44 protein-coding genes are annotated in these 41,612 nt (G+C 74.8%); 13 read left to right on the top strand and 31 right to left on the bottom strand.

Annotated features, from left to right (window positions below; translation table 11 throughout):
• Positions 1-93: 93 nt before the first annotated feature.
• From ACIGG8_RS37845 to ACIGG8_RS37815, 7 genes are all read right to left on the bottom strand, one after another.
• Complete coding sequence (locus ACIGG8_RS37845) at positions 94-1,053, bottom strand: phosphatidylinositol-specific phospholipase C (RefSeq protein WP_396553143.1); 960 nt, start codon at positions 1,051-1,053, stop codon at positions 94-96.
• 234 nt (positions 1,054-1,287) lie between these two features.
• Complete coding sequence (locus tag ACIGG8_RS37840) at positions 1,288-2,163, bottom strand: ABC transporter permease (protein WP_396553142.1); 876 nt, start codon at positions 2,161-2,163, stop codon at positions 1,288-1,290.
• The gene (locus ACIGG8_RS37835) at positions 2,123-3,007 is read right to left on the bottom strand and encodes an ATP-binding cassette domain-containing protein (RefSeq protein ID WP_396553141.1); all 885 of its coding nucleotides are present in this window, start codon (positions 3,005-3,007) and stop codon (positions 2,123-2,125) included. The genes ACIGG8_RS37840 and ACIGG8_RS37835 overlap by 41 nt, the downstream gene beginning before the upstream one ends.
• The gene (locus ACIGG8_RS37830) at positions 3,007-3,483 is read right to left on the bottom strand and encodes a MarR family winged helix-turn-helix transcriptional regulator (protein ID WP_396553140.1); all 477 of its coding nucleotides are present in this window, start codon (positions 3,481-3,483) and stop codon (positions 3,007-3,009) included. Before ACIGG8_RS37830 ends, ACIGG8_RS37835 begins: the two co-directional genes overlap by 1 nt.
• Before the next feature lie 41 nt (positions 3,484-3,524).
• Positions 3,525-3,992: an NUDIX domain-containing protein gene (locus tag ACIGG8_RS37825; protein WP_396553139.1), complete on the bottom strand. Its 468-nt coding sequence runs from the start codon at positions 3,990-3,992 to the stop codon at positions 3,525-3,527.
• 75 nt (positions 3,993-4,067) lie between these two features.
• On the bottom strand, positions 4,068-4,316 hold the full coding sequence (locus ACIGG8_RS37820) for a hypothetical protein (RefSeq protein ID WP_396553138.1): 249 nt from the start codon (positions 4,314-4,316) through the stop codon (positions 4,068-4,070).
• Positions 4,316-4,519 carry a hypothetical protein gene (locus ACIGG8_RS37815; protein WP_396553137.1) on the bottom strand — a complete coding sequence of 68 codons (204 nt, stop codon included), beginning with the start codon at positions 4,517-4,519 and terminating at the stop codon, positions 4,316-4,318. Before ACIGG8_RS37815 ends, ACIGG8_RS37820 begins: the two co-directional genes overlap by 1 nt.
• Positions 4,520-4,634: 115 nt before the next feature.
• Between ACIGG8_RS37815 and ACIGG8_RS37810 the strand changes: the two genes are divergently transcribed.
• From ACIGG8_RS37810 to ACIGG8_RS37800, 3 genes are all read left to right on the top strand, one after another.
• On the top strand, positions 4,635-5,474 hold the full coding sequence (locus ACIGG8_RS37810) for a helix-turn-helix transcriptional regulator (protein ID WP_396553136.1): 840 nt from the start codon (positions 4,635-4,637) through the stop codon (positions 5,472-5,474).
• A complete protein-coding gene (locus tag ACIGG8_RS37805; RefSeq protein WP_396553135.1) occupies positions 5,471-5,680 on the top strand; it encodes a DUF397 domain-containing protein in 210 nt (69 codons plus the stop codon). Before ACIGG8_RS37810 ends, ACIGG8_RS37805 begins: the two co-directional genes overlap by 4 nt.
• 83 nt (positions 5,681-5,763) lie before the next feature.
• The gene (locus ACIGG8_RS37800) at positions 5,764-5,967 is read left to right on the top strand and encodes a DUF397 domain-containing protein (protein WP_396553134.1); all 204 of its coding nucleotides are present in this window, start codon (positions 5,764-5,766) and stop codon (positions 5,965-5,967) included.
• Between the two features lie 74 nt (positions 5,968-6,041).
• Here ACIGG8_RS37800 and ACIGG8_RS37795 read toward each other — a convergent pair whose 3' ends face one another.
• From ACIGG8_RS37795 to ACIGG8_RS37780, 4 genes are read right to left on the bottom strand one after another with little or no spacing between them, the layout of a single operon-like run.
• Positions 6,042-6,977 (bottom strand): hypothetical protein, encoded by a 936-nt coding sequence (locus ACIGG8_RS37795; protein ID WP_396553133.1) that lies wholly within the window; start codon positions 6,975-6,977, stop codon positions 6,042-6,044.
• Entirely contained in the window at positions 6,974-7,645 is a 672-nt protein-coding gene (locus ACIGG8_RS37790) for a hypothetical protein (protein ID WP_396553132.1), read from the bottom strand. The genes ACIGG8_RS37795 and ACIGG8_RS37790 overlap by 4 nt, the downstream gene beginning before the upstream one ends.
• Positions 7,635-8,963: a WXG100 family type VII secretion target gene (locus ACIGG8_RS37785; protein ID WP_396553131.1), complete on the bottom strand. Its 1,329-nt coding sequence runs from the start codon at positions 8,961-8,963 to the stop codon at positions 7,635-7,637. Before ACIGG8_RS37785 ends, ACIGG8_RS37790 begins: the two co-directional genes overlap by 11 nt.
• Positions 8,963-9,091 carry a hypothetical protein gene (locus tag ACIGG8_RS37780; RefSeq protein WP_396553130.1) on the bottom strand — a complete coding sequence of 43 codons (129 nt, stop codon included), beginning with the start codon at positions 9,089-9,091 and terminating at the stop codon, positions 8,963-8,965. Before ACIGG8_RS37780 ends, ACIGG8_RS37785 begins: the two co-directional genes overlap by 1 nt.
• A gap of 472 nt (positions 9,092-9,563) precedes the next feature.
• Between ACIGG8_RS37780 and ACIGG8_RS37775 the strand changes: the two genes are divergently transcribed.
• The gene (locus tag ACIGG8_RS37775; RefSeq protein WP_396553129.1) at positions 9,564-10,283 is read left to right on the top strand and encodes a hypothetical protein; all 720 of its coding nucleotides are present in this window, start codon (positions 9,564-9,566) and stop codon (positions 10,281-10,283) included.
• A 422-nt stretch (positions 10,284-10,705) separates the two neighbouring features.
• Positions 10,706-12,331: an alpha/beta fold hydrolase gene (locus ACIGG8_RS37770; protein WP_396553128.1), complete on the top strand. Its 1,626-nt coding sequence runs from the start codon at positions 10,706-10,708 to the stop codon at positions 12,329-12,331.
• A gap of 281 nt (positions 12,332-12,612) precedes the next feature.
• Here ACIGG8_RS37770 and ACIGG8_RS37765 read toward each other — a convergent pair whose 3' ends face one another.
• From ACIGG8_RS37765 to ACIGG8_RS37710, 12 genes are all read right to left on the bottom strand, one after another.
• Entirely contained in the window at positions 12,613-13,551 is a 939-nt protein-coding gene (locus ACIGG8_RS37765) for an alpha/beta hydrolase (RefSeq protein ID WP_396553127.1), read from the bottom strand.
• Entirely contained in the window at positions 13,548-14,243 is a 696-nt protein-coding gene (locus ACIGG8_RS37760; RefSeq protein ID WP_396553126.1) for an indole-3-glycerol-phosphate synthase, read from the bottom strand. The genes ACIGG8_RS37765 and ACIGG8_RS37760 overlap by 4 nt, the downstream gene beginning before the upstream one ends.
• Complete coding sequence (locus ACIGG8_RS37755) at positions 14,240-14,962, bottom strand: N-(5'-phosphoribosyl)anthranilate isomerase (protein WP_396553125.1); 723 nt, start codon at positions 14,960-14,962, stop codon at positions 14,240-14,242. The genes ACIGG8_RS37760 and ACIGG8_RS37755 overlap by 4 nt, the downstream gene beginning before the upstream one ends.
• Positions 14,959-16,104 (bottom strand): acyl-CoA dehydrogenase family protein, encoded by a 1,146-nt coding sequence (locus ACIGG8_RS37750; RefSeq protein ID WP_396553124.1) that lies wholly within the window; start codon positions 16,102-16,104, stop codon positions 14,959-14,961. The genes ACIGG8_RS37755 and ACIGG8_RS37750 overlap by 4 nt, the downstream gene beginning before the upstream one ends.
• 192 nt (positions 16,105-16,296) lie before the next feature.
• Entirely contained in the window at positions 16,297-16,671 is a 375-nt protein-coding gene (locus tag ACIGG8_RS37745) for an ectoine synthase (protein ID WP_350519317.1), read from the bottom strand.
• Positions 16,665-17,585 carry a tryptophan synthase subunit alpha gene (gene trpA, locus ACIGG8_RS37740; RefSeq protein ID WP_396553123.1) on the bottom strand — a complete coding sequence of 307 codons (921 nt, stop codon included), beginning with the start codon at positions 17,583-17,585 and terminating at the stop codon, positions 16,665-16,667. Before trpA ends, ACIGG8_RS37745 begins: the two co-directional genes overlap by 7 nt.
• Entirely contained in the window at positions 17,578-18,609 is a 1,032-nt protein-coding gene (locus ACIGG8_RS37735) for a hypothetical protein (protein ID WP_350519315.1), read from the bottom strand. The genes trpA and ACIGG8_RS37735 overlap by 8 nt, the downstream gene beginning before the upstream one ends.
• A gap of 4 nt (positions 18,610-18,613) precedes the next feature.
• A complete protein-coding gene (locus ACIGG8_RS37730) occupies positions 18,614-18,883 on the bottom strand; it encodes an acyl carrier protein (protein ID WP_350519314.1) in 270 nt (89 codons plus the stop codon).
• 49 nt (positions 18,884-18,932) lie between these two features.
• Positions 18,933-20,525: an AMP-binding protein gene (locus ACIGG8_RS37725; RefSeq protein ID WP_396553122.1), complete on the bottom strand. Its 1,593-nt coding sequence runs from the start codon at positions 20,523-20,525 to the stop codon at positions 18,933-18,935.
• A 5-nt stretch (positions 20,526-20,530) separates the two neighbouring features.
• Positions 20,531-21,397: a MaoC/PaaZ C-terminal domain-containing protein gene (locus tag ACIGG8_RS37720; RefSeq protein ID WP_396553121.1), complete on the bottom strand. Its 867-nt coding sequence runs from the start codon at positions 21,395-21,397 to the stop codon at positions 20,531-20,533.
• Complete coding sequence (locus ACIGG8_RS37715; RefSeq protein ID WP_396553120.1) at positions 21,394-22,629, bottom strand: beta-ketoacyl-[acyl-carrier-protein] synthase family protein; 1,236 nt, start codon at positions 22,627-22,629, stop codon at positions 21,394-21,396. Before ACIGG8_RS37715 ends, ACIGG8_RS37720 begins: the two co-directional genes overlap by 4 nt.
• Positions 22,630-22,667: 38 nt before the next feature.
• Entirely contained in the window at positions 22,668-23,879 is a 1,212-nt protein-coding gene (locus tag ACIGG8_RS37710; RefSeq protein ID WP_396553119.1) for an aminotransferase class I/II-fold pyridoxal phosphate-dependent enzyme, read from the bottom strand.
• A gap of 633 nt (positions 23,880-24,512) precedes the next feature.
• Between ACIGG8_RS37710 and ACIGG8_RS37705 the strand changes: the two genes are divergently transcribed.
• On the top strand, positions 24,513-25,385 hold the full coding sequence (locus ACIGG8_RS37705; protein WP_396553118.1) for a BTAD domain-containing putative transcriptional regulator: 873 nt from the start codon (positions 24,513-24,515) through the stop codon (positions 25,383-25,385).
• Between the two features lie 679 nt (positions 25,386-26,064).
• Positions 26,065-26,418: an ArsR family transcriptional regulator gene (locus tag ACIGG8_RS37700; RefSeq protein ID WP_350519308.1), complete on the top strand. Its 354-nt coding sequence runs from the start codon at positions 26,065-26,067 to the stop codon at positions 26,416-26,418.
• A gap of 125 nt (positions 26,419-26,543) precedes the next feature.
• Here the strand turns inward: ACIGG8_RS37700 and ACIGG8_RS37695 are convergent, their stop codons facing one another.
• The gene (locus tag ACIGG8_RS37695; protein ID WP_396553117.1) at positions 26,544-27,617 is read right to left on the bottom strand and encodes a zinc-dependent alcohol dehydrogenase family protein; all 1,074 of its coding nucleotides are present in this window, start codon (positions 27,615-27,617) and stop codon (positions 26,544-26,546) included.
• 227 nt (positions 27,618-27,844) lie between these two features.
• Here ACIGG8_RS37695 and ACIGG8_RS37690 point away from each other — a divergent pair, with 227 nt between their 5' ends.
• Positions 27,845-28,822 carry a phosphotransferase family protein gene (locus ACIGG8_RS37690; RefSeq protein ID WP_396553116.1) on the top strand — a complete coding sequence of 326 codons (978 nt, stop codon included), beginning with the start codon at positions 27,845-27,847 and terminating at the stop codon, positions 28,820-28,822.
• Between the two features lie 1,156 nt (positions 28,823-29,978).
• Entirely contained in the window at positions 29,979-30,416 is a 438-nt protein-coding gene (locus ACIGG8_RS37685) for a hypothetical protein (protein WP_396553115.1), read from the top strand.
• 435 nt (positions 30,417-30,851) lie between these two features.
• On the opposite strand, the gene ACIGG8_RS37680 is transcribed toward ACIGG8_RS37685, so the two are convergent.
• Complete coding sequence (locus ACIGG8_RS37680) at positions 30,852-31,595, bottom strand: MBL fold metallo-hydrolase (RefSeq protein WP_396553114.1); 744 nt, start codon at positions 31,593-31,595, stop codon at positions 30,852-30,854.
• A gap of 337 nt (positions 31,596-31,932) precedes the next feature.
• Here ACIGG8_RS37680 and ACIGG8_RS37675 point away from each other — a divergent pair, with 337 nt between their 5' ends.
• Together ACIGG8_RS37675 and ACIGG8_RS37670 are read left to right on the top strand one after the other, a co-directional pair.
• Entirely contained in the window at positions 31,933-32,610 is a 678-nt protein-coding gene (locus ACIGG8_RS37675) for an RNA polymerase sigma factor (RefSeq protein ID WP_396553144.1), read from the top strand.
• Positions 32,607-32,933, top strand: coding sequence for a hypothetical protein (locus ACIGG8_RS37670; RefSeq protein ID WP_396553113.1), 327 nt, complete (start codon positions 32,607-32,609; stop codon positions 32,931-32,933). The genes ACIGG8_RS37675 and ACIGG8_RS37670 overlap by 4 nt, the downstream gene beginning before the upstream one ends.
• Positions 32,934-32,998: 65 nt before the next feature.
• Here ACIGG8_RS37670 and ACIGG8_RS37665 read toward each other — a convergent pair whose 3' ends face one another.
• Both ACIGG8_RS37665 and ACIGG8_RS37660 read right to left on the bottom strand, forming a co-directional pair.
• Complete coding sequence (locus ACIGG8_RS37665) at positions 32,999-33,385, bottom strand: VOC family protein (RefSeq protein WP_350519302.1); 387 nt, start codon at positions 33,383-33,385, stop codon at positions 32,999-33,001.
• Positions 33,382-33,681: an ArsR/SmtB family transcription factor gene (locus ACIGG8_RS37660; protein ID WP_396553112.1), complete on the bottom strand. Its 300-nt coding sequence runs from the start codon at positions 33,679-33,681 to the stop codon at positions 33,382-33,384. Before ACIGG8_RS37660 ends, ACIGG8_RS37665 begins: the two co-directional genes overlap by 4 nt.
• A gap of 396 nt (positions 33,682-34,077) precedes the next feature.
• Here ACIGG8_RS37660 and tpx point away from each other — a divergent pair, with 396 nt between their 5' ends.
• Positions 34,078-34,578 (top strand): thiol peroxidase, encoded by a 501-nt coding sequence (gene tpx, locus ACIGG8_RS37655; protein ID WP_396553111.1) that lies wholly within the window; start codon positions 34,078-34,080, stop codon positions 34,576-34,578.
• Positions 34,579-35,404: 826 nt separating this feature from the next.
• On the opposite strand, the gene ACIGG8_RS37650 is transcribed toward tpx, so the two are convergent.
• Positions 35,405-36,151 (bottom strand): TetR-like C-terminal domain-containing protein, encoded by a 747-nt coding sequence (locus ACIGG8_RS37650; RefSeq protein WP_396553110.1) that lies wholly within the window; start codon positions 36,149-36,151, stop codon positions 35,405-35,407.
• 252 nt (positions 36,152-36,403) lie between these two features.
• On the opposite strand from ACIGG8_RS37650, the gene ACIGG8_RS37645 reads away from it, so the two are divergent.
• Positions 36,404-37,468, top strand: a complete 1,065-nt coding sequence (locus ACIGG8_RS37645) for an alpha/beta hydrolase family protein (protein WP_396553109.1) — start codon at positions 36,404-36,406, stop codon at positions 37,466-37,468.
• Between the two features lie 816 nt (positions 37,469-38,284).
• On the opposite strand, the gene ACIGG8_RS37640 is transcribed toward ACIGG8_RS37645, so the two are convergent.
• Genes ACIGG8_RS37640 through ACIGG8_RS37630 form a run of 3 tightly spaced genes read right to left on the bottom strand, consistent with a single transcriptional unit; the run spans position 38,285 to position 40,312 of the window.
• Entirely contained in the window at positions 38,285-39,040 is a 756-nt protein-coding gene (locus tag ACIGG8_RS37640) for an SDR family oxidoreductase (protein WP_396553108.1), read from the bottom strand.
• The gene (locus ACIGG8_RS37635) at positions 39,037-40,020 is read right to left on the bottom strand and encodes a 3-oxoacyl-ACP synthase III family protein (RefSeq protein ID WP_396553107.1); all 984 of its coding nucleotides are present in this window, start codon (positions 40,018-40,020) and stop codon (positions 39,037-39,039) included. Before ACIGG8_RS37635 ends, ACIGG8_RS37640 begins: the two co-directional genes overlap by 4 nt.
• Before the next feature lie 31 nt (positions 40,021-40,051).
• Positions 40,052-40,312, bottom strand: a complete 261-nt coding sequence (locus ACIGG8_RS37630; RefSeq protein WP_396553106.1) for a hypothetical protein — start codon at positions 40,310-40,312, stop codon at positions 40,052-40,054.
• Positions 40,313-41,612 lie beyond the last annotated feature (1,300 nt).

Raw genomic sequence — 41,612 nt, 5'->3', positions numbered from 1 at the left:
GGGCCACCGGCCTACCCACACACGCCGGACACACGCCGACGGCCAGCACAAAGATCAACTGACTGGCCATCGGCCACTACCTGCGGATTCGGGTCAGAGGCCGAAGTTCCAGTCGACGATCATCTGCAGCAGGTCCTTGCGCTCGTCCACGAAGTCCATCGCGATCACGCCGTAGTGCGCGCGTTGGGAGATGCGGGGCGTCAGGTACTCCTGGATGGAGGGGTTGACGACCTTGGCGATCTTGTACGGGTCCTCGGGGAAGGCGCTGGCGCTGGCGAAGTGGATGTACAGCCTGTTGTCGTCCTGGCCGTAGAACGCCTGGTCCAGTCCCCACTTGACTCGCTGGACCTTCTGGCTGGAGCTGTCGCCGAAGTAGTCCTGCAGCCAGATCCGGGAGGTGTCGCCCCAGCGCAGGGGGTCGTAGCGGCCGTCGCCCCAGGTGAAGTCCGACATGATGGGGACGATCTTGCCGCGGACCTGGCCCAGCGTGGGCAGTCCCTTGGGGAGCGAGCCGGTCTTGGGGAGCCAGAACCAGGGCCGGTAGTTGCCCTTCCCGTCGTAGCCGTCCATGTAGTAGTTGAAGATCTCGCTGAACCGGTAGTCCTGTCCCTCGGTGTACTCCTTGCGGATCCGCATGATGATCGTCTCGCCGGGGTTCGACTTCAGGAAGTCGATGCACAGGTTCAGCACGTCGCCGAAGTTGATCTTCTGGTAGATCTTGTCGTGGTGGATGGTGAAGACGTCGCCCGCGATCCGGCACCGGATGTCGAGGAAGCGCACCCCTGCCTGGAGCTGCTGGGGGATGCGCCACTCCTGGCACTGGGCGTAGCCGAAGGAGCCGCTGTCGTAGAGCGCGCAGGTCTCGTGGGTCCCGGGGATCGTCAGCTGCGACAGCTTCACGTTGTCGCCCAGCAGCGACATCCACTTGTTGGTGGGGCGGTGGACGAGGCGGTCCGGTGCGGCAAAGGCCGCGCCCGGGCCGGCGATGCCCAGGGCGCCGGTGGTGGCCGCGAGTGCCGCACCCCTGAGCAGGGTCCTACGGTTGATCGTCATGCAAGAAACCTCCGGTAGCGGGGCCCTGATGGTGATCGGGGGCGTGAACGTCCCCCCTTTCGCCCCAACGGGCCTGCGCCCCGGCCGGGTTCATCGCCTGCGAACGTTCCCGCGGGCGGGCGGCCCGCGGTGCGCTTCGCGGCCCCCTCCGCCGGTGCCCGGGCAGGCGTGGTCTCCCGCCCTGGCGGCGGCGGGCCACGGCGCGCACCGCCCGGGGACGGACGGCCGCACGTCCTACCGCGCCAGGCGGCCGAGGAGGGCGGAGGCGGCGGCGATGCCGGCCAGGGCGGCGGCGGTGAGGACGGCGAAGTCCAGCGGCAGGTGGGCGGGGGTGCCGATGAGCAGGCCGCGCAGCGCGTCGACCTGGTAGCTGAGCGGGTTGGCCTTGCTGACGGCCTGCAGCCAGGGCGGCATCAGCTCCACCGGGTAGAGGGCGTTGGAGGCGAAGAACAGCGGCATGGTGATGGCCTGGCCGATGCCCATCAGGCGGTCGCGGGTCAGGACGATCCCGGCGATGGCCATCGACAGGCAGGAGAAGAACGCCGAGCCGAGCAGCACCGCCGCCACCACGCCGAGCAGGCGCAGCGGGTTCCAGGTCATGGCGACGCCGAGGAGGGCGGCGATCAGGACGACGACGGCGGCCTGCAGGACGGCCTTGACGCCGGCGGCGAAGGCCTTGCCGGTGACGAGGGCGGCGCGGGGGGTGGGGGTGACCAGGAGTTTGGTGAGGACGCCGGAGTCCCGCTCCCAGATGATCATGATGCCGTAGAAGATCGCGATGAACATCGCGGACTGGGCGATGATGCCGGGTGCGAGGTAGTCGAGGTAGGGGATGCCGCCGGTGGGGATGACCTTGAGGCGGGTGAAGGTCTGGCCGAAGATCAGCAGCCACAGGGCGGGCTGGATCGCGCGGGTGTACAGCTCGGTGCGGTCGTGGCGCAGTTTCTGCAGTTCGACCGCGCACATCGCGCTGATGCGGGCGGGGACCAGGAGCCAGCCGGTGCGGGCACGCGGGGGCACCAGCAGCAGGCCCAGGTCGGGCCCGGCGGCGGGGCCGGGTCCGGGGGGTTCAGCCGACGCGGCCTGCGGTGCGGCGGGTACGGCGGACATCGCCGAAGTCTCCTTCCGTGGCGTCGGCCAGGTCGCGGCCGGCGTAGTGGCGGAACACGTCGTCGAGGGTGGGCTCGTCGTGGGAGGAGCCGTCGTGGGCGGGGTCGCCGTGGTGCGGGTCCGCCCCGCGGATGCGGTCCTTGAGCTCGGCGGGGGTGCCCAGCGCGCGGATGCGGCCGCGGTCCATGAGGGCGATCCGGTCGCAGTGGCGGTCGGCCTCGTCCATGTAGTGGGTGGTGACCAGGACGGTCATGCCGGTGGCCCGGCGCACGGCGTCCACCCGCTCCCACACGCCGGTGCGGGCGATCGGGTCCAGGCCGATGGTGGGTTCGTCCATCACCAGCAGGCGCGGGGCGCTGACCAGGGCCTGGGCGAGTTCGAGGCGGCGCACCATGCCGCCGGAGTAGGTGGCGGCCATCCGGTCGGCGGCGTCGGTGAGGTCGACCGCGGCCAGGGCCTGGGCGACGCGCTCGGCGCGCTCCGCGCGCGGCACGTCGAAGACCCGGGCGAACAGGGCGACGTTCTCGCGCCCGGTCAGCCCGGAGTCCGCGGACAGCTGCTGGGGCACGTAGCCGAGCAGGCGGCGCACCTGCATGGGGCGGCGGGCGGCGTCGTTCCCGAAGACGCGCACCATGCCGGCGCCGACCGGCAGCAGGGTGGTGATCGCGCGGATCGTGGTGGTCTTGCCCGCGCCGTTGGGCCCGAGCAGGCCGAACACCTCGCCGGTGCGCACGGTGAGGTCGATGCCGTCCACGGCCTTCGTCCCGCGGCCCCGGCCCCGGCGGCCGCCGCCGCCGAAGGTGTACTCCAGGCCCTCGCACACCACGGCCTGCGCTTCGTTCATCACGGCTCCTCGGGCAGGTCGCGCAGGCCCCGGGCGAGGGAGCGCAGCGCGGGCAGGGCGGCGGTCAGGGCCTGCTGCTGGTCGGCGGGCAGGCCGGCGACCAGGTCCTCCATCAGCGCGCGGCGGCGCCGGCGCCACGCCTCGATCCGCTCGACGGCCGCGTCGGTGGCGAACAGCAGAGCGGCACGGCGGTCGGCCGGGTCGCTCTCGCGGCGCAGCAGGCCCTGCGCGGCGAGCTGGTTGACGAGCGTGGACACCGAGTTCCCGGCCAGGCACAGCTCCTCGGCGGCCTGCGAGACCCGCAGGCCGGGGCTGTCCATGGCCAGGCGCAGCAGCTCGACCTGGGCGCCGCGCAGCCGGGGCCGGTCGGCCGTCTTGCGCAGGCGGCGGCGGACCAGGCGCTGGATGCCGACGAGGAGGGCGGAGAACTCGTCGGCCGGCGTCGTGGACGGTGGTGCGGGCTCCGTGACGGCCATGGCCCCCATTTTAGCTCTCAGTGAGAGGTATTTCAGGTGCTTCAGGTGGGGCGCTGTCCGTGGAGGAGGACCGGCAGGGCGCGGCCGGCGAGGGCTTCGGTGACGCGGGCGGCCTGGGCGGGAGCCATGCGCGCGGGCAGCTCGCGCACGGGGACGAAGCGGGCGCCGAGCAGTCCGCTGCGCTGCTGCGCCGGGACGGTGAGGGAGACGTCGTCGGGGACGGTGCCGCCCTCGAAGACGAGGTTGAGGCGTTCCAGGTGGCGGTCGGCGGGGGTGAAGTCGACCGCGAGGACGTCGTTCAGGCGCAGGTGCAGGCCGGTCTCGGCGTGCAGGTGGCGGGCCGCGGCCAGGTGCGGGGGCTCGTTGGGCTTGGCGGAGCCGCCGGGCAGGATCATGCCGTCCAGGTAGTCCGGGTCGACGAGCAGGACGTCGCCGCGCCGGTTGCGCACGAGGACGAGACAGCCGAGCCGGCACACCGGCGGCTTGGCGAGAAGGCGGGGGTCGCGCATCGGGCGGTTCACTTTCGAAGCGTGCGGGACAGAAGGAGGGCGAAACAGGCCGGCCGGGCGAGGCGGGCCAGGTGATCAGTCGTCATACGTCAGGCGCTCGTAGCGCAGCCCCTTGCGCAGGAGATCGAGGATGCGCAGCAGGTCCAGGGGGCGGGCCGAGCCCAGGTCGATCAGGTAGTTGCCGGTTCTGCGCCCGTACTCCCAGTCGACTTCGATCGAGGGCAACGTGACCCCACCGAGCGCGAGCACGGAGACGAGGTCCTCCACGACGCAGGCCGCCTGCCGCCGCTGCTCGGCGGTGGCACGGGAGAGCATCGATCCCATCACCGCTCCCCCGGCCTCGGGTGCACCTCGAACAGACGCCACGCGGTGTAGGCGTCCCCGAAGAACGTGAACGAGGCCAACTCGCCCGTCGCGTCGCTGCGCAGCCACTCCCCCGTGATCTCGTTCCGGACCCGGTAACGCTGCGCGTCGGGGTCGAACCGCACCCCGTACCCGTGGGAGCGGGGAACCTGTTCAGGAGCCATGGGGGAAACCCTCCGCGATCGATGTTTCACGTTCTGTGCACATGGTGACCCGACGTCACCTAGCATCGGAAGCAGAATTGGACTTGTCTTCCCGGACATCCAAGTTGGAGCACCCATGGTGAACATCAGGGAAATCGATCCAGAGTCAAGCCGCTGGGGGCCCTTCGGAGTTCTTCTCCGCAGGTCACGGCTGGCGGTCGGCCTCACCCAGGGGCAGCTCGCGAAGCGCATCGGGTGCCACCCGTCCACGGTCTCCGTCGCTGAAACTGCCACGAAGCAGGTGTCGAGACGCTTCGCCGAGAAGGCGGACGAAGTCCTCGGGACCAACGGCTCCCTGACGCTGATGTGGCTGCAGGCTTCCAACAGCGCCGGGCTGGCCGAAGGGTTCGCCGAGTTCTCCAAGCACGAGGCCCAGGCCACGGAGATAAGGCTGTTCGAAATCGGGGCCGTTCCTGGTTTGTTCCAGACCCGGTCCTATGCCGAGGCCGAGTTGGCCGGTGCCGTGGATCTGGGCGAGGTCACCACCGACCAGGCCGAGGAGCGCCTTGAATTCCGGATGGCCAGGCAGAAGTTCCTGGAACGCACGCCCCCTCCGCTGGTGTTCGTCGCCCTCGACGAGAGCGCACTCCGATGGCAACTCGGCGGTCCCGCCGTCATGGTGGAGCAGCTCCGGCGGCTCGAAGACCTGGCCGACGGACTGCCGAACATGCTGATCCAGGTCGTCCCCTTCACCATGGGGGTCCACCGGTCCTTCCGCTCAGCCGTCACCCTGCTGACCGTCGGGGACAACACCCAGCTCGGATACACCGAGACACTGCACCGGGGCTTCCTCGAACGCGATCGGGCCACTGTCGTGACGTGGCGCAGGAGATACGATCGTCTCCAGGTAGACGCACCGACCAGGGCCGACTCCCTGGCCATGATCAGAAGCATCCGGAAGGAAATGGCACCATGAGCTCCAGCCTCGACCTGTCCTCCGCCCTCTGGGTCAAGTCCTCCCGCAGCACCGACGGGGGTCAGTGCATCGAGGTCGCTCCTGGTTTCCCGAACGTGATGCCCGTACGCGACTCCAAGGACCCCTCCGGCCCGGCGCTCGTCTTCTCCTCCTCCGCCTGGCAATCCTTCGTCGCCGCCGTCCGCAGCGGCGAATTCGACGCCTGACAGGCCTACTTCGCAACGGAGTGGGAAGTCGTCCCCATCGACTTCCCACTCCGTTCGCGCAACCCGACCAGGAGGAACCCGCCATGGACCCCGCGCACCTCACCACTTGGCGCAAGAGCACCTACAGCGGCGGGTCAAACGGCTGCATCGAGGTCGCCGACGGCTTCACCGGCGTCATGCCCGTCCGTGACTCCAAGGACCCCTCCGGCCCGGCGCTCGTCTTCTCCTCCTCCGCCTGGCAGTCCTTCGTCACCGCCGTCCGCACCGGCGAGTTCGACGGCCGGTAGGCCCACCGTGCGCCGGAGTGGGAAGTCGGTCCCGCCGACTTCCCACTCCGCTCGCCGCCGCTGCCGGCACCGTGTCAGGTGGTCGCCAGGAGGAGACCACCGAGGGCGGCGGTGACGAGCACCGTCAGCAGGACTACGCGGGCGCGGTAGGCGTTCCTGGCCTTGTCGTCGTCGAACATGCCGAAGAAGCCCCCCATCACAAGGAAGTAGGCCACCGCGGCCATGACCGTCAGGGTCGGGTCGGGTCGGGCGACCTGCAACAGTCCCAGCCACGCCGCTGAGAGCACTGCTGCGGCCGCGGCGAACGGCCACCCCGTCACTCCGCGCAGCCGCTCCCGGGCGCGCCGGGCGCGCTCGGTGAGGCGCCGGCGGGCCGGGCCGGGCGGGCGTGGCGGACGGGGCTTGCGGGCCGTCCACAGCACGGCTGCTCCGATCGCCGCGTTGAGGCCGAGGAAGCCCAGGAGCGGGGCCGGGGAGTCGGCTTCGCCGGGGAGTTCGGGCGCGACCCGCCCGGCCGGGTCCACCCGGACGGTGACGGTGTCCCCGGGCTTGAAGCGCTGCGAGTCCGGTACGAGGTCCCCGCCGGGAACGGCCCCGCCGTCCCTCGGGAGGAGGGTGTAGGACCGCACCACGCCCCGGCCGGTCCTCTCGACCTTCTCCTGCAGCACCACGGCGCTCACGTCCGTGCCGGAGCGCAGGACCAGGTGGTGCCAGGCGCCGGTGCCGGCCAGGCAGGCGAACAGGGCCGCGACGGCCGTGACCGCGACCAGGGCGCCCTCGTCCTTCCCGAACCGGCGCATCCCGTCGGCGTCGCGCCGCGCCGCGAGTGCGGCGGTCACGGCGACGGGGTGGAGGAGCCCGAGGAGGACGGCGAGGAGCGTACTGACGTACACCTCCGCGGCGATGACGCCGAGGATGATGCCGGTCGAGACGGCGATGACGCCGAGCGCGTGGCCGAGCCGGTGGCGGCGCTCCTCGCGCACGGCCCGGTCGGTGCGGGCGGTCGTCAACCGAACGCCTTGCGGATGTTGTCCCACTGCTCGGGCGGCAGGTCGTCCCCTGTCTCGTCGCGGGGCGGGTGGAAGGAGATGCCGCCGACCGCGCCGGCGATCGCCGGCAGCCACTCCTGCCAGTACTCGGCCTGCTCGGTGGTGAAGACGGCCGCGATCACGTGGGGGCTCCACGGGTGCGGGATCAGGAACTCCACCTGCCGCACGGTGGTGGCCGTCGACTGCGGCACGCCGTAGAGCGCGCCGGGCACCGCTACCGGCACGTCGCGGACGGCCACCGCGGTGCGTCCGGGGGGCAGTTCGAGCACGCCGACGTCCGCCTGCGGCCAGGCGGCGGCCAGCCGGTCGGCGATGCGCTGCGGGTAGCTGCCCGGGGGGCCGGTTTCCTCGGGGCGGACGAAGACGGTGAACACGCCGACGACCGGGGCGCCGTCCGAGGCCCGCGCCAGGCGGGCGGACAGGTGGACGGCGCCTTCGCGCAGCTGGTTCTGCAGGGCGGTCTCGGTGGCGATGACGAGGCTGAGCCGCTGCTCGGGGCGGGCGTCGGCGAAGACGGTGTCCAGGGCACCGGCGGTGCGTGCCATCCGCTCGCCCGCATCCTCGGTGAGGTCGACGGCGGTGAAGCCGTCGGGCGGGGCGAGCCAGAGCGGGGGTGTGTCAGCGGCCATTGCCCCTCAACCATCCGTACAGTCCGAAGGCGTTGCCGACCGCGAGGACCCCGCCGACGACCTTGGCCGGCGTGCTGCCGCCCCAGGCCATGCCGGTGCCGCCCATGACGTTGGCGGCGCCGGTGGTGTTGTTCACCGCGCTGTTGAGGCCGTCGCCGGGCGTGTCCGTGAACAGGGTGGCGGCGGTCGGTGCGGCCAGCGCGAGCGAGGTGGCGCCCTGGACGCCGTCGGAGAGGTCCTGGGCGCGCTCCAGGGGGACGCCGAGTTTCAGGGCCGGTTTCTCGACCGCGACCCGGAACAGCGGGTTCTGCGGGTCGAGGTACTTGACCCCGCGGACCCCGGAGGCCGCCTCGGAGGCCCCGGCCCTGGCGCCCGCGGCGGCGCCCGTCTTGACGCCGACCTTCACGGCGGTGACCGAGCCCTTGGCCGCCGCCCCGAGCAGCGGGACGGCGCCCAGGAGGTCCCCGGACAGGGTCAGGTAGTTGCCGACCTTGTCCCAGGTCGGGGGCCACAGTCCCTTGGCGCCGTACTGCGCGGCGTGCGCGCCGGCCGCGGCCAGGCTCAGGGCGACGGCGGCCAGGGCCAGCGGCGGGAAGAAGATCGCCGCGACGCCGGCGACGCTCGCGGCCACGGTCAGCAGGTCGGCGCCGTGCTTGCCGAACCAGTCGCCGACCTTGTCGAGCCAGCCCGGTTCCGGCGGGGCCTTGCTGTCGGCGGCCTTGCGGATGGCGTCGGCGGTTTTGCGCGCGTCGCCGGTGTGGGTGGTGTGCAGGGTGGCGCCCTGGCTCAGCAGGTGGCCCAGTTCGTCGCCCGCGCTGCGGACGGTGGCGGCGGCCTCGTCGAGGTGCTTCTTGGCCGCGTTGTAGCGGGCGGTGGCGTCGGCGAGGGAGGCGTCGTCGGGGAAGGTCTGCCCGGCCAGTTCGAGATCGGGGTGGGCGGCGGCCGCGGTGTGGGCCTGTTCGGCCTCCGTCTTGTGCCGGCGGGCGGCGAGGGCGGCGCGCTCCAGCTCCGCCGCCTTGGGCTGATGTTCGGCCAGGGCCTTGTACCAGGTGTCGAGGGCGCCGTAGGCGGTGGTGATCGAGTCGGAGGCGTCCTTGAGGTAGTCGGGGAGCTTGCCGAACTGCTCGGCGAACTTGTCGGCGGCGGTGCCGGTCCACTGGCCCTCGTGGCGGGAGAGCTGCGCGAGCGTGGTGTGGATGCTGCCCAGGTGGCCGGCGACCCGGCGCAGGGTGGCGCTCAGGGCGGTGACGGCGCCCTGGTCGCCGGGCGCGGGGTCGAAGCCGAGGCCGGGCCAGGCGGCGGGCTGCTGGTCGGCCATCAGGCGGCCTGCGGGGTCAGGGCCTTGACGATGCTCTGCTCGGTGCCGTCGTACTCCCGCTGGATCCTCTCCAGCCCTTCGACGAGGACCTTGACGGATTCGCGGACCTTGCCAGCCCGTAGTCCCACGTGTCCTGGAAGTGCTTGCCGGCGTCCTCCAGGAAGTCGTAGCCCAGCCCGGCTCGGCCCGCGCCCTTCAACGCCTGCAGTCCCTGGTCGAGTTCGTCGCCGCAGCCCTTGAGGTCCCGGCAGAGTTGGGCCACGAACTGCGGGCTGACCGTGAAGTCCGCCATCGAACACCCCCGCGTGTTGATCACTGTTTCGGCGAGAGGCTAACCGGGGGTCCGTGCACGTCCGGCCTGCGTTGACGCAACCCGTACGCGGCCCATACGACTTCCGTTCACGACCGGCGGGGCGCGCGGGGGTGAGGGGCGGGCGGGGGTGAGGGGGCGCACGGGGGCGGAGGTACTGCCGGTTCCACTCTGGCGCCGCCGGACGATCTCTGACACCATCTCAGCCGACGTGAACGAACCGTGTGCCAATCGTTCACTCCGCCTGCACAACAGTCGTAGCGCGTCACCGAGAAGATCTGAGGCCTGCCATGAAGACCCTACGGACCCACACCTCACACCTGCTGACGGTCGTGCTGCTGCTCCTGGGCATGATGACCGCCGCGTCCGCGCAGGCCCAGGCCACCCCGCAGCGGGTCGCCGGCTCCACCACCATCTGCTCCTTCTCCCCCATCCCCGACGGGTGGGTCGTCACCAGCTCGTACAGCAGCTGGGGCTGTCCCGGCTCCGGCGTCTCGTACACGATCACCGACACGGCCGGGCAGACCAACCTCGCCATCTGCTCCTTCTCCCCCAAGCCGGCCGGGTGGGTGATCACCAGCTCCTACAGCATCAACAACTGCGCGGGCAGCGGCGTCGCCTACGGCTTCCGCAACGTCGCCAACGACACCAACGTCGCCGCGTGCTCGATGACCCCGATACCGACCGGGTGGGTGATCACCAGCTCCTACAGCATCAACAACTGCGCGGGCACCGGCGTCGGCTACTCGCTCCACAACACGGCCAACGACACCCGCGTCGGCGCCTGCTCGATGACCCCGATCCCCACCGGGTGGGTCGTCACCAGCTCCTACAGCACCAACAACTGCGCCGGCACCGGTGTCGGCTACACCCTCGTCAAGATCACCACGGAGACCTACGCCGTCGTGTGCTCCTTCTCCCCGCTGCCCGCCGGCTGGGTCGTCAGCAACTACTACCCCAGCAACAACTGCTACGGCAGCGGCGTCGCCTACAACATCCGCAAGGCCTGACCACCGGCCGCCGGATCACCGCCGCGGGCCCGTGAGACGCCCCGGGCCGGGCCGCAGTGACCTCGCCGGCGGGCGAGGTCACTGCGGCCTGCGCGGCGCAGCGCGGACGTCGAAGGGCGCGGTGCCCCCGTCGGCGCCGGGGCGCCGCCCCTTTCCCGCCCCGCCCCCTCTCCCTCCCCCCTCGGGCCCCGCAGGAGTGGGCCGGTGTGCGCCGAGTGGAGCCCACGGCTGGTGACCGGGCGCACGCGAACACAGGCTGGGCCCCGGTGCTGCCCCTCCGGACCCTGCGGTGGCGGGCGGTGCCGCGCGGGGCCGTCCCGACCGGGGCGGCCGGGGGTGAGAGACGGGAACGCGACGTGGAACAGGACACCGGTCCGAGCACCCCTCACCATCAGCCCCCTCACTCGCGGGACGGAAGGCCCGTGGTGCCCGCCGCCGTGCCCCGGCACCGGCGCACCGTACGGCGGCTGCGGGCCGCGCTCGCGGCGGGCGCCGCCGTGTGCCTGCTGGCCGGCCCCGCCGCGCTGCCCGCCCACGCCGCGCCCCGCGCCGCCCCTCTCGGGCCGCCGGGCGTGACCGGGGTGCGGATGCCGCTGGGCACGGTCGCCCACAGCGCGGGCCGGGCCCGCTTCGAGCCGGGCCCCTGCCCGCGGACCGCCGACCCCGCGCCCCCCATCGAGGACGCCCGCTGCGGCACCCTCACCGTCCCCGAGAACCGCTCCCGTCACGACGGGCGCACCATCACCCTGGGCGTGGAGATCGTGCCCGCCGCCACCGGACGGCCGGCACCCGACCCGATCGTGTGGCTGGCCGGCGGGCCCGGCGACGACGCCGTCTCCGAGATCCAGCTGGCCCTGAACGGCGGCCTCAACCGCGACCGGGACGTCATCTTCATGTCCCAGCGCGGCACCTACTCGGCGCAGCCGGCCCTCACCTGCCCGAACATCGACCGGTTCACCGCGGACACCCTCGACCTGGTCTACGGCGCGCCGTCCACCCGGGACCTGCACGTCGAGCAGACCCGTATCTGCCGCGACGACCTGGCCGAGCGCACCGGCGACCTCGGCGCGTACAACAGCACCGAGAGCGCCGCCGACTACGCCGACCTGCGCGAAGCGCTGTGCCTGGAGGAGTGGAACGTCTTCGGCATCTCCTACGGATCCGACCTGGCCCTGCTCTACATGCGCGAACACCCCCGGGGGATCCGCTCGGTCGGCATCGACGGCATCCTGCCGCCGTCCCTGGCCGGCGGCGCCGCGACCTGGCAGGCCGCCCGGGAGGGCTTCGACGGCATCTTCGAGGCGTGCGCGCAGCAGAGCGCCTGCAACGAGCGCTATCCGGACCTGAAGGGCACCTTCGAGCACCTGGTCGGGGAGCTGGAGGCCCGCCCGGTGACGACCACCGTCACCGTGCCGGGCCGTGCGGAGCCGGTGGCGGTGACCCTGGACGGCGGGGTCCTGGTGAGCTGGCTGACCTTCGCGAGCCATCTGGCGCCGGGCGTGCCCCGTTCGATCGACGAGCTGGCCCACGGGAATCCGCAGCGGGTCGCCGAGCAGTGGGCGGGCGGCAAGCTCGGCCCGCAGGCGATCGGCCGGCTCTCCCACGGCCTGGCGTACGGGGTGTTCTGCGGCGAGTGGACGCCGTTCGAGAGCGAGGAGGAGGTGACCGAGGCCGGGCGGCGCGCCTTCCCGTCGTTCCCCGAGTCGGTGCTGGTCAACGCTCCGGGGCTGGCCTGGCTGCACGAGGACTGCCGGGCCTGGGACGTGCCGGCCGCGCCCGACTCGGTGCGGGAGGTGACGCGCAGTGCGATCCCCTCGCTCGTGCTGTCCGGCGGGTTCGACTCCCAGACCGCCCCGAGCAACGGCCCCTACGCCGCGCGGACGCTGCGCCGTTCGACCGAGGTGACGGTGCCCTACGTCGCCCACGTGGTGTTCGCCGACTCGGCGTGCGCGCAGTCGATCACCCGGTCGTTCTTCGACACGCCGGGTGCCCCGGACACGGGCTGCCTGGCGGGTCTGCAGCCGCCGGTGTTCGAGATCGGGGCGTGAGGGCGGCCCGGCCGCGCTCCACGGCATGCCCCGGCGCCCCCTGACCAGGCGCCCCGCTGCTCCCGGCCGGCCGGGGCGGCGGGGTGCCGGCGTCACCGGGCCGCGCGCAGGGCGGGCGGCGGGGCGGGCGGCGGGGCGGGCGGCGGGGCGGGCGGCGGGGCGGGCGCGGGTGCGGAGGGGGCGGCCCGGGCGGTGGGCGGGGCCGGGGCCCCGCCGTCCCTGCCCGAGGGGGCGGCGGGGCCCTTCTTCCCACCCTGCGCCAGGTGGTGTGCGGGCTGCGGTCAGCGGACCGCGGCCAGGACGGGCCGCGCGGCCGGGGCGGCCGGGGTGGCGGCCGCGGCGGGGGCCGTGGTGGTGGCGGGGGCTGCGGTGCGGCAGTCGTCGGTGAAGGCGAGGGCGCGCAGGTGGTAGGGGCGGGCGGCGTGGCCCAGGGAGAGGTTGTGGCCGGCGCCGTGGGCGGTGACCAGGTGGGCCAGGCCCGGGGGGAAGGCGGCGGTCAGGGCGGTGCGGTGGGCGGTGTCCAGGCGCCACCAGTGCTCGTGTTCGGCGAGGGTCAGGCGCACGGGCACGCGGACGCGGGCGGCGAGGGCGGCGTAGCGGGCGGGCCAGTCGGCGAGTTCGCGGGATTCGAGGGCGGGGACGGGGGTGAGCAGGGTGCGGGCGGCGTGGAAGGTGCCGGGCGGGTAGAGGCCGAGGGGGCCCCAGTTCAGGCGGCCGCCGCCGGCGAGGTCGTCGGGGCGGTCCCAGGCGCCGGGGGCGTAGTGCTGGGCGAGGCCGTTGATGTCGGCGCCGAGCAGGGGCAGGCGCGGGTCGTGGGGCCAGTGGGCGGCGAGGTGGAGGGCGATCTTGCCGCCGAAGGAGTGGGCGAGGAGCTGGACGCCGGCGCCGGTGGGGTGGGCGCGGGCGTAGTCGGTGAGGGCGGCGTGGAGGGTGGCGGCCTGGTCGGCGATGAGCTGGCCGGCGGGCAGGCGGTGGGCGGAGGCGCCGTGGCCGGGGCGGTCGATCGCGAGGACGGTGTAGCCGAGGTCGGCGGCCAGGGTGAGCAGGCTGGTGTCGGGGTGGGCGGGGCCGGCGAAGTAGGCGGCGCGCATGCCGCGGCCGTGGATGGCGAGGATGACGGCCTTGGGTTCGCCGTGTTCGGGTTCGGCGACCAGGGCCGAGAGCGGGATGCCGGCGGCGTCCAGGACCAGGGAGCGGGTGCGCAGGGGGTCGTTTCTCATGCCAGGGCCCCGGTGCGGGCGGTGTCGAGGGTGGTGAGCCAGGTGTCGAGGTCGTCGGTGCGCATGAGGGCGGTGCCGACGAGGAGGGCGGCGTAGCCGGCGTCCAGGAGGCGGGCGGCGGTGTGGGGGTCGGTGATGGCGGAGGCGGAGACGGGGGCGCGGCAGCCGGCGGCGCGGACGGCGGGCAGCAGGCGCAGGCTGCGCCGGAGGTCGCCGGGGTCGCGTTCGCGGGTGCGGATGTCCTTGTTGTTGACGGCGACGACGCAGCGGTCGATGTCGGGCAGGTGGTCGAGTTCGTGTTCGTCGGTGATCTCGACGAAGGGGGTCAGGCCCAGGGTGAGGGCGCAGGTGACCAGGCGGTTGAGGGAGGTGGCGGGCAGGAGGGCGGCGGTGAGCAGGACGGCGGAGGCGCCCATGGCGTGGGCGGCTTCGAGTTGGGCGGGGCGGGTGAGGAAGTCCTTCTGCAGGACGGGCAGGGTGGTGGTGGCGGTGACCTCGCGCAGCAGGCGGGTGGTGCCGCCGAACCAGCGGCCGGTGACGACGGACAGGCAGGGGGCGCCGGCCTGTTCGTAGCGGGTGACGAGGTCGGTGACGGTGCGTTCGCCCAGGAGGTCGTTGCCGTGGGGGTCGCGGAGTTTGACTTCCATGATGAGCGGGCGTCGGGCGGCCAGCAGGGTGTCGATGAAGGTCATACGGCGGTCTCCTGGAGGCGCGGGTGCCAGGCGCGGGTGAGGGCGGTGACGGCGTCGCGGGTGAGGCGGCCGGTGCGGTCGCGGGCGGCGGTGTCGATGTCGGCGCCGGCGTACAGGGGGTGGTCGGTGACGGTGCGGTAGGTGTCGCGGTTGGCGGTGTTGAGGCCGCCGGCGAGGAGGAAGGGGATGGTGAGGCGGGGCAGCAGGGCGTGGACGTGGTCGGGGTCCAGGCTCTGGCCGGTGGAGCCGACGCGGCCGTCGTCGGTGACGGTGTCCAGGAGGAAGAGGTCGCATCCGGCGCGTTCGAAGGCGCCGGTGAAGGCGCGTTCGAGGCAGCGTCCGCGGGAGAGGTGGAGGACTTTGACGAGGACGGCGTAGGGCAGTCGTTCGCGCAGGTCGGCGACGAGGGCGGGGTTCTGGTAGGCGTGGAGCTGGATCCAGCGGATGCCGGTGGCGCGGGCGAGGCGGGCGAGTTGGTCGGCGTCGTCGAGGAAGGTGACGAGGACGGGTTCCAGGCCCAGGCGGATGGCGGTGGCGGCGAGGTCGGCGAGGCGTTCGGGTTCGAGGTCGGCGGGGCCGTCGGGGACGCCGTGCCACAGGCCGACGAGGGTGGGGCCGGTGTCGGCGAGCAGGGCGAGGTCGGCGCGGGTGCGGGCGCCGCAGACCTTGAGGTGTCCGGGGCGCAGGGCGCGGGCGGGGGCGAGGGCGGGGGCGGTCACTTGCCCAGTCCCAGCATGGCGGCGATGCGGTTGTACTGGATCTCGTTGCTGCCGGAGTAGATGGTGCCGGCGACGGCGTTGCGCACGTCCTTCTCCAGTCCGTATTCGGACATGTAGCCGTTGCCGCCGAAGACCTGGACGGCGGCGAGGGAGGTGGCGAGGTTGGACTCGCTGGTGAGGAGTTTGGCGATGGCCATGTCGACGGTGACGTTGTCACCGGCTTCGAGGCGCTGGGCGGTGTCGTAGAGCCACTTGCGGGCGGTTTCCAGGCGGATCTTGGTGTCGACGATCTTGTTGGCGACGGACTGGTAGGAGCCGATGGGCTTGCCGAAGGACATGCGGGTCTTGGCGTAGTCCAGGCAGCGGTCCAGGCGGTGCTGCATCTCGCCGGTGTTGACGATGAAGGAGTAGAGGATCTCGCGTTTCATGACGTGGTCGAGGACCATGAAGCCGCCGCCGACGCGGCCCAGGACGCGGTCCTTGGGGACGCGGACGCCGTCGAGGAAGAGTTCGGACAGCGGGGAGGTGCGCAGGCCCATCTTCTTGATGGGGTTGCCGCAGCTGAGGCCGGGCATGTCGGCGTCCAGGAGGAAGGCGGTGACGCCGAGTGCGCCGCCCTGGGGGTGGGTGCGGGCGTAGACGACGATGACGTCGGCGACGGGGCCGTTGGAGACGAAGGTCTTGGCGCCGGTGAGGACGAAGTCGTCGCCGTCGCGTACGGCGCGGGTGCGCATCTGCATGGCGTCGGAGCCGCTGTCGGACTCGGTGATGGCGTGGGCGCCGATGGCCTCGCCGGAGGCGATGCGGGGCAGGTAGGCCTCTTTGAGGGCGGGTGAGCCGAAGGCCTGCAGGGGGACGCCGGTGGAGGCGATGGAGGTGGTGACGGAGAAGTTGAGGCCGCCGTCGCGGCAGGTCTGGCCGAGGCCTTCGAGGACGTACATGGTGGTGAGCAGGGACTGGCCCAGGCCGCCGTACTGTTCGTCGAAGGGCAGGGAGAGGATGCCGGTCTTCTGGATCAGGCGCCACTTGTCGTGGGAGAAGGCGGCCTGTTCGTCGCCTTCGATGTGGCCGGCGCTCAGGTCGTCGCCGAAGCGGGCCAGGCCCTCGCGCAGGGCCCTCTGGTCGGCGTTCCAGCGGATCACGGTGTTGCCGCCTTCCTCCCGGGCCCGCCTTTCGGGGGCCCGGGGTGGCAGGCCGGCGCACGGGTCGCCGGCGTTCGTCTGAACAGAAGGTCTCGCGCTCGGGGCCGGGGCGCTGCGGGCGCTGCGGGCGCTGCGGCCCGCCGGGCGGAAGGTGTCGTGCCGGGCGCGCCGGGCGTCCGGGCGCTGCGCCCGCTAGTAGGCGGAGGAGTTGTGGGCGTCGAGCTGGTGGACCTCGTCGCCGCGCAGGGCCGGGGAGAAGACGCAGACCAGGCGCAGGTCCTCGTGGGGGCTCGCGACCAGGTAGTGGGCGTCGTGCTCGTCGAGGGCGTACAGGCGGCCGGGGGTGATGGGGTGGGAGTTGCCGTCCATGTCGATGACCTCGCCGGAGCCGGCGATGCAGTAGCAGGCCTCCAGGTGGTTGCGGTACTCCAGGCGGGACTTGGTGCCGGCGTTGACGATGGTGTCGGTGAGGCTGTAGCCGAGGCCGTCGCTGGCCACCAGGAAGCGGCGGGACAGGCCGTTGCCCCACTCGACGGTCTTCACGTCGGCGATGTCGCGGATCAGCATGCCGGTTGTTCCTCTCGGGTGGTGGTGCTGGCGGGGGTGAGGGTGGTGGTGCCGGTGGTGCCGGTGCTGGTGCTGGTGGTGCTGTGGGCGGTGGTGCGTCCGCCGGGTGCGTCCGGCTGTGGGGGACGGGTGGGGCGGAGGTCGGTGAGGAAGGCGCGCAACTCCTCGACGGGGTCGAGGCCTTCGGTGTGGGCGTGTTCGATGCGGGCGACGGCGGCGGAGCCGACGATGGCGGCGTGGGCGCCGCTGTCGGCGACGGCCGTGAGGTCGGCGGGGGTCTTGACGCCGAAGCCGACGGCGACGGGGGTGGTGGGGGCGGCGGTGCGCAGGGCGGTGACGGTGTCGGCGAGGGCGCGGTGGCCGTGGGCGGGGGTGGTGCCGGAGCGGCCGTAGTGGGCGACGAGGTAGACGTAGGCGCCGGCGGCGCCGTGGGCGGCGGCGGTGAGGACCTCGGGGGTGGAGGCGGGGTAGCAGGTGGTGACCTGCGGGAGGCCTTCGTCGTGCAGGGCCTGCTGCCAGGCGGGGCGTACCCGTGGGGGCAGGGCGTGGACGAGGAGGGCGGCGGCTCCGGCGCGGGTGATGGCGCGGGCGGTGGCGGCGGGGTCGCGGTGGCGCAGGCTGTGGCTCCAGTCGGCGAGCAGGACGACCTTGAGGCGGGTGAGGTGCGGGGTGAGGTCGGCGAGTTCGGCGAGGACGGTGTCCAGGGTGGTGCCGGCGTCGAGGGCGCGGGCGGCGGAGCGGCGGATGACGGGGCCGTCGGTGGGCGAGTTGGGGAAGGGGACGGCGAGTTCGAGGACGTCGGTGCCGTGGGCGTCGAGCATGTGGGCGAGGTCGGCGAGGCGCCCGGCGGGGTCGCCGGCGTTGAGGAAGACCGCGAGGCCGAGTTCGCCGTCGGGGAAGAGGGGTTCAGACACCGGCTGCCTCCCGGGGGCGGGCGCCAAGGCGTTCGGCGAGCGCGCGGGGGGCGCCGTCGGCGAGGGCGTCCAGGGCGGTGGTGTAGGCGGTGTGCCAGCGGGTGTGGCGGCCGCTGGCGAGGGCGAGGGCGGCGGCGTTGAGCGCGATGGTGTGGGTGGCGGTGTCGCCGGCCTGGGCGCTGAGGGCGCGCAGGAAGTGGCCGGTGAGGTCGTCGGGGTGCGGCGCGAGGTCGGCGAGGGTGCCGGTGTCGGGGGCGACGGATCCGGCGGGCAGGTGGATGGCGCCGTCGGGGGTGTGGAGGGTGTTGTCGGCGAACGGCAGGAGCTCGTCGGCGCCGGCGCTGTTGTGGGCCAGCCACACGGTGCGGGTGGGGTTGCGGGCGGCGAGGGCGCGCAGGGCGTCCAGCGGGGCGGCGGCGCAGGCGCCGGTGAGCTGGGCGGTGACGGGGACGGTGGCGAGCAGCGGGCCGAGGGTGTTGAGGAAGGCGCCGAAGGGTTTGAGGGTGAGGGGGTAGAGGATGCGGGCCAGGCGGGTGAGGGCCGGCGGGTAGACGTGGGGGCCGGCGAAGGCGATGCCGTGGCGGGCGAGGTGGTCGGCGGTGGCGGCGTGGCCGGAGGTGAGGGTGATGCCCAGGCGTTCGAGGAGGTCGACGGAGCCGGCGGCGCTGGTGTAGGCGCGGGAGCCGGTTTTGACGACGGGGATGCCCATGGCGGCGGCGGTCAGGGCGGCGGCGGTGGAGAGGTTGAAGGTGGCGGGTCCGCCGCCGGTGCCGACGATGTTGACGCTGGCCGGGTGGGCGGGGCCGGGGTCGGGGGCGCGTTCGGTGAGGGAGGTGGTGAGGGCGGCGAGGGTCGCGGGCTCGGGCAGGCGGGTGGTGAGGCTGGCCAGCAGGGCCGCCGCCTGGGCCCGGTCGCTGTCGCGGGCCGGGCCCAGGGTGCGTTGCTCCAGCTGGTCCCACCACGAGCGCCAGGCTTCCAGGGGTACCGGGCGGCCGGCGAGGAGTGCGGTGAGGGCCGGGTGCATGGGATCAGCCGCCCACCGTGGCGCTGGCCGCGGCGCGGCGCTCGGTGATGAAGGCGTCGATGGCGGCGACCGAGCGGAAGTTGTTCGGGTCCAGGTCGGTGTCGTCGACGGGCAGGGAGAAGTGGTCCTCGACCCAGGCGATGAGCTTGAGGACGCCGAGGCTGTCGATGACGCCGTCGGAGAGCAGGTCGTGGTCGTCGGCGAGCTGCTCGGGGGTGACGTCGGGCAGGAACTCCTCGATGAGGAACCGCTTGATCTGGGTGATGTTGCTCATGGTGGCAACTCCCTTGCATGGTTGAGGAATTAGGAGAGTGACGGGTGGTTCAGGGGGTGGGCAGGACGGCCTTGCGGTCGATCTTGCCGGTGGCCGTCTTGGGCAGGGGCTCGTCGTGGATGGCGAGCTTCTCGGGGACGGCGGCGCGCGGCAGGTTGCGGGCCAGGTGCTCGCGCAGGGTGAGGGTGTTGAGGGTGGAGCCGGGGGTGCGCTGGACGGCGGCGTGCAGGCGTTTGCCGGTCAGCGGGTCGCTCGCGGCGGCGACGGCGGCTTCCAGGACCTCGGGGTGGGTGAGCAGGACGCGTTCGATCTCGGCGGTGTTGACGGCGACGCCGCGGACCTTGACCTGGAAGTCGGAGCGGCCGGTGAGGTGGACGCGGCCGTGTTCGTCGCGGGTGACGAGGTCGCCGGTGCGGAACCAGCGCCGTCCGGGGCCGGCGCCTTCGGGCTGGGTGGTGAAGCGGCCGGTGTCGCGGGAGCGGTCGAGGTAGCCGGCGGCCTGGAAGGGGGTGGAGACGTACAGTTCGCCGCTGCCGGGGCCGTCGAGGGGGGTGCCGTCGGGGGTGGCGATGAGGGTGCGCACGCCGGGCAGCGGGCGGCCGATGGGCACGGGCAGGGCGGCGGCGGCGTCCAGGCGGTCCAGGTGGTGCAGGAAGCTGTCGTTGGTCTCGGTGCAGCCGTAGATGTTGTAGAGGCGGGCGGCGGGCAGCAGGGCGGGCAGGGCTGCGAGGGTGCGGGCGTCGATGGCGTCGCCGGTGAACGCGGCGTGTTCGACGCTGTCCAGGGCGGTGGTGCCGGCGGCCTGCAGGAGCAGGGCCCAGGCCAGGGGGACGGCCTGCATGACGTGCGGGCGGTGGCGGGTGAGCTGGGCGAGCAGGTGGCGGGCGTTGAGCGCGTGGGCGGGGTCGATGAGCAGGCAGGTGCCGCCGGCGGCGAGGGTGGCCCACACGTCGAGCAGGGCGAGGTCGAAGTTCAGCGGGGCGTAGTTGGCCACGACGCGGCCGGGGCCGAGGTCGAAGGTGTCGTGGGCCCAGGCGGTGAAGCGGTCGACGGCGCCCTGCGCGAGGGGGACGATCTTGGGCAGGTCGGTGGAGCCGGAGGTGGTGAGCATGAACGAGGTGCCGGCGGCGAGGGTGGGCCGCGGTGCGGTGTGGGCGAGGGCGGGCAGGGCGGGGGTGTCCTGGCCGCGGGGGGCGAGCAGGCGGCGGGCGCCGGCCTGGGCGAACAGGGCGGCCAGCAGCGCCGGGGCGAGCTGCGGGGAGGGCAGCAGGAAGGGGCGGCGCTCCATCAGGCAGGCCAGCACCAGGGCGACGGCCTCGGGTGACTTGACGGCGAGCAGGCCCACCGGTTCCCCGGGTGCCAGGTCGAGGGCGGCCAGGCGCTCGCGTTCGGCGTCGGCGAGGGCGGCGAGTTCGCCGTAGGAGACGGTGCGCTCGTGCCACAGCAGGGCCGGGGCGTGGGGCCGGGTGCGGGCGTGGGCGGTGAACGCGTCGGGCAGCGGCAGCGGGGCCAGCGCGGCCTCGGCGGCGGCGGTCGCGGCATCACCGTCGGCGGCGGCGGTCGCGTCGGTGGCGGCGGCGGTGGCGGCTGTGCGGGTGGCGGCGGTGGTGGTGGCGGTGCCGCTGGTGGCGTGGGTGGTCATCGGGGTCACTCCCCCGCCGGCGCGATCCGCGCCCAGCCGGCCTTGACCGCGGTGCCCGCGTCGGTGGCGATCGTGAAGCGCACCACCGTGGCGCCGTCGTAGGGCTGCAGGGTCAGGCGCAGCTCGGTGCCGTGGAGGGTGGGGGCGGCGAAGCGGGCGCCGAGGGCGGTGACGCGGGAGGGGTCGCCGCCGGCGTGGCGGTCGGTGATCTCCTCGGCGGCCAGGGCGACGAGGTGCATGCCGTGGGCGATGGCGGCGGGGAAGCCGGCTGCCCGGGCTGCGGAGTCGTCGAGGTGGATGGGGTTGAGGTCGCCGGAGGCGTTGGCGTAGGCGGTGGTGTCGGCGGCGGTGAGGGTGTGGGTGAGGGTGAGGGGTTCGCCGTCGGGGGTGGTGCCGGGGTGGGCGGCGGGGGTGAGGGTGCCGCGGGCCGCGGTGCGGGTGGCGCCGACCAGCAGGGCGGAGGTGTCGAGGTCGGCGATGGGGGTGGCGGTGGCGGCGTCGGTGATGCGGGTGGTCAGGGCCAGGCGGGTGCCGCGGGCTTCGCGGCGTACGGCGGTGAGTTCGACGCTGACGTCCACCTCGCCCGGGGTCAGGGGGGTGTGGGTGCGGATCTCCTGGGCGAGGTGGACCACGCCGGTGAAGCCGTCGTCGCCGGCGGTCAGGGCGGTGACGGTGTGCTGGGCCAGGGCGTGGGCGGCGACGAAGGGGTGGGCGGGGCTCGCCGCGCCGGCGCCGTCGGGGGTGGGCAGGGCGGTGCGGGCGGCGGCGCGGTAGGCGGCCAGGTCGCCGGCGGTGACGGTCAGGCGGGTGCGCGCCGCGGGCGCGGCGGCCGGTGCGGTCGCCGGTGCGGTCGCGGGGGCGGGCGTGGTCATAGCGGGGTCACCACCAGGGTCGAGTTGTGGCCGCCGAAGCCGAACGAGTTGGACAGCGCCGCGCCGCTCGGGATGGGGCGGGGTGCGGTGTGGACGACGTCGAGGTCCAGGCCCTCTTCGGTCTTCTCGTGGTTGGCGGTGGGAGGGACGGTGCGGGTGTTCATGGCCTGGACGGCGGCGATCAGCTCGACGGCCCCGGCGGCGCCGATCAGGTGGCCGATGGCGCCCTTGGTGGAGGTGACCGGCACGGCGTGCGGGCCGAACACGGTGCGCAGGGCGGCGGCTTCGGCCCGGTCGTTGTGCACGGTGGAGGTGCCGTGGGCGTTGACGTGGGCGATGTCGGCCGGGCCCAGGCCGGCGTCGGCGAGGGCGGCGCGCATCGCGGCGACCGCGCCGGCGCCGTCGGGACGCGGGTTGGACAGGTGGTAGGCGTCGGAGCTGGAGCCGTACCCGGCGAGCAGCGCGTAGGGGGTGCGGCCGCGGGCGCGGGCGTCGTCCAGGCGTTCCAGGACGAGGAAGCCGGCGCCTTCGCCCATCACGAAGCCGTCGCGTTCGGTGTCGAAGGGCCGTGAGGCGCGGGCGGGGTCGTCGTTGCGCTGGGAGTGCGCGCCGAGGTTGCCGAACGCGGCGAGGGTGACCGGGGTGAGGGTGGCCTCGCAGCCGCCGGCGATGACGACGTCCGCGCGGTGGGTCTCCAGGAGCAGGGCTGCGTGGCCGATCGCGTCCGCGCTGGAGGCGCAGGTGGTGGCGATCGTCAGCGCCGGGCCGCTCCACGCCAGGCGCATGGCGATCTGCGCTGCGGCCGCGTTGGGCATGGTGACCAGCGGCATCAGCGGCGAGACGCGCAGCGGCCCGTGCTCGGTGTAGAGGGCGGACTCGCGGTCGCTGGTGGTGCGCCCGCCGACCGCGTTGCCGACGACGATGGCGCTGCGCCCGGGTTCGGGCCGGGGGCTTCCGGCGTCGGCGTGGGCGGCCAGGGCGGCCAGGGTGCCGTAGTGGGCGAAGGGGTCCAGGCGGCGGGCGTCCTTGGCGGGCACGGGCCCGTCGGCGGGCAGGGCGCTCACGCGGCAGCCCAGGCGTACCCGGTGGCGGGCCAGGGCCGGGTCGGTCAGGGCGGTGGCGGTGGAGCGTCCGGAGGCGACGGTGTGCCAGAACTCCTGGACGGTGTGGCCGGCGGGGCTGACCACGCCGAGGCCGGTGACGGCGATCGGGGGGCGGGTGTGCGGGGCCATGGCGTCCTCTCCTCTGCGGGCCGGGTGGTGGCGGGGGCTCAGATCAGACCGGTCTGGGCGGCGGCGGTCAGGAACGCGTCGGCGGCGAAGTCGATGTCGGCGGCGGTGTGGCGGGCGGTGACGGCGATGCGCAGCCGGGCGAGGTCGTTGGGCACGGCGGGGGTGACGACGGGCAGGCCGATGACGCCGGCCTTGCGGCAGGCGGTGGCGTAGTCGTAGGCGGCGTCGTCGGAGCCGGCGATGACGGGCAGCACGGCGGTGGTGGAGTCCATGGTGGAGATGCCGGCGTCGTTCAGGCGCTCGCGCAGGCGCTGGGCCTGGACCTGGGTGTGGGTGACGCGCTCGGGTTCGCGGCGCAGGATGCGCAGGGACTCCAGGGCGGCGCCGGTCTGGGCGGGGCCGAGGGCGGCGGAGAACAGGAACGGGCGGGCGGCGTAGCGCAGGTGGCCGATGAGGTCGTGGCTGCCGGCGATCCAGCCGCCCATGGAGGGGATGGCCTTGGAGAGGGTGCCGAGCTTGACGTCGACGCGGACCTTGTGGTCGAAGTGCTCCTCGATGCCGCCGCCGGTCTTGCCGATGACGCCCAGGGCGTGGGCCTCGTCGACCATGAGGAGGGCGTCGTAGCGGTCGCAGACCTCGCGCAGTTCGGGCAGCGGGGCGATGTCGCCGTCCATGGAGTAGACGCTGTCGACGATGACCAGGCGCACGCCGGTGGGGGAGGCGGCCTTGAGGCGGCGCTCCAGGTGCTCGACGTCGTTGTGGCGGAAGCGGGTGACGGTGGCACCCGAGAGGCGGCAGCCGTCGACGATGGAGGCGTGGTCGTACTTGTCGATCAGGACGGTGTCGCCCTGGCCGACGAGGGCGCCGACGGTGCCGACGTTGGCGGCGTAGCCGGAGCCGAAGACCAGGGCGCGTTCGCGGCGGGCGAAGCGGGCGACCTCGGCTTCGAGTTCCTCGTGCAGGGGGATGGTGCCGGCCAGGGCGCGCACGCCGTGGTTGCCGGTGCCGTAGACGTCGACGGCGGCCTTGGCGGCGGCCACCACGCGCTCGTCGCCGGCCAGGCCGAGGTAGCTGTAGCCGGACATCATGAGCAGGCGCTCGCCGTCGAGGTCGCAGTAGGCGCTGTCGCGTTCCATGGTGTAGGCGACGAAGCTGTTGCGCCGGGAGGGGTCGGACTCCAGTGCGGCCACCCGGGCGTTCGTTGCGGCGAGCTTCGGCTCCAGGCGGTCCCATGCTCCGGTGGCGTTCACGGGCGTTTCTCCTTCACGGCTTCACGGCTGTCGCGGTTTGCGGGGCTGCGTGGTGGGGCTTGGCGGGGTGCGGGGCTGCGCGGGGTGCGGGGTGCGGGGCTGGACGGCTTTCGCGGATTTCACGGATCCCCGGTTTCCCGGTTTCCGCTTCCGGTTTCGCTTCCGGGTTCGCTTCCGGTTTCGGTCCGGTTTGTTTCCGGCTGCTTCCGGTTGCTTTCCGGCCGGGGCCGGGGTGTTCGGGGTCCGGGGCGGCTTCGGGCGGGCTTTCTCGAAGCGTTCACGCGGGGTGCTCAAGGATGGCTACATTTCTACGGCAGGATGCGCAAGGCATCCGCAATAGGCGCTTCGCCGGCCTGCGGTTCCGCTCTGACGTGCGGAAACCTTGCGTCCACGACGCATCGACCGGCCGGCGGGTATGTTTTCGCGGCCGGTGTTGACACCGCGCCTCGCGGCGAATGTATGGTCAAAATCCGCCGAAACCGAACGGCTGGTCGGCGGCTATTTGTTCTGTTCCGGGTTTCCCATGCCGACGGCCCGGCACGGGCCGTCACTTCCGCTTTGGCTCAAGGGGGTTGGAGCTACGTTGAACGGCTTCAGGGAAGACAGTCCGTCCGGCAGATCGGGGGCGCGGCGATGCTGATCCGCCTCACCGGTCTGGTCGCGATCGAGCACGAGGACGGTGCCCCGCAGCACCTGTCCAGCGCCCAGGCCCAGGTGGCGTTCGCCCGCCTGGTGCTGGAGCGCTCCGGCGGCACCAGCCGCGACCAACTGGCCGACACCATCTGGCCCGACGGGCTGCCCGACACCTGGGCCTCGGCGCTGCGCAGCGTGGTGAGCCGGGTGCGGGCCTTCGTCACCGACCCGGGCCAGGGCCCGGGCGCGACCCCGCTGATCGCTCAGGGCGGGCGCTACGTGCTGCGCCTGCCGGCGGACGCGGCCGTGGACCTGGAAGCCGCCGCGTCCGCGGTCGGCGAGGCCGGGGAGGCGCTGGCCGCGGGCAGCCACGCGGTGGCGCAGCAGCTGGCCGCCGGGGCGCTGGCGAACCTGCGCGGGGCGTTCCTGCCCGACCACGAGGGCGAGTGGGCCCAGGGGGTGCGCGAGCACGTGGATGAGCTGCGGATCAGCGCGCTGGAGACCGCGAGCCTGGCGGCCTCCGCGCTCGGCGAGGAGCACCACGCGCTGCGCTGGGCCGACGAGGCGGTGCGCCGCGCCCCGTTCCGCGAGAGCGCCTACCGCTGCCGCATGGAGGCGCTGGCCGCCTCCGGCAACCGCGCCGAGGCGCTGCGCTGCTACCAGCAGCTGCGCCAGGTGCTGGCCGAGGAGCTGGGCATCGACCCGGCCGCCGAGACCCAGGAGCTCTACCTCGCGCTGCTGCGCACCCCGACCCCGGCGCCGCCCGCCCCGGCGGCGGTGCGCCCGGTGGACCCGGTGCTGATGGGCATCTTCGAGCCCCTCGCGCTGATCCGCCTGCCGCGCCCGGCCCCCGCCCCGGTGCGCGCCGCCTGACCCGCGGGCCGTCCGCCCCCGCCCCGGGAGGGGTGGACGGCCCCGCGGCCCCGCGGCCGGCTCCCCTCCCCTCTCCCCCGCGCCCCGGTCACGGGACGCCGGGGGCCGGTCACGGGACGCCGGGGGGCCGCGCGGCGCCGCCCGTCCGCTCCCGCGCGCCGCGCGCCGGGGGCGGGGGGCCGGGGGGCGTCCTCTGGCCCTCGTGCACGCCCAACCCGCGTCCTGGCGGGGGCTTCGGGGAGCACACGCGGCCGGCCCCGCTCGCTTCTCCCCCCCTCCGGCTGCGCAACCGCCCCGTGTGCCGCGCCCGCCCTCTTTCCTCTTCCCCCCGCCCCTCCCTCCGCTTCTCCCCGTCCGCCCCGTCGGCGCCGCGTGCCGGCTCCGGTGCGGCTGTTCCTGCGCGGGGCCTGCCCGGCGCGCCGGCGGGCGCGCGGTGGGGCCGGGCGGCGCTCCCGGGGTGCGGTGAGCCGCCGGGCGCGCCCGGCCGGCGGGGTGTGCGGGCGGGGTGTGCGGGCGGGTGCGGCCTTGCCTGTCCTGCGCCGGGGCGTGTTGCGGAGGTGTTGCGGTGGGCGTGGCAGACGGCCTTGCCGTAGTAGCGTCGGGGCGTGAAGTCGCGCGCACGGCGCGGTCTTTGACCATCGGACGGACGGGGGTCGAGCGTTGGGAAGGGGTGGTGGGTGTGGGACGGGCACGCGTGGCGGCGCGGGTGATCGTGCACCCTGGTGTGGAGGACGTGAGCGTCCAGCAGGTGCTGGAGGCGCTCGCTGATCCGGCCCGCAGGTCGGTGGTACGCACGCTCGCGCACTCCCGGGCGGACTTGAGTTGCGGTTCCTTCGACCTGCCGGTCGGGCGTTCGACCTCCAGCCACCACTTCGGCGTGCTGCGCGAGGCGGGGCTGCTGCGCCAGTACTACGTGGGCACGACCAAGATGAACGCGCTGCGCAGCGAGGAGCTGGAGCGGCGTTTCCCGGGCCTGCTGTCGGCGGTGGTGGCCGCCGCGGACGCGGAGGTGCTGGACACCGCGCCGTCCTGACATCGCGCCGTCCTGACAGCGCTGCCTCCCGGCACCGGGCCTGCCGGCACCGGTTCGCGTTCCCGGGCCCGCGGCACGGTTCGTGCCGTGGGCCCGGGCGCGTTCGGCCGTGCGGTGACGCGGGGTCAGCCCGCCGCGCCACCACCGGCCGGCGTGCCGTGCGCGGTGTCGCCCGCCCGCGTGCCGTGCGCGGTGTCGTCCGTGCTGTCGTCCACGGTGATGACGATCTTGCCCGTCTGGGTGCCGGCTTCCAGGTAGCGGTGGGCGTCGGCGATGGTGTCGAGGCCTTCGAAGACGCGGTCGACGGCGGGGGTGAAGGTGCCGTCGGCCAGGCCCGCGGTGACGAACGCGCGGGCGCGGCGCAGGCGTTCGTCGTCGCGGGTGACCTCGTGCATGGAGTAGAAGCGGCTGGCGACGGGGGCGAAGGTGTCCTGGCCGGGCAGGGGGGTGTCGCGCGGGTCGAGGCGGCCGTAGACGATCAGGCGCCCGCCGGGGGCGAGGGTGCGGGCGAGGGTGAGGACGCCGGGTCCGGCGACGGGGTCGAAGACGGTGCGCACGCCGTGTCCGCCGGTGGCGGCGCCGACGCGTTCGAGGAGGTCCTGTTCGCCGGTGACGACGACGTCGGCGGCGCCGGCCTGCAGGAGGCGGGGGACCTTGGCGCGGGTGCGGGTGGTGGCGATGGGGATCGCGCCCAGGCGCCGGGCGGTGCGGATCGCGGCGAGGCCGACGCCGGAGGCGGCGGCGGTGAGCAGGACGTGGTCGCCGGGGCGCAGGTGGCCGTCCTCGGCGAGGGCGCCGTAGGCGGTGAGGTAGGACATCCACACGGCGGCGCCCTGGAGGGGGGTGAGGCCGCGGGGGCGGTGGACGGCGGCGCGGGCGGGCACGAGGACGTGGGTGCCGTGGACGCCGTAGTCGTTGAGGTCGAAGGCGGGCACGGTGTCGACCTGGTCGCCGACGGCGAAGCCGGTGACGCCGTCGCCGAGGGCCTCCACGGTGCCGGAGGCCTCGTAGCCGAGGGTGGCGGGCAGGGCGGGGTGTTCGAGGTAGGTGCCGGCGCGGAAGAGCGCCTCGGCGCGGTTGAGGCCGATCGCGGCGACGCGCAGGCGCAGTTCGCCGGGCCCGGGTTCGGGCAGCGGGCACTCGCGCACGGACAGGACCTCCGGTCCGCCGGTGGTCTCGAAGACGACGGTCCTGGGCATGGCGCCCCTCCCCTGCTCGTGGTGGTCCTGCGGTGCGGCGCCGGCGTCGCGTCCGCTCCCCCACCCAAGCCGTGCCGGCACCGCCCTGTCAAACGTCGACGGCCATCGGAATAACGATCAGCTTCCCCTGGTTGCACGGGAGTTGGGCCGCTGCCACTGCTTGTCCGCGCCGGCGCCCGGGGGGCTGCGGGCCGGGGGCTGCGGGCCGGGGCGTAGGCTCTGGGCCCGTGATCGAAAACGACGGCGACACCGACGGCGGCCCGGGCTGGGCCGCGACCCTGCGCTGGGCCGGACAGGCGCTGGCACCCGGCGAGCGGATCACGGCGGTGACACCGCTCAAGGGCGGGTGGACCTCCCGGATGCGCCGCCTGGACGTCGAACGCCCAGGCGGCCGGGCGCCGTACGCGCTGGTGCTGCGGTCCTTCGTCACGCCGTTCTACCGCCGCCACGCCCCGGCCCTGCTGGCCCGCGAGGCCGGCGTGCTGCGCCTGCTGGAGGGCGCGGGTGTGCCGGCCGCGCGCCTGGTCGCCCTCGACGAGGACGGCCGGGCGTGCGACCACCCGTCGCTGGTGATGACCCGCCTGCCCGGCAGCGTGCGGGTCGCCCAGGACGCGGACGCCCCGCGGCGCGCGGACCTGCTGGCCGCCCAGCTCGCCGCCGTCCACGCCCTGCCGGTGCCCCGCGGGCAGCGCCCGCGCACCTGGCAGGCGTGGACGGCCCCCGACCTGGTGCGCGTGCCCGAGGGCACCGGGCGCCGCGGGCTGTGGGCGCGGGCGGTGGAGGCGATCGGCCGCGAGGCGCCCGCGTTCCGGGGGTGCTTCCTGCACCGCGACTTCCACCCGGGCAACGTGCTGTTCACCGGCACCGGTGACACCCTCGCGGTCAGCGGGGTCGTCGACTGGGTGGAGACCTCCTGGGGCCCGGCCGACCTGGACGTCGCCCACTGCTCCACCGCCCTGGCCCTGCTCCACGGCCCGGCCGCCGGCCTGGCCTTCGCCGACCGCTACCGCGCGGCCGGCGGCACCCCCCTCGCCGAGGGGAGCGACCACCTGTACTGGCGCCTGCTGGACGCCCTCGCCTTCGCCCCCGACGCCGAGAAGGTCGCCGTCCCCTGGCGCGAACTGGGCCGCACCGACCTGACCCCGGCCCTGCTGACCGCCCGCCTGGAGGACTACCTGCAGGCCCTGTTCGACCACTACGCCTGACACCCCACCGCCCCACGAAGGCACGGCAGGCGACACCACACGCCCCCCGGCACCCGGACGGTGCCGGGGGGGCGTCGACGGCGCGTGGCAACGGGTCTTCGCGGCAGTGCCGGCGTGTCGGCTGCGGCGGTGGACTCCACCGTGTGCCCGGCCCGTCGGCCACACCGCCGGTGCCCGGGAAGTCGGCGGGGCCGACTTCCCGCGCACCGGACCCCCGAAGCGACGGACGCGCTGCACCCCACCGCTGCAGCCCCGCACCCGCCGCGGCGGGCGCCGTCGGGCCGGGCATGACAGCGCTCGCGTGCGGTGCCCCGGACCGGAAGCCCGGTACTCGGCCGCCCCTCGCCGCACACCGCACGCATCGCTCCCGTCCTACCGGACCAGGCCCGTGATACCGACGGCCGCACCCCCTCCCCCCGTGCGCGAAAAGTCGGCAGACCCGACTTCCCGCGCACCGACGCGGCGCGACACCGTCAACGACACGGCACCCCAAACCGGCCGGACCGCGGCACAAACGGCCAGCCGCGTCTCTCCCCCTCGGCGCGAGAAGTCGGCGGGGCCGACTTCCCACGCACCGAACCCCCGAAGCGACGGACGCGCTGCACCCCACCGCCGGAGCGCGGGCGGCTGCCCGTACGGCAGCGGGCCGCCGGCGCAGCGCGCGAGGCGGGTGCGGGCTGCGCTCGCCGGAGGGGTGTCCTGGTCCGGGCAGGTGCCGGGCACGGCAGACACAGCGGGCACGGTCCTCGCGCACCGGGTCTGCGGCCGGGTCCGCTCACCGGCGCGCACCGTGAAGCGGCGCCCACCTGTCCGGCTCCCGGACGCGCGGCGCGCTGCCGGTACGTCTGCTCGCTGCTCTGCGCCGGTCCTTCGGCCGCGGCCGGCCGGGGGCCGCTTCCCCGGGCGGGCGGTGCCGGGGGTGGACGGTGCCGGGGGTGGACGGGGGCGGCGTCGTGCTTCCCGCGGTTCGGGCTGCAGGCCGCCGCCTGCGGTCGGACGCGGACGCTGCGGCGGCTGTTCCCCGCCGGTGGGTGTGCTCGGCCCCGGCCGGCCGCCCGTCGCCGGAGCAGGTGGACGGGCCCTCGCGCCGGCGGGAAAGCGGGCACCCCCCGGGGGGGTGGGCGGCTGTCGGGCCGGGGGGTTAGGGTCGCCCGTCATGGGAGCGAGCAGCTGGTCGTACGTCACGCCGTGGCAGGCGCAGGAGCAGCGGGCGCTGGAGGCCCTGCGCGAGGAGGTGTTCGCGCGGGACGCCGGGTACTGGCGGGAGCTGGGGGTGGCGTCGCTGGCCGAGCTGGACGCGGGCGGGGTGCTGGAGGAGGAGGGCGGCGCGCATTCGGTGCTCGACGTCCGGTGGGTGGTGCGCTGCGAGGCGGACACCGAGGGGGTCGGTGAGGTGCGGGTGGTCGAGGGAGCGGAGGCGGTGGAGCTGTTCGGGACGCCACAGCCCTCGCGGGAGGCGGTGGAGTCGGCCCTGGCGCGGGCCGGGGACGGGTGGTTCCCGCCGTTCGGGCGCGGCTCGGGCTGCTGCACCGCGGTCCACGAGGACGGCGGCCGGGCGGTGGGGCTGTGCTTCTGGGGCGTCACCGGGGACTGACCCGGTGGGCGCGAGGCGGACGCCCACGGGCGGCGCACCACCACGGCCCGCAGGACCGGGCACCGAACACCGGCACCGGCACCGGCACCGGCACCGGCAGCGTCAGCGGCGTGCGAGGGAAGCGCTCTGCTTCCACCTCCGGCGCGGGAAGTCGGCGGGACCGACTTCCCGTTGCACCGACGCGGCGCGACACCGTCAACGACACGGCGCCCCAAGCCGGCTGGACCGCGGCACCGACGTCCAGCCGCATCCCTCCCCCCCTGCGGCACGGGAAGTCGGCGGGGCCGACTTCCTGCGCACCGGACCCCCGAAGCGGCAGAAGCGCTGCGCTCCGCCGCTGTGGCCCGGCGCGCACACCCGGGCCCGGGGGCCGGAGCGCGGGCGGCTGCCCGTACGGTGGGCGCCTTCGGCCGGGCCGGGGCGCGCTCGGGCTGCTCACAGGTGCAGCTGGAGGTCCTCCTCGGCGGCGGTGACGTCGCCGGTGAAGGTGCGGCGGGCCTCGGCGAGCGCCTGGGCGCGGTCGGTGCCGGGCCAGAAGTGGGTGAGCAGGAGCCGGGCGGCGCCGGCGCGTTCGGCCCACTGCCCGGCCTGGGCGGCGCTGAGCAGGTACGGGTCGTCGGGGTCGCAGCCGCAGGTGGTGGCGCCGGCGATGAACAGGTCGGCGCCGGCGGCGAGTTCGGCCAGCGCCGGGCCGGGGCCCGCGTCGCCGCTGTAGGCGAGGGTCAGGCCCGGGGCGCTCAGGCGCACGCCCGCGTGCGGGACGTGGTGGGGCAGCGGCGCGGTGTCCAGGCGCAGCGGGCCCAGGCGGTGGGTGGCGGTGGCGGCGGTGGGCAGGGGGTGGATGTCGAAGACGTCGTTGAGGTCTTCGGTGGGTTCCATGGCCTGGACGCGGGTGACGACGCCGGGGGTGCAGTACAGGGGCAGGCGGGGCGGGCGGGGGGTGGTGAAGTAGCGGGCGCGGCACAGGGCGCTGAGGTCGGCGCAGTGGTCGGGGTGTTCGTGGGTGATGACGACGGCGTCCAGGCCGGTGGCGGCGGTGTGCCGGAGCAGGCGGGGGAAGGTGGCGTAGCCGAGGTCGAGGGCGAGGAGGTAGCCGTCGTGTTCGAGGAGGAAGCCGCTGGCGGCCCGGTCCGCTTCGGGGTGGGCGGCGCTGGTTCCCAGGACGGTGAGTCGGCTCACCGGGTGATGCTCTCACAGGCGGGGTGAATCCTTTCGGGGCCGGGGTGCCTCTTATGGGCGGGCCCGGTGCGTTGCCGGGTCCGCGTGTGGGTCCCCGGGTGTGGTGCCCGGTGGGCGGGAGCCCCTGTGTGGGAGGTCGTTGTGGTCGTCGGTGTGGGTGTGGCTGTGGGCGCGGTGCTGGTGTGCGCCTGCGTGTTCGTGTTCGGGCGCAGGCGGGGCGGCGGGCGTGGCTGAGCGCGTGGACGGCGGGGCGGCCCGGGGCGTGGACGGCGGGGCGGCCCGGGAGGCGGCCGGGGCCGGGGGTGGGGGTGGGGGTGGTGTGTGGCCGGGTGAGGGGCTGGTCGTCGCCGCGCAGGGCGGTGACGCCCAGGCGCTGGCCGCGCTGGTGACGGCCGCGCACCCCCATGTGCGGCGCTTCGCGCACTCGCTGTGCGCGGGCCGGGAGGACGCCGAGGACGCGGCGCAGGAGGCGCTGATCGTGCTGTACCGGCGGATCGGCATGCTGCGGGCCTCCACGGCGCTGGCGTCGTGGATGTTCCGCATCGTGCGCAACGAGTGCCTGCGCCGTGCCCGCGCGGTGCTGCGCGACCACCCGCCGGGGCACACGGCCGGCGCGGCCGGCGGGCAGGACGGGGAGGGCGGGGCCGGCGCGGGCGGCGGGCAGAGCGGGGGCGGCGGGGAGGCGGGGTGGGCCTCGGCGGAGGAGGAGGCGCTGCGGCGTCTGGAGGCGCACCGGATCGCGCAGGCGATCGCCGCGCTGCCGGGCGACCAGCGCCGCGTGCTGGTCCTGCGCGACGTGCAGGGCCGCAGCGGTCGGGCCGTCGCCGAGGAACTCGGCATCGGGCAGGGCGCGATGAAGTCCCGTCTGCACCGCGCCCGCGCCGCCCTGCGCCACACCCTGACCACCACGCCCCCACCCCCGCCCGTACCCGTACCCGCGCCGGTGGCAGCCGCAGTGGCCGCGGCGGCGCCGGCCTCGGCGGTGCCGGTGGCGGCGGGCGGGCGGGCGCGGTGAACCGGACGGTGAAGACCGGCGCCCGCGCGGGCGCCGGCGTCCCCTCGCTGCCCCGTCACCTGGCGCGCGGCGCGGCCGGGTTCGGCGCGCTGGCCGCCTCCGTGGCCCTGTGGCCCGTCCTCGGACCGGCGGGCCTGCTGCTGGCCCCGGCCGGCCTGTACGCGCTGCGCGGCTGCCCGCTGTGCTGGACGGCCACGCTGCTGCGCGTCCTGACCCTGGGCCGGGCACACCCGCCCTGCCCCGACGGGCGCTGCCGGATCCCCGGCAGCGGCAGCGGCTCCGGCACCGGCTCGGGCTCAAGCTCGGGCGGGCAGGGCCGCTGACGCGGGCGGGCACGGGCGGCGTGGGCACGGGCGGCGTGGACGGGCGGGCCGGCGGGCGGGGGTCGTCAGTGGTACTGGGCGATCTGGATGAGGTTGCCGCAGGTGTCGTCGAGGACGGCGGTGGTCACCGGGCCCAGGGCCAGCGGGGCCTGGGTGAAGCGCACGCCCAGGGCGCGCAGCCGCTCGTACTCGGCGTGGACGTTGTCCACGGCGAAGGAGGTCGCGGGGATGCCGTCGGCGGCAAGGGCGGCCACGTAGGCCTTGGCGGCGGGGTGCTGGTCGGGTTCCAGGACGAGTTCGGTGCCGTCGGGCTGTTCGGGGGAGACGACGGTGAGCCAGCTGTGGCCGCCGAGGGGGACCTCGGTCTTCTTCACGAATCCGAGCACTTCGGTGTAGAAGCGCAGGGCCTTGTCCTGGTCGTCGACGAAGACGCTGGCCAGGTTGATCCTCACGGGGCCTCCTCGGGTGTGCGGGGCGTGAGCCACCGGGCGGTGATGCGCCGCAGCGGTCCGGTGTCCAGGTCGTGGAACTTGTAGCGGCCCTCGCGGCGGGTGCGCACGAGGCCGGCGTCCTCCAGGACGGCCAGGTGCTGGCTGACCGCCTGGCGGGAGATGCCCAGGGCGTGGCGGGAGGCCAGCCGTGCGCAGATCTCGAACAGGGACTGGCCCTCGCGCTGCGCGAGCTCGTCGAGGATGAGGCGGCGGGTGGGGTCCGCCAGCGCCTTCCACAGGGCGTCGTCCGTCACCACCCCACCATAGGCAAGCCGCGGCTTGCCTGCCCGACGGGCGCCCCGGGGGTGTGGACGAACCGGGCGGGGCCGGGGCAGGGCCGGGGCAGGGCCGGGGCAGGGGCGGGGCGTCCGCCCGATGGGCAGCCGATGGGCGGGGTGCTCGACGGGCAGCCGGCCCGCGGGTCGGGGCGGGCCGGATATCCAGCCCTGCCCGGCCGGTGTGAGGGGCGGGAAGTCCGGCCGGCAGGCGGGCGGCATGTCCGGCCCCTGGCCGGCGGGCGGGTCGGGCGGGGTGTCCGGGCGGTGGGCGGGGCGGGTGTCCAGCCCCTGGTCGGCCGGTGGGCGGGGCGGGGGCGGGCAGTAGGATCGGCGCCGTTGCACACCCGTAGACACACCGCTGGTAGGAGGCTTTTCATGGCTCAGGTCACGCTGAAGGGGAACCCGGTCGAGGTCGGCGGCGCGCTGCCCGCCGCCGGCAGCCAGGCCCCCGCGTTCACGCTGGTCGGTGCCGGCCTCGCGGACGCCTCGCTGAAGGACTTCGCCGGCAGCCGCAAGGTCCTCAACATCTTCCCCAGCATCGACACCCCCACCTGCGCGACGTCGGTGCGCACCTTCAACGCCCAGGCCGGCGCGCTGGCCAACACCGTCGTGCTGTGCATCTCCGCCGACCTGCCGTTCGCGCAGGCCCGGTTCTGCGGCGCCGAGGGCCTGGACAACGTCAAGACCCTCTCCACCCTGCGCGGCCGCGACTTCCACGACAGCTACGGCGTCGCCATCAACTCCGGCCCGCTGGCGGGCCTGACCGCCCGCGCCGTCGTCGTCCTCGACGAGAACGACACCGTCCTGCACACCGAACTCGTCGCCGAGATCGCGGACGAGCCGAACTACGAGGCCGCGCTCGCCGTCCTCGCCTGAGCCGCCCCGCGCGCGCTTCCCGCGCGCTTCCCGCGCGCACCTCGCACCCCCGTCCCGCCCCGGGACGGGGGTGCGCCCGTTGCGGCCCCGCAACGCGGCCCCGCCGCGTGCCGCCGGCGCAGGCGCAGGCGGCCGCTCCCGCCAGAGGGGTCGCCCCGGCGGACGCGGCAGCCCCCGGCGGACGCGGCAGCCCCGGGCGGGGCGGGTGACCTGACGACGGCTCCGGTCCGACAGGGCTGCCCGGCCGAGGCGGCTGCTCCCATGAGCGTGACCACCGGCATGACGGTGCCGTCGCCGCCGAGGTCGAGGTCGAGGTCGAGGTCGGGCCGCAGCGCGTCGATGAAGCCGTCGCGGTGCTCCTCCGGGAGCCGGAGGCCTTCGTGGCCGGTGCGGGCGCCCCGCACGGCCCGGGGAAGGGGACGCAGGTCGTCCGCGCCGAGGACGACGGGCAGCGGCGGGTCGGGGACGCGCCCCACGGGTCGTCGTCACGGCGGGCGGCGGGACGGCCACGGGGTTTCCCGGGCCCTGCCGGACGGCCCGGCCCCCGGTCACCGCGGCGCCGCGGGCTGCCGGCGGTCCGTCGCGAGCGGGCCGGGGCCCGCCCGGGCCGTTCCGGGGCACCGGCGGCGCAGCGCCGCGCTGACACCCCGACACACCGACGCGCGGGTGAGGGCACCGCCGCCCGGCAGGCCCGGGACCCGCACCACCCCCGCCCCCTCCCCCGGGGCGGCCACCCCTCACGCGGCGCCCCTCACGCCCTGGGCAGCCGTCCCCCCGGGCCTGCAGCGGCTCCGACCCCCTCTTCGGGGGCGGCCCCTCTCGGGGGTCAGGCGGCGAAGGCGGCGAGGAGCTTGTCGGTGAGGCGCTCCAGGTAGTCCGGGGCGGTGGGGGTGTGGACCACGGCCAGGCGCCAGTACAGGGGGCCGGCGAGGAGGTCGAGGGCGAGTTCGAGGTCGGTGCCGGGGGGCAGTTCCCCGCGTTCGACGGCCCGTTCCAGCAGGCGGGAGGCGTTGCCGCGGCGGGTGTCGCGTACGGCCGTGAGCAGGACCTGGGCGAGTTCGGGGTTGCGGCCGGCTTCGGCGAGCAGGTCGGGGATGATCCGCGAGGGCAGCGGGTGGCGCAGCGCGCGGGCATTGTCGGTGAGGAAGGCGAGGACGTCGCCGCGCAGGGTGCCGGTGTCCTTGATCTCGGAGTCGTCGACGGCGACGGCGCGCACCAGGGCGAGGGTCATGTCGAGTTTGGAGGACCAGCGGCGGTAGATCGCGGCCTTGCCCGCGCCGGCGCGGCGGGCGACGTTCTCCAGGGAGAGGCGGGCGTAGCCGGCGGCGGCGAGTTCCTCGAAGAACGCGTCGGCGATGGCCCGGGTGACGGAGTCCTGGAGGACCGGCCCGCCGGGCGCACGGCGCCCGGGCCCCGCCGGCGCGGGCCCCGCAGCGGCAGGGTCCGCGGGGGCGGCCGGGTCCGCGGGGGCGGCCGGGGCGGGGGCGGCAGGGTCCGCAGGAGCAGCCGGGTCCGCGGGGAGGGACGCGGGGGCGGGGTCCGCGGGGGCGGGGGTGGCGGGGGTGGCGGGCATGGCCCGAACCTACCACCGGACGGAACGCTTGCGTCTCGACTGGGAGAGGGCTAACGTCAAAGCCGAGACGGAACGGTTCCGTCTCGGCTTTGGTTGGGAGTGCACCATGCGGTTCCTCTTCGAGGACGAGTCGTTCTCCTTCGAGACCTTGCGCGCGGCCGGGTTCGCGAACGACGGCGGCGCCGACCTGGGCGAGGTGGTGGCCACCGCCTCGCGCATCGGCGAGGGCGACGAGGCGGCCTGGCTGCGCGAATGGACGGCCACCGCCGAACGCGTCCACGCCGCCGCCGAACGCTCCCTGGCCGCCGGCCACCGCGTCAGCGCCCGCGAGGGCCTGCTGCGCGCCTCCAACTACTACCGCACCGCCGAGTTCTACCGCCGCGACGACCCCGCGAACGACCCCGAGGCCCGTCGCCTGTCCGCGCTCTCGCGCGAGAGCTTCGCGGCGGCCGCCGCCCTGATGGACACCCCCGTCCAGGCCCTGCGCATCCCCTACCGGGACACCACCCTGCCCGGGTACCTCTTCCTCGCCGACGACAGCGCCGCCCCCGCCCCACCATCGTGTTCACCAGCGGCTTCGACTCCACCCTCGAAGAGTCCTACTTCGCCCTCGCCGCCGCCGCCGTGCGCCGCGGCTACCACGTCCTGGCCTACGACGGCCCCGGCCAGGGCGCCGCCCTGCGCGAACAGCACCTCGTCTTCCGCCCCGACTGGGAAGCGGTGGCCACCCCGGTGATCGACCACGCCCTGACCCGCCCCGAGGTCGACCCCAAGCGCCTGGTCCTGTTCGGCTACAGCCTCGGCGGCTACCTCGCCGCCCGCGCCGGCGCCCACGACCACCGCCCGGCCGCCCTCGTCCTGGACGACGGCCTCTACAGCTACGGCCAGGCCCACGACCGCTTCCTTCCGCCGTTCCTGCGCGACCTGGTCCACGGCGGCCACGACGACCTCGCCGACGCCGTCCTGGGCCTGCTCATGGAACACAGCACCCAGCTGCGCTGGGCCCTGCGCAACGGCGTGTGGACGTTCGGCGCCACCGGCCCCGCGGACTACCTGCGCCGCACCGCCCCCTACACCCTGGAGGGCCACGCCCCCCTCATCACCTGCCCCACCCTCGTCCTGGACGCCGAGAACGACCAGTTCTTCCAAGGCCAGCCCCACCAGGTCCAGGCCGCCCTCACCTGCCCCCACACCCTCCTGACCCTCACCGAAGCCGAAGGCGCCGGCGAACACTGCCACATGGGCGCCATGGCCCGCCTCCACCAGAGCGTCTTCGACTGGCTCGACACCACCCTCCCCCACACCACCACCCCCTGACCCCACACTCGCGCCCGCCGCACCCACACCCGCCGCAACCGCACCCACACCCGCCGCACCCGCGACCGCGACCGCGACCGCGACCGCAGCAGCAAAGCCCGGAACACCGGGCCACCGGGCCACCGGAGCACCGGGGCACCGGGGCACCGGGGCACCGGGGCACCGGGGCACCGGGCCAACGGGATTCAGGGCGCAGCGGTGCCCAGACGCCGGGCTCCCGGGCGGGCTGCCGGAGCAACGGGGCACCGGGCCAACGGGATTCGGGGCGCAGCAGTGCCCAGACGCCGGGCTCCCGGGCGGGCTGCCGGAGCAACGGGGCACCGGGCCAACGGGATTCAGGGCGCAGCAGTGCCCAGACGCCGGGCTCCCGGGCGGGCTGCCGGAGCAACGGGGCACCGGGGCACCGGGGCACCGGGCCAACGGGATTCAGGGCGCAGCAGTGCCCAGACGCCGGGCTCCCGGGCGGGCTGCCGGAGCAACGGGGCACCGGGCCAACGGGATTCGGGGCGCAGCGGTGCCCAGACGCCGGGCTCCCGGGCGGGCTGCCGGAGCAACGGGGCACCGGGCCAACGGGATTCGGAGCGCAGCAGTGACGAGACGCCGGGCTGCCGGAGCGCCGGGGCGCCGGGGTTGTGCGGTGGCGGGGCCCGGGGCCAGGGCGGCGGTGTGTTCCCCGGGCAACGGGTGCGCCCCCGTTGCCCGGGTGGGAACCGGGGAACGGGGGCGCCGGGGTGGTCCCGTCCGGCCGGGGGGCCGGCGCGGAGGGGACCGAGAGAGGGGCGGGGGCGGGGCGGTGCGGGTGTGCCGCTCGGGTGATCAGGTGATGGAGGCGCCGGAGTCGATGCTGATGACCTGCCCGGTCATGCAGTCCTGGTCCAGGAACAGGGTGATCGAGCGGGCGACCTCCCGCGGGGTGACGAACCGCGGCACCGGGACCTTGTCGCGCATGCCGGCGATGACGTGCTCGGGCAGGGTGTCCGTCATCCCGGTGATCATGAAGCCGGGTGACAGGGCGTTGACCGTCACCCCCCGGCGCCCGCACTCCGCCGCCAGCGTCCGGGTCAGGCCGATCAGCCCCGCCTTGGACGCGGAGTAGGCGGTCTGCCCGGCCGTGGCGATCAGCGCCGACGGGGAGACGATGTTGACGATCCGCCCCCACCGGGCGCGCAGCATCGCCGGCACGCACACCCGGGCGGTGTGGAAGGAGCCGACCAGGTTGGTGTCGATGACCTGGCGCCACTGCGCCGGGTCCTGCATCGCCATCAGCGAGTCCTTGCGGATCGCGCCGTTGTTGACGAGCACGTCCACCGGGCCCAGCGCCGCCGAGATCTCCTCGTACATCGCGGTGACCGCGCCGTAGTCGGCCACGTCGCCGGTGACCAGGACGTGCGCGTTGGTCAGCTGCGCCGCGGTCTTCTGGGCGCCGTCGCGCGAGGAGTTGTAGTGGACCGCGACGCGGCAGCCCGCCGCGTCCAGGGCCAGCGCCAGCTCGCTGCCCAGGCCGCCCGAGGCGCCGGTGACCAGCGCCACCGGCGACACGGGCCGCGCGCCGAAGGCGTCCTTGCCGCTCATCGCACGCCTCCCCACGTCATCAGGACCGAACCCCACGTCATGCCCGCGCCGAACCCGGCCAAAAGGACGGTGTCGCCGTCCGCGATGCGCCCGGCGTCCAGGGCCTCCGCCAGCGCGATCGGGATCGACCCGGAGGCGGTGTTGCCGTAGCGCTCCAGGTTCGTCACCAGCTTGTCGGTGGGGATCCCGGTGTGGGACAGCACCGAGTTGATGATGCGGATGTTCGCCTGGTGCGGCACGACGTGGTCCACCTCGGAGGCGGTGATCTTCGCCTGTTCCAGGGTCTCGCGGATCGTGCGCACCGTGTAGCGCACGGCGTTGAGGTAGATCTCGTTGCCGTTGATCTGCGCGTAGTGCAGGCCCTGGGCGACCGTCTCGGCGGTGGTGGGCATCCGCGAGCCGCCGGCCAGGACCTTGAGGCTGTTCTTGCAGGAGCCGTCCGCGCCCAGGTTCCACGCCCGGATGCGGTCCACCGGCCCGGGGGTCAGCACCACCGCGCCGGCCCCGTCACCGACCAGGATCGACAGGTCCCGGTCGGCCGGGTTCGCGGTCTGGGTGTGGGTGTCCGAGCCGATCACCAGGATCGGGCGCGGGTCCATGCGCATCAGACCCGCCGCCGTCACCAGCGCGTACACGAACCCCGCGCACTCGGAGTTCACGTCGTGTGCGCTGCCCGCGATGCCCAGCTCGTCGTGGACGAACGCCGACGTCGCCGGCGAGGGCTGCTCCGGGGTGGCCGTCGCCACGATCAGGTGCGCGATGTCCGCACCCGTCAGCCCCGCCCGCTCAAGCGCCCGGCGCCCGGCCTCCACGGCCATCGACGCCGTGGTCTGCCCGGGCCCCACCGCACGGCGCTCCCGGATCCCGCACCGCGAGACGATCCAGTGCTCGTCCACACCGAAACGCTGCGCGAGCTCCGCACTGGTCACCACCCGCTCGGGCACGAACATCCCCCAGCCGGTGACGTCGAAACCGCTCATCACCCGCCCCCTCTCTCCCCGCTCCGGGGCCTCAGTTGCCCTCGGTGGGGACGAGCGCCAGGATCCGCTCGTGGACCACGCGCAGCGTCGTGGTGTCGTCGATGTCCGCGAACAGCGACTCGTCCGCCGGGATGTGCGGGTACTGGTTCTGGAAGCCGTACAGCCACTCCATCAGGTCCAGCGAGTCGACGTCCGCGATGTGCTGCAACGCCGCGTCGGCGTCGATCTCGTGCGCACCGGACACCGCCTGCAGCTGCTGGGCCAGGTCCTCGATGGTGGGGATCTGCGACATTGGTGATCGTTTCCTCTCCTCGCCGGCCCGCCCCCCCCGGGGGGGCCGTATCACGGCACACCAGGGGAAGGGCAGACGGCTGTCAACGCGTCGAATGTGGGGAACGAAGTGCACGCGACCGGCCCCCTTGTCGGGAACGGAGCGCACAGGCCGGCCCGCCGGTACCCGAAGGCGCCGCCGGCCGGGACAACACCCGAGGACCGCAACCCCGCGGCCCGCCCCTCGTTGTGTGCGGGAGACCCGGGGGGCGGGGTACCCGCCCGCACCCTGCGGGCCGGCACCCCGCCCCGCCGGCGCCCCGCCCCCCACCGGCCCCTCGCCCGCGGCCGCCGGCCGCTGTCCGGCCGCTGTCCGACCGTCCCGTCCGCACACCCGCGAGCCCGGCACAGGCACCACGAGAACAGGACGACGACGGACAACGACGAACCGGAGACCGGCAACCACGAGAAAAAGGGGCAGGAACCAGGAAGACGGAACACCCACAGGACGGGACCGGCACACCGGCCCCCCGCCCCGCCCGGCCCGGAAGCGGGACGAACGGAATGGGGGGCCGGCACAAGGCCCGGACAAGCACCCTCCCCGGCCCGCAAGGAACAGGCAGAAGGAAAGCGACCCGGCCGTGGGGGCCGCGTGTCTTGTCGAAACCGCATGAAACCCGCGCCCGCGCAAACGCCCCGCAACCCCCCACACCCCGCCGCCCTTGCGCACCGCTTGCGAGACACACGCTTACCTGACCCACAACACACCGCACCCGCACGCCCACCGGCACACCCCGACCAACCAAGCCGGACCGGCCGGACCGGCCGGACCGGACCGGGCCGGGCCTCAAGACCGGGGCCAGGCCGCACGACCAGGCCGAACCCGACCGGGCCTCAAGGCCAGACCAGGCCGAACCCGACCGGGCCTCAAGGCCAGACCGGGCCGGGCCGCAAGACCGGGCACCGGAACGGCAACCGGCCCCGGCCGCACACAGGCCAGGCCCACAAGCCGGTTCCACACGGCCCACAGCACCACAGCCCACCCGCGTCACGGCATCACAGCGCCACCCGCCGACCGGCCGCACCCACAGGGCCAGTCGGACACCGCACCACCCCGCACCACCCGCACGGCCCGTACGGCCCGCACAGTCCACACCCGCGGCGTCACACGCCGACAGGCCCGGACCACACGGCCGGCACGGCACCGCACCACCCCGCACCACCCGTACGGCCCGTACGGCCCGCACAGTCCACACCCGCGGCGTCACACGCCGACAGGCCCGGACCACACGGCCGGCACGGCACCGCACCACCCCGCACCA

The organism is Kitasatospora sp. NPDC085464, assembly GCF_044541955.1.
Lineage (GTDB): Bacteria > Actinomycetota > Actinomycetes > Streptomycetales > Streptomycetaceae > Kitasatospora.
Note: the sequence above shows the minus strand (reverse complement) of the source record. Positions and strands in the feature narration are given on the sequence as shown.

Excerpts from the sequence above, each read along its gene's own strand:
- ACIGG8_RS37845 (WP_396553143.1), bottom strand. The coding sequence starts at position 1,053 with ATGACGATCAACCGTAGGACCCTGCTCAGGGGTGCGGCACTCGCGGCC.
- ACIGG8_RS37840 (WP_396553142.1), bottom strand. The coding sequence starts at position 2,163 with ATGTCCGCCGTACCCGCCGCACCGCAGGCCGCGTCGGCTGAACCCCCC.
- ACIGG8_RS37835 (WP_396553141.1), bottom strand. The coding sequence starts at position 3,007 with ATGAACGAAGCGCAGGCCGTGGTGTGCGAGGGCCTGGAGTACACCTTC.
- ACIGG8_RS37830 (WP_396553140.1), bottom strand. The coding sequence starts at position 3,483 with ATGGCCGTCACGGAGCCCGCACCACCGTCCACGACGCCGGCCGACGAG.
- ACIGG8_RS37825 (WP_396553139.1), bottom strand. The coding sequence starts at position 3,992 with ATGCGCGACCCCCGCCTTCTCGCCAAGCCGCCGGTGTGCCGGCTCGGC.
- ACIGG8_RS37820 (WP_396553138.1), bottom strand. The coding sequence starts at position 4,316 with ATGGGATCGATGCTCTCCCGTGCCACCGCCGAGCAGCGGCGGCAGGCG.
- ACIGG8_RS37815 (WP_396553137.1), bottom strand. The coding sequence starts at position 4,519 with ATGGCTCCTGAACAGGTTCCCCGCTCCCACGGGTACGGGGTGCGGTTC.
- ACIGG8_RS37810 (WP_396553136.1), top strand. The coding sequence starts at position 4,635 with ATGGTGAACATCAGGGAAATCGATCCAGAGTCAAGCCGCTGGGGGCCC.
- ACIGG8_RS37805 (WP_396553135.1), top strand. The coding sequence starts at position 5,471 with ATGAGCTCCAGCCTCGACCTGTCCTCCGCCCTCTGGGTCAAGTCCTCC.
- ACIGG8_RS37800 (WP_396553134.1), top strand. The coding sequence starts at position 5,764 with ATGGACCCCGCGCACCTCACCACTTGGCGCAAGAGCACCTACAGCGGC.
- ACIGG8_RS37790 (WP_396553132.1), bottom strand. The coding sequence starts at position 7,645 with ATGGCCGCTGACACACCCCCGCTCTGGCTCGCCCCGCCCGACGGCTTC.
- ACIGG8_RS37785 (WP_396553131.1), bottom strand. The coding sequence starts at position 8,963 with ATGGCCGACCAGCAGCCCGCCGCCTGGCCCGGCCTCGGCTTCGACCCC.
- ACIGG8_RS37775 (WP_396553129.1), top strand. The coding sequence starts at position 9,564 with ATGAAGACCCTACGGACCCACACCTCACACCTGCTGACGGTCGTGCTG.
- ACIGG8_RS37765 (WP_396553127.1), bottom strand. The coding sequence starts at position 13,551 with ATGAGAAACGACCCCCTGCGCACCCGCTCCCTGGTCCTGGACGCCGCC.
- ACIGG8_RS37760 (WP_396553126.1), bottom strand. The coding sequence starts at position 14,243 with ATGACCTTCATCGACACCCTGCTGGCCGCCCGACGCCCGCTCATCATG.
- ACIGG8_RS37745 (WP_350519317.1), bottom strand. The coding sequence starts at position 16,671 with ATGCTGATCCGCGACATCGCCGACGTGAAGACCGTCGAGTGGGGCAAC.
- ACIGG8_RS37735 (WP_350519315.1), bottom strand. The coding sequence starts at position 18,609 with ATGCACCCGGCCCTCACCGCACTCCTCGCCGGCCGCCCGGTACCCCTG.
- ACIGG8_RS37730 (WP_350519314.1), bottom strand. The coding sequence starts at position 18,883 with ATGAGCAACATCACCCAGATCAAGCGGTTCCTCATCGAGGAGTTCCTG.
- ACIGG8_RS37725 (WP_396553122.1), bottom strand. The coding sequence starts at position 20,525 with ATGACCACCCACGCCACCAGCGGCACCGCCACCACCACCGCCGCCACC.
- ACIGG8_RS37720 (WP_396553121.1), bottom strand. The coding sequence starts at position 21,397 with ATGACCACGCCCGCCCCCGCGACCGCACCGGCGACCGCACCGGCCGCC.
- ACIGG8_RS37715 (WP_396553120.1), bottom strand. The coding sequence starts at position 22,629 with ATGGCCCCGCACACCCGCCCCCCGATCGCCGTCACCGGCCTCGGCGTG.
- ACIGG8_RS37705 (WP_396553118.1), top strand. The coding sequence starts at position 24,513 with ATGCTGATCCGCCTCACCGGTCTGGTCGCGATCGAGCACGAGGACGGT.
- ACIGG8_RS37695 (WP_396553117.1), bottom strand. The coding sequence starts at position 27,617 with ATGCCCAGGACCGTCGTCTTCGAGACCACCGGCGGACCGGAGGTCCTG.
- ACIGG8_RS37685 (WP_396553115.1), top strand. The coding sequence starts at position 29,979 with ATGGGAGCGAGCAGCTGGTCGTACGTCACGCCGTGGCAGGCGCAGGAG.
- tpx (WP_396553111.1), top strand. The coding sequence starts at position 34,078 with ATGGCTCAGGTCACGCTGAAGGGGAACCCGGTCGAGGTCGGCGGCGCG.
- ACIGG8_RS37650 (WP_396553110.1), bottom strand. The coding sequence starts at position 36,151 with ATGCCCGCCACCCCCGCCACCCCCGCCCCCGCGGACCCCGCCCCCGCG.
- ACIGG8_RS37645 (WP_396553109.1), top strand. The coding sequence starts at position 36,404 with ATGGACGGCCACCGCCGAACGCGTCCACGCCGCCGCCGAACGCTCCCT.
- ACIGG8_RS37640 (WP_396553108.1), bottom strand. The coding sequence starts at position 39,040 with ATGAGCGGCAAGGACGCCTTCGGCGCGCGGCCCGTGTCGCCGGTGGCG.
- ACIGG8_RS37635 (WP_396553107.1), bottom strand. The coding sequence starts at position 40,020 with ATGAGCGGTTTCGACGTCACCGGCTGGGGGATGTTCGTGCCCGAGCGG.
- ACIGG8_RS37630 (WP_396553106.1), bottom strand. The coding sequence starts at position 40,312 with ATGTCGCAGATCCCCACCATCGAGGACCTGGCCCAGCAGCTGCAGGCG.